Origin of the sequence: Thioalkalivibrio sp. ALE19, assembly GCF_000428605.1 — a bacterium.
Taxonomy (GTDB): domain Bacteria; phylum Pseudomonadota; class Gammaproteobacteria; order Ectothiorhodospirales; family Ectothiorhodospiraceae; genus Thioalkalivibrio.
The window spans coordinates 1-52,606 of record NZ_AUAG01000009.1 but is presented as its reverse complement, the minus strand read 5'-3'; the positions used below and the strand labels follow the sequence as shown (position 1 = coordinate 52,606).

Annotated in this window: 66 protein-coding genes, 3 tRNA genes and 2 pseudogenes (1 of these 71 cut by a window edge); 28 read left to right on the top strand and 43 right to left on the bottom strand. The window is 67.4% G+C overall.

The features are described from left to right. Both F787_RS0104855 and F787_RS0104850 read left to right on the top strand, forming a co-directional pair. Positions 1-289, top strand: partial view of a methyl-accepting chemotaxis protein gene (locus tag F787_RS0104855; RefSeq protein ID WP_028491463.1) — the end only. The gene continues 1,727 nt to the left of window position 1, outside the view; 289 of the gene's 2,016 nt are visible here — the last part of the coding sequence; its start codon lies beyond the left edge, outside the window; its stop codon occupies positions 287-289. Positions 290-402: 113 nt separating this feature from the next. Beyond that, complete coding sequence (locus tag F787_RS0104850; RefSeq protein WP_018869049.1) at positions 403-1,173, top strand: rhomboid family intramembrane serine protease; 771 nt, start codon at positions 403-405, stop codon at positions 1,171-1,173. Here the strand turns inward: F787_RS0104850 and F787_RS0104845 are convergent. Beyond that, complete coding sequence (locus F787_RS0104845) at positions 1,170-3,266, bottom strand: TonB-dependent receptor family protein (protein WP_369774273.1); 2,097 nt, start codon at positions 3,264-3,266, stop codon at positions 1,170-1,172. The two genes, F787_RS0104850 and F787_RS0104845, sit on opposite strands and share 4 nt — an antisense overlap. Before the next feature lie 25 nt (positions 3,267-3,291). Here F787_RS0104845 and F787_RS17005 point away from each other — a divergent pair, with 25 nt between their 5' ends. Further along, complete coding sequence (locus F787_RS17005; RefSeq protein ID WP_196799370.1) at positions 3,292-3,501, top strand: hypothetical protein; 210 nt, start codon at positions 3,292-3,294, stop codon at positions 3,499-3,501. 85 nt (positions 3,502-3,586) lie between these two features. On the opposite strand, the gene F787_RS0104835 is transcribed toward F787_RS17005, so the two are convergent. After that, complete coding sequence (locus F787_RS0104835; protein ID WP_028491461.1) at positions 3,587-4,738, bottom strand: OprO/OprP family phosphate-selective porin; 1,152 nt, start codon at positions 4,736-4,738, stop codon at positions 3,587-3,589. A 143-nt stretch (positions 4,739-4,881) separates the two neighbouring features. Between F787_RS0104835 and phnE the strand changes: the two genes are divergently transcribed. After that, a complete protein-coding gene (gene phnE / locus F787_RS15455; RefSeq protein WP_018869045.1) occupies positions 4,882-5,427 on the top strand; it encodes a phosphonate ABC transporter, permease protein PhnE in 546 nt (181 codons plus the stop codon). 28 nt (positions 5,428-5,455) lie between these two features. Here the strand turns inward: phnE and F787_RS0104825 are convergent, their stop codons facing one another. Next, positions 5,456-6,322, bottom strand: coding sequence for a dienelactone hydrolase family protein (locus tag F787_RS0104825; protein WP_028491460.1), 867 nt, complete (start codon positions 6,320-6,322; stop codon positions 5,456-5,458). 173 nt (positions 6,323-6,495) lie between these two features. On the opposite strand from F787_RS0104825, the gene rpmB reads away from it, so the two are divergent. Beyond that, positions 6,496-6,732 carry a 50S ribosomal protein L28 gene (rpmB, locus tag F787_RS0104820; RefSeq protein WP_024329587.1) on the top strand — a complete coding sequence of 79 codons (237 nt, stop codon included), beginning with the start codon at positions 6,496-6,498 and terminating at the stop codon, positions 6,730-6,732. 12 nt (positions 6,733-6,744) lie between these two features. Continuing rightward, a complete protein-coding gene (gene rpmG, locus F787_RS0104815; protein ID WP_018869042.1) occupies positions 6,745-6,918 on the top strand; it encodes a 50S ribosomal protein L33 in 174 nt (57 codons plus the stop codon). Positions 6,919-6,993: 75 nt separating this feature from the next. Here rpmG and F787_RS0104810 read toward each other — a convergent pair whose 3' ends face one another. Then, complete coding sequence (locus tag F787_RS0104810; protein ID WP_019021560.1) at positions 6,994-7,200, bottom strand: hypothetical protein; 207 nt, start codon at positions 7,198-7,200, stop codon at positions 6,994-6,996. A 71-nt stretch (positions 7,201-7,271) separates the two neighbouring features. On the opposite strand from F787_RS0104810, the gene F787_RS0104805 reads away from it, so the two are divergent. Genes F787_RS0104805 through mutM form a run of 3 tightly spaced genes read left to right on the top strand, consistent with a single transcriptional unit; the run spans position 7,272 to position 10,268 of the window. After that, entirely contained in the window at positions 7,272-8,495 is a 1,224-nt protein-coding gene (locus tag F787_RS0104805) for an EAL and HDOD domain-containing protein (protein ID WP_019590545.1), read from the top strand. Continuing rightward, positions 8,492-9,448 carry a hypothetical protein gene (locus F787_RS0104800; RefSeq protein ID WP_019590544.1) on the top strand — a complete coding sequence of 319 codons (957 nt, stop codon included), beginning with the start codon at positions 8,492-8,494 and terminating at the stop codon, positions 9,446-9,448. The genes F787_RS0104805 and F787_RS0104800 overlap by 4 nt, the downstream gene beginning before the upstream one ends. Next, positions 9,441-10,268 carry a bifunctional DNA-formamidopyrimidine glycosylase/DNA-(apurinic or apyrimidinic site) lyase gene (gene mutM, locus F787_RS0104795; protein WP_028491459.1) on the top strand — a complete coding sequence of 276 codons (828 nt, stop codon included), beginning with the start codon at positions 9,441-9,443 and terminating at the stop codon, positions 10,266-10,268. The genes F787_RS0104800 and mutM overlap by 8 nt, the downstream gene beginning before the upstream one ends. Positions 10,269-10,284: 16 nt before the next feature. Here the strand turns inward: mutM and ggt are convergent, their stop codons facing one another. The 3 genes from ggt to coaD are packed head-to-tail and all read right to left on the bottom strand — an operon-like array spanning position 10,285 to position 12,808. Further along, positions 10,285-12,015: a gamma-glutamyltransferase gene (ggt, locus tag F787_RS0104790; RefSeq protein ID WP_028491458.1), complete on the bottom strand. Its 1,731-nt coding sequence runs from the start codon at positions 12,013-12,015 to the stop codon at positions 10,285-10,287. A 15-nt stretch (positions 12,016-12,030) separates the two neighbouring features. After that, on the bottom strand, positions 12,031-12,282 hold the full coding sequence (locus F787_RS0104785; protein ID WP_018936946.1) for a YfhL family 4Fe-4S dicluster ferredoxin: 252 nt from the start codon (positions 12,280-12,282) through the stop codon (positions 12,031-12,033). A gap of 37 nt (positions 12,283-12,319) precedes the next feature. Next, a complete protein-coding gene (gene coaD / locus F787_RS0104780; protein ID WP_028491457.1) occupies positions 12,320-12,808 on the bottom strand; it encodes a pantetheine-phosphate adenylyltransferase in 489 nt (162 codons plus the stop codon). A gap of 164 nt (positions 12,809-12,972) precedes the next feature. On the opposite strand from coaD, the gene F787_RS0104775 reads away from it, so the two are divergent. Then, complete coding sequence (locus tag F787_RS0104775) at positions 12,973-13,200, top strand: hypothetical protein (protein WP_018947121.1); 228 nt, start codon at positions 12,973-12,975, stop codon at positions 13,198-13,200. 188 nt (positions 13,201-13,388) lie between these two features. Here the strand turns inward: F787_RS0104775 and F787_RS0104770 are convergent, their stop codons facing one another. The 7 genes from F787_RS0104770 to F787_RS0104740 all read right to left on the bottom strand — a co-directional run bounded on the left by F787_RS0104770 (position 13,389) and on the right by F787_RS0104740 (position 20,552). Next, positions 13,389-14,138, bottom strand: a complete 750-nt coding sequence (locus tag F787_RS0104770; RefSeq protein ID WP_018869033.1) for a ThiF family adenylyltransferase — start codon at positions 14,136-14,138, stop codon at positions 13,389-13,391. Next, on the bottom strand, positions 14,125-14,916 hold the full coding sequence (locus tag F787_RS0104765) for a TatD family hydrolase (RefSeq protein WP_028491456.1): 792 nt from the start codon (positions 14,914-14,916) through the stop codon (positions 14,125-14,127). Before F787_RS0104765 ends, F787_RS0104770 begins: the two co-directional genes overlap by 14 nt. A 16-nt stretch (positions 14,917-14,932) precedes the next feature. After that, complete coding sequence (locus F787_RS0104760; RefSeq protein WP_028491455.1) at positions 14,933-15,964, bottom strand: NADP(H)-dependent aldo-keto reductase; 1,032 nt, start codon at positions 15,962-15,964, stop codon at positions 14,933-14,935. 28 nt (positions 15,965-15,992) lie between these two features. Beyond that, positions 15,993-17,129: an FIST C-terminal domain-containing protein gene (locus F787_RS0104755; RefSeq protein ID WP_028491454.1), complete on the bottom strand. Its 1,137-nt coding sequence runs from the start codon at positions 17,127-17,129 to the stop codon at positions 15,993-15,995. Next, positions 17,126-17,587 carry a hypothetical protein gene (locus F787_RS0104750; RefSeq protein ID WP_019021552.1) on the bottom strand — a complete coding sequence of 154 codons (462 nt, stop codon included), beginning with the start codon at positions 17,585-17,587 and terminating at the stop codon, positions 17,126-17,128. The genes F787_RS0104755 and F787_RS0104750 overlap by 4 nt, the downstream gene beginning before the upstream one ends. A gap of 164 nt (positions 17,588-17,751) precedes the next feature. Continuing rightward, positions 17,752-18,642, bottom strand: coding sequence for a phosphoribulokinase (locus F787_RS0104745; RefSeq protein ID WP_019589872.1), 891 nt, complete (start codon positions 18,640-18,642; stop codon positions 17,752-17,754). Between the two features lie 50 nt (positions 18,643-18,692). Continuing rightward, complete coding sequence (locus tag F787_RS0104740) at positions 18,693-20,552, bottom strand: SLC13 family permease (RefSeq protein ID WP_028491453.1); 1,860 nt, start codon at positions 20,550-20,552, stop codon at positions 18,693-18,695. A 277-nt stretch (positions 20,553-20,829) separates the two neighbouring features. Between F787_RS0104740 and F787_RS0104735 the strand changes: the two genes are divergently transcribed. Next, complete coding sequence (locus F787_RS0104735) at positions 20,830-21,687, top strand: universal stress protein (protein ID WP_028491452.1); 858 nt, start codon at positions 20,830-20,832, stop codon at positions 21,685-21,687. 9 nt (positions 21,688-21,696) lie between these two features. Here F787_RS0104735 and trmB read toward each other — a convergent pair whose 3' ends face one another. The 3 genes from trmB to thiS are packed head-to-tail and all read right to left on the bottom strand — an operon-like array spanning position 21,697 to position 23,530. Continuing rightward, positions 21,697-22,458, bottom strand: a complete 762-nt coding sequence (trmB, locus tag F787_RS0104730; protein WP_028491451.1) for a tRNA (guanosine(46)-N7)-methyltransferase TrmB — start codon at positions 22,456-22,458, stop codon at positions 21,697-21,699. Beyond that, positions 22,455-23,267, bottom strand: coding sequence for a thiazole synthase (locus tag F787_RS0104725; protein ID WP_028491450.1), 813 nt, complete (start codon positions 23,265-23,267; stop codon positions 22,455-22,457). The genes trmB and F787_RS0104725 overlap by 4 nt, the downstream gene beginning before the upstream one ends. Before the next feature lie 53 nt (positions 23,268-23,320). Continuing rightward, entirely contained in the window at positions 23,321-23,530 is a 210-nt protein-coding gene (gene thiS / locus F787_RS0104720) for a sulfur carrier protein ThiS (protein WP_018869023.1), read from the bottom strand. 65 nt (positions 23,531-23,595) lie between these two features. Between thiS and F787_RS0104715 the strand changes: the two genes are divergently transcribed. The 3 genes from F787_RS0104715 to F787_RS0104705 all read left to right on the top strand — a co-directional run bounded on the left by F787_RS0104715 (position 23,596) and on the right by F787_RS0104705 (position 24,412). Beyond that, positions 23,596-23,669, top strand: a tRNA-Gly gene (locus F787_RS0104715). Between the two features lie 126 nt (positions 23,670-23,795). After that, a complete protein-coding gene (locus F787_RS0104710; protein ID WP_028491449.1) occupies positions 23,796-24,245 on the top strand; it encodes a Fur family transcriptional regulator in 450 nt (149 codons plus the stop codon). A gap of 91 nt (positions 24,246-24,336) precedes the next feature. After that, positions 24,337-24,412: transfer RNA gene (locus tag F787_RS0104705), tRNA-Thr, on the top strand. A gap of 81 nt (positions 24,413-24,493) precedes the next feature. Here F787_RS0104705 and F787_RS0104700 read toward each other — a convergent pair. The 6 genes from F787_RS0104700 to rhlB all read right to left on the bottom strand — a co-directional run bounded on the left by F787_RS0104700 (position 24,494) and on the right by rhlB (position 28,322). After that, positions 24,494-24,910: a bacteriohemerythrin gene (locus tag F787_RS0104700; protein WP_028491448.1), complete on the bottom strand. Its 417-nt coding sequence runs from the start codon at positions 24,908-24,910 to the stop codon at positions 24,494-24,496. An 18-nt stretch (positions 24,911-24,928) separates the two neighbouring features. Beyond that, on the bottom strand, positions 24,929-25,222 hold the full coding sequence (locus tag F787_RS0104695; RefSeq protein WP_028491447.1) for a CC/Se motif family (seleno)protein: 294 nt from the start codon (positions 25,220-25,222) through the stop codon (positions 24,929-24,931). Beyond that, positions 25,219-26,310 carry an ACR3 family arsenite efflux transporter gene (arsB, locus tag F787_RS0104690; protein WP_028491446.1) on the bottom strand — a complete coding sequence of 364 codons (1,092 nt, stop codon included), beginning with the start codon at positions 26,308-26,310 and terminating at the stop codon, positions 25,219-25,221. Before arsB ends, F787_RS0104695 begins: the two co-directional genes overlap by 4 nt. A gap of 1 nt (position 26,311) precedes the next feature. Beyond that, positions 26,312-26,638: a helix-turn-helix transcriptional regulator gene (locus F787_RS0104685; protein ID WP_019021542.1), complete on the bottom strand. Its 327-nt coding sequence runs from the start codon at positions 26,636-26,638 to the stop codon at positions 26,312-26,314. A gap of 114 nt (positions 26,639-26,752) precedes the next feature. Further along, the gene (locus tag F787_RS0104680; RefSeq protein WP_018869017.1) at positions 26,753-27,004 is read right to left on the bottom strand and encodes a hypothetical protein; all 252 of its coding nucleotides are present in this window, start codon (positions 27,002-27,004) and stop codon (positions 26,753-26,755) included. Between the two features lie 19 nt (positions 27,005-27,023). After that, a complete protein-coding gene (gene rhlB, locus F787_RS0104675) occupies positions 27,024-28,322 on the bottom strand; it encodes an ATP-dependent RNA helicase RhlB (RefSeq protein ID WP_028491445.1) in 1,299 nt (432 codons plus the stop codon). Positions 28,323-28,439: 117 nt separating this feature from the next. On the opposite strand from rhlB, the gene trxA reads away from it, so the two are divergent. Continuing rightward, on the top strand, positions 28,440-28,766 hold the full coding sequence (gene trxA, locus F787_RS0104670) for a thioredoxin TrxA (RefSeq protein ID WP_018869015.1): 327 nt from the start codon (positions 28,440-28,442) through the stop codon (positions 28,764-28,766). A 180-nt stretch (positions 28,767-28,946) separates the two neighbouring features. Further along, positions 28,947-30,206 carry a transcription termination factor Rho gene (rho, locus tag F787_RS0104665; protein ID WP_019589859.1) on the top strand — a complete coding sequence of 420 codons (1,260 nt, stop codon included), beginning with the start codon at positions 28,947-28,949 and terminating at the stop codon, positions 30,204-30,206. Positions 30,207-30,234: 28 nt separating this feature from the next. Here rho and F787_RS0104660 read toward each other — a convergent pair whose 3' ends face one another. Genes F787_RS0104660 through rph form a run of 5 tightly spaced genes read right to left on the bottom strand, consistent with a single transcriptional unit; the run spans position 30,235 to position 33,225 of the window. Further along, positions 30,235-30,483 carry a hypothetical protein gene (locus F787_RS0104660; RefSeq protein WP_018869013.1) on the bottom strand — a complete coding sequence of 83 codons (249 nt, stop codon included), beginning with the start codon at positions 30,481-30,483 and terminating at the stop codon, positions 30,235-30,237. Beyond that, positions 30,483-30,680 (bottom strand): CPXCG motif-containing cysteine-rich protein, encoded by a 198-nt coding sequence (locus tag F787_RS0104655; protein WP_018869012.1) that lies wholly within the window; start codon positions 30,678-30,680, stop codon positions 30,483-30,485. Before F787_RS0104655 ends, F787_RS0104660 begins: the two co-directional genes overlap by 1 nt. Next, a complete protein-coding gene (gene hemW, locus F787_RS0104650; protein ID WP_028491444.1) occupies positions 30,677-31,864 on the bottom strand; it encodes a radical SAM family heme chaperone HemW in 1,188 nt (395 codons plus the stop codon). Before hemW ends, F787_RS0104655 begins: the two co-directional genes overlap by 4 nt. A 21-nt stretch (positions 31,865-31,885) precedes the next feature. Then, positions 31,886-32,500, bottom strand: a complete 615-nt coding sequence (gene rdgB, locus F787_RS0104645) for an RdgB/HAM1 family non-canonical purine NTP pyrophosphatase (RefSeq protein ID WP_028491443.1) — start codon at positions 32,498-32,500, stop codon at positions 31,886-31,888. Between the two features lie 5 nt (positions 32,501-32,505). After that, complete coding sequence (gene rph, locus F787_RS0104640; protein ID WP_028491442.1) at positions 32,506-33,225, bottom strand: ribonuclease PH; 720 nt, start codon at positions 33,223-33,225, stop codon at positions 32,506-32,508. Positions 33,226-33,341: 116 nt separating this feature from the next. On the opposite strand from rph, the gene F787_RS0104635 reads away from it, so the two are divergent. The 3 genes from F787_RS0104635 to F787_RS0104625 all read left to right on the top strand — a co-directional run bounded on the left by F787_RS0104635 (position 33,342) and on the right by F787_RS0104625 (position 35,196). Then, a complete protein-coding gene (locus tag F787_RS0104635; RefSeq protein ID WP_018869008.1) occupies positions 33,342-33,563 on the top strand; it encodes a DUF2835 family protein in 222 nt (73 codons plus the stop codon). A gap of 68 nt (positions 33,564-33,631) precedes the next feature. After that, positions 33,632-34,063, top strand: a complete 432-nt coding sequence (locus F787_RS0104630) for an Hsp20/alpha crystallin family protein (protein WP_026331435.1) — start codon at positions 33,632-33,634, stop codon at positions 34,061-34,063. A gap of 206 nt (positions 34,064-34,269) precedes the next feature. Then, complete coding sequence (locus F787_RS0104625) at positions 34,270-35,196, top strand: DnaJ C-terminal domain-containing protein (RefSeq protein ID WP_018869006.1); 927 nt, start codon at positions 34,270-34,272, stop codon at positions 35,194-35,196. 26 nt (positions 35,197-35,222) lie between these two features. Here the strand turns inward: F787_RS0104625 and F787_RS0104620 are convergent, their stop codons facing one another. Beyond that, the gene (locus F787_RS0104620; RefSeq protein ID WP_028491441.1) at positions 35,223-35,657 is read right to left on the bottom strand and encodes a molybdenum cofactor biosynthesis protein MoaE; all 435 of its coding nucleotides are present in this window, start codon (positions 35,655-35,657) and stop codon (positions 35,223-35,225) included. 2 nt (positions 35,658-35,659) lie between these two features. Beyond that, the gene (gene moaD / locus F787_RS0104615) at positions 35,660-35,893 is read right to left on the bottom strand and encodes a molybdopterin converting factor subunit 1 (RefSeq protein WP_026279420.1); all 234 of its coding nucleotides are present in this window, start codon (positions 35,891-35,893) and stop codon (positions 35,660-35,662) included. 43 nt (positions 35,894-35,936) lie between these two features. On the opposite strand from moaD, the gene moaC reads away from it, so the two are divergent. From moaC to F787_RS0104590, 5 genes are all read left to right on the top strand, one after another. Continuing rightward, positions 35,937-36,431, top strand: a complete 495-nt coding sequence (gene moaC, locus F787_RS0104610) for a cyclic pyranopterin monophosphate synthase MoaC (RefSeq protein ID WP_018869003.1) — start codon at positions 35,937-35,939, stop codon at positions 36,429-36,431. Then, positions 36,428-38,707, top strand: coding sequence for an AsmA family protein (locus F787_RS0104605; RefSeq protein WP_028491440.1), 2,280 nt, complete (start codon positions 36,428-36,430; stop codon positions 38,705-38,707). Before moaC ends, F787_RS0104605 begins: the two co-directional genes overlap by 4 nt. A gap of 97 nt (positions 38,708-38,804) precedes the next feature. After that, on the top strand, positions 38,805-39,860 hold the full coding sequence (gene mutY, locus F787_RS0104600; protein WP_028491439.1) for an A/G-specific adenine glycosylase: 1,056 nt from the start codon (positions 38,805-38,807) through the stop codon (positions 39,858-39,860). Then, positions 39,844-40,119, top strand: coding sequence for an oxidative damage protection protein (locus tag F787_RS0104595; RefSeq protein ID WP_018947159.1), 276 nt, complete (start codon positions 39,844-39,846; stop codon positions 40,117-40,119). The genes mutY and F787_RS0104595 overlap by 17 nt, the downstream gene beginning before the upstream one ends. A 93-nt stretch (positions 40,120-40,212) precedes the next feature. After that, positions 40,213-40,288: transfer RNA gene (locus F787_RS0104590), tRNA-Phe, on the top strand. A 111-nt stretch (positions 40,289-40,399) separates the two neighbouring features. On the opposite strand, the gene F787_RS0104585 is transcribed toward F787_RS0104590, so the two are convergent. The 8 genes from F787_RS0104585 to F787_RS0104550 all read right to left on the bottom strand — a co-directional run bounded on the left by F787_RS0104585 (position 40,400) and on the right by F787_RS0104550 (position 47,422). Then, positions 40,400-40,732: a hypothetical protein gene (locus tag F787_RS0104585; protein WP_028491438.1), complete on the bottom strand. Its 333-nt coding sequence runs from the start codon at positions 40,730-40,732 to the stop codon at positions 40,400-40,402. A 10-nt stretch (positions 40,733-40,742) separates the two neighbouring features. After that, a complete protein-coding gene (locus F787_RS0104580) occupies positions 40,743-40,949 on the bottom strand; it encodes a hypothetical protein (protein WP_028491437.1) in 207 nt (68 codons plus the stop codon). A gap of 108 nt (positions 40,950-41,057) precedes the next feature. After that, complete coding sequence (locus tag F787_RS0104575; RefSeq protein WP_028491436.1) at positions 41,058-41,507, bottom strand: hypothetical protein; 450 nt, start codon at positions 41,505-41,507, stop codon at positions 41,058-41,060. 13 nt (positions 41,508-41,520) lie between these two features. Beyond that, positions 41,521-41,826 (bottom strand): hypothetical protein, encoded by a 306-nt coding sequence (locus F787_RS0104570; protein ID WP_028491435.1) that lies wholly within the window; start codon positions 41,824-41,826, stop codon positions 41,521-41,523. A gap of 263 nt (positions 41,827-42,089) precedes the next feature. Further along, positions 42,090-44,234 (bottom strand): AAA family ATPase, encoded by a 2,145-nt coding sequence (locus tag F787_RS16725; RefSeq protein ID WP_231373395.1) that lies wholly within the window; start codon positions 44,232-44,234, stop codon positions 42,090-42,092. Positions 44,235-44,473: 239 nt separating this feature from the next. Then, entirely contained in the window at positions 44,474-44,734 is a 261-nt protein-coding gene (locus tag F787_RS17330; protein WP_051246015.1) for an AlpA family phage regulatory protein, read from the bottom strand. A gap of 278 nt (positions 44,735-45,012) precedes the next feature. Then, positions 45,013-46,326, bottom strand: a complete 1,314-nt coding sequence (locus tag F787_RS0104555) for an integrase family protein (protein ID WP_028491433.1) — start codon at positions 46,324-46,326, stop codon at positions 45,013-45,015. A 463-nt stretch (positions 46,327-46,789) separates the two neighbouring features. After that, positions 46,790-47,422: a DUF429 domain-containing protein gene (locus F787_RS0104550; protein WP_028491432.1), complete on the bottom strand. Its 633-nt coding sequence runs from the start codon at positions 47,420-47,422 to the stop codon at positions 46,790-46,792. A gap of 72 nt (positions 47,423-47,494) precedes the next feature. Here F787_RS0104550 and def point away from each other — a divergent pair, with 72 nt between their 5' ends. Then, complete coding sequence (gene def, locus F787_RS0104545; RefSeq protein WP_155989583.1) at positions 47,495-48,031, top strand: peptide deformylase; 537 nt, start codon at positions 47,495-47,497, stop codon at positions 48,029-48,031. Between the two features lie 61 nt (positions 48,032-48,092). Here def and F787_RS0104540 read toward each other — a convergent pair whose 3' ends face one another. Further along, positions 48,093-48,290 carry a DUF2283 domain-containing protein gene (locus F787_RS0104540; protein ID WP_019570592.1) on the bottom strand — a complete coding sequence of 66 codons (198 nt, stop codon included), beginning with the start codon at positions 48,288-48,290 and terminating at the stop codon, positions 48,093-48,095. Next, positions 48,287-48,523, bottom strand: coding sequence for a hypothetical protein (locus tag F787_RS0104535; RefSeq protein ID WP_051246013.1), 237 nt, complete (start codon positions 48,521-48,523; stop codon positions 48,287-48,289). Before F787_RS0104535 ends, F787_RS0104540 begins: the two co-directional genes overlap by 4 nt. A gap of 83 nt (positions 48,524-48,606) precedes the next feature. Here F787_RS0104535 and F787_RS17325 point away from each other — a divergent pair. Then, a pseudogene (locus F787_RS17325) lies at positions 48,607-48,693 on the top strand (peptide deformylase); the annotation flags it as partial. 6 nt (positions 48,694-48,699) lie between these two features. Here the strand turns inward: F787_RS17325 and F787_RS0104530 are convergent. From F787_RS0104530 to F787_RS0104520, 3 genes are all read right to left on the bottom strand, one after another. Continuing rightward, positions 48,700-49,119 carry an SRPBCC family protein gene (locus F787_RS0104530; protein ID WP_019570590.1) on the bottom strand — a complete coding sequence of 140 codons (420 nt, stop codon included), beginning with the start codon at positions 49,117-49,119 and terminating at the stop codon, positions 48,700-48,702. Between the two features lie 52 nt (positions 49,120-49,171). After that, positions 49,172-49,492, bottom strand: a complete 321-nt coding sequence (locus tag F787_RS0104525) for a hypothetical protein (RefSeq protein ID WP_019570589.1) — start codon at positions 49,490-49,492, stop codon at positions 49,172-49,174. A gap of 173 nt (positions 49,493-49,665) precedes the next feature. After that, on the bottom strand, positions 49,666-51,471 hold the full coding sequence (locus F787_RS0104520; protein ID WP_028491429.1) for a DEAD/DEAH box helicase: 1,806 nt from the start codon (positions 51,469-51,471) through the stop codon (positions 49,666-49,668). A gap of 248 nt (positions 51,472-51,719) precedes the next feature. On the opposite strand from F787_RS0104520, the pseudogene F787_RS15445 reads away from it, so the two are divergent. Both F787_RS15445 and F787_RS0104510 read left to right on the top strand, forming a co-directional pair. Continuing rightward, positions 51,720-52,301 (top strand): annotated as a pseudogene (locus tag F787_RS15445) (hypothetical protein); the annotation flags it as partial. 51 nt (positions 52,302-52,352) lie between these two features. Then, positions 52,353-52,606: transposase (locus F787_RS0104510; protein ID WP_028491491.1), on the top strand; the 254-nt coding region annotated here is incomplete at its 3' end.

Here is a 52,606-nt window from a genome sequence, read left to right as displayed (position 1 = left end):
GAAGGGCCAGGAAGAGGCGGAGACCACCATGGAACACACCGCCGAAGTGAACGGCGCGCTGCAGCAGATCCGCCAGTCGGTGGACACCATCTCCGAGATGACGGATCAGATCGCCGTCGCGGCGCGCGAGCAGACCACCGTGGTCGAGGACATCAACCGCACCATCGTGCAGATCTCCGACGGCGCCGACCAGTCGGCCGAGACCGCCGACCGCGTCAGCGCGGCCTCCGACGAGCTCAAGCAGGTGGAAAGCGAGATCCAGCGCGCCCTGGCGCAGTTCCGCCTCTGAACGCCGGCCCCGGGGGTAGCCGGGTCCGCCGCCGGGGCTGCCCGCGCGGACCCGAAACCGCTGCCCCGGGCGGTGCATTGTTCCCCGTCACGCCCCCGTGGCAGTCTTGTTCGATGCTGAACCTGCGACGCCCGGCACCCCCGACGGACCCCGCGGCCGATCGCGAACGCTTCCGGCGCGCGCTGCTGTGGCCCTTTGTCGGGGTGATGGCCCTGGTCCTGATCCACGCCCTGCAGGAGGTGCTGGGCGCGGATTTCTCGCGTCTGGGCATCCTGCCGCGCGACGGCGTCGGCGCGCTGGGGATCTTCACCTCGCCCCTGATCCACGGATCCTGGGGGCACCTGATGGCCAACGCCCCCACCCTCTGGGTGCTGGGCATCCTCACGCTCTACGGCTTCCCGCAGGCCACGCGCACCGCGGTCCCGCTGATCTGGATCATGGGCGGGCTGGGGGTCTGGCTGTTCGCCCGCGAGGGCCTGCACATCGGCGCCAGCGGCCTGACCCACGGCCTGATGTTCTTTGCCGTGGTCATCGGTATCCGCCGCCGCGATGCGCTGTCCATCGCGCTGACGATCATCGTGCTGTTCCTCTACGGCAGCATGTTCTGGGGGGTGTTCCCGACCACCCCCGGCGTGTCGTTCGAGGCGCACCTGTTCGGTGCGACCGTGGGCGCGGTCTGCGGCTGGTTCCTGTACCGCCGCGACCCCTTCCCGGTGGCACAGCGCTACGCCTGGGAAGAAGACCCGGACGACCCCACCGACGCCGAGACCCTGCGCAAGATCGAGCAGGGCCGCCTGGACGAGATCGAACCGCCCCGCCACCGCGACCAGCACGGCCCCGGCGGCCCTGACGGCCCCGACGATCCGCCCGACCGCCGGGATTAATCCCCGAAGGTCACCCGCAGACCCGCGCGCAGGGTCAGCCCCGGGGCGGGCTCGTAATACCGTCCGAAGTTTGCGTTGATGCGAACGTTGTCGATGTTGTCGGCATCCAGAAGGTTGTTCGCGCCAACGAAGGTCTCGATATTCGCGCCGTTGCGCGTCCACTCGCGCCCGGCCCGCAGGTTGACCGTGGTCTGCGAGCCGACGCGCTCGTCGTTGGCGTCGTCGGCGTAGCGCGCCCCGGCGTGCAGGGCATCCACGGTGACGAACCAGGGACCGTCGCGCCAGTCGGCCTCCAGGAACAGCTGCTCGCGCGGCAGTCCGGGCAGCCGATTGCCGTCGTGGCGCACGCCGTCGACGTCTTCGTATTCACGAAAGCGGAAATCATTGAGGGTGAAGGCGCTGCTCAGGGTCCATTGCGGCGTCGCCTGCCAGTCCAGCGCCAGCTCCAGCCCGTCGCGCGCGGTGCGCCCGGCATTGGTGTAGAAGTCCCGGTCCCCCTCGCCCTCGATCTGGAAGGGCGTGATCTCGTCGCGCACCCGTGTGCTCCAGAGCACCGCCTCCCAGCCGAACGCACCCTGTTCGCCGCGCCAGCCCAGTTCCAGGCTGCGAGCCTTCTGCGGCTCGAGGTCCGGGTTGAAGCCGCCTCCGCCCCCGGGATTGGCGAATTCGGTGAAGGTCGGGGTCTCGAAATTGGTGGCCACGTTCACCCACGCCCGCTGCCCCGGGCGGAAATGCCACACCAGCCCCGCCATCAGGCTCTCCTCGCGGAAGGTGCGCCCATCCGAACGATCCGGCTCGCCGACCTCCTCGGAAAAGTCATCATCGATGCTGAAACGAATACGATCGTGGCGCGCCCCCAGCACCAGGTTCCAGTCCTCGCCCAGCAGGGTATCGGTATGCAGGAAGGCGCCACGGGTGCGGGCGCGTTCGGTCTGTTCCAGGGCAAGATTGGTGACGGGATCATTCGGGTCCGCGGAACAGCCGGGAGCCTGGTCATCTTCCTCGGGATCACGGTCGAACAGCTGTCCGGCGGAACAGCGTCGCGTCCGCTCGTCGCGCTGTTCCTCCAGATCCACGCCCGCCAGCCAGCGCGTCGGCCCGAGATCGCCTTCCAGCTGGGCATTCAGCCCGTAGAAGTCGCGCTCGTATGCCACCCGGCTCGACCCCGGGAACGGCAGCTGCTGGGCGTAGTCGCGCTGCGTCCAGAATCCGCCGACGCGCAGATCCAGCTCACCCACCGGCTGTTCCCAGCGCAGCCCGGCGGTCAGCTGTTCGGCCTCCTGGGTCGCATCCAGCGACTCGGCGTTCGGGGCGGCCTGGCGCCGGTCCTCGCGCATCTCGTCGCGGGTCAGCCCGCCCGGGTCCTCGGTGCGCGGGGCGTCCAGGTAGCGCAGGTGGGCACGCAGCGTGCCGTCGCCCAGTTCGCTTGCCGTATGCAGGCGCAGATAGCGCTTTTCCGCCCGCGACTGGTCGCGGTAGCCATCCATGCGGAAATCATGCGCGGTCAGCGAGTAGCGGTGCTCGCCGAGGTCCGCCTCGCTGGTCGCCTCCAGCCGACGAAACCCGTGCGAGCCTGCCAGCGCCCCGCCCCCATGCCCGCGCGGCTCGCTGCCGTCCCGGGTGCGGATCGAGATCACCCCGCCGGAGGCATTGCCGTACAGCGCCGCGCTGGGCCCGCGCAGCACCTCGATGTCGCGGATGTTCAGCAGGTCGATCGCATCCACCTGCGACTGCCCGTCCGGCGTGGTCTCGGGGATCCCGTCCTGCAGGATGCGCAGCCCGCGCACGCCGAACGGAGCGCGGGAACCGAACCCGCGGATGGAGATGCGCACATCCTGCGCGAAGTTGTGGCGGTTCTGCGCGAACACCCCCGGAACGCGATTCAGGGCCTCGTCCAGCTGCAGCCCCTGGCGCCCCTCGGTGGCCTGACGCCCGTCCACCCGGCTGACCGAGGCCGGCAGCTCCGCCAGCGGCGTCGTCAGCCGCGGCGCCGACACCTCCACCGGATCCAGCACCACGGGCTCGTCCGCCAGCCCTGCCAGGGGCAGGAGCACGGACAACGTCCCCGCGACACGCAAAAGACAGCTCGACATGACCCCCTCCCGTTCTTGAACGTCCGTGTTACCGAGTCGTCATCGCCCGGCAACACATGCGTCATTTCCGTTCTCCAGGGAAACACTGATCAATGTACACGCTCAGACCATCAATGCCGACGATCATCGGCTGGAGGCCAGCCGCGGCGAATGGCTGAAGGTCGCTGACGAAGCGCTGCTGCTGGCCCAGCCTCAGGCGCTCACCCTGGCCAGCGGCGACGGGGCTGCGCCCTGAGTGGCTCACCGTTCTGGCGCGCACAAAAAAGGCCACCGGACGGGATGTCCGGTGGCCGAAGGTCCCCGAAGACGTTACGAGGGGATCAGAAGCTGTACTGCATGCGGGCGAGGAAGATGTCCGGACTGTCGTCGCGGAAGGCGCCTTCCGAAAGGGCGTCCACGGCATCGCTGTCATCCACATCCACCATCACGTAGTTCGCCATGAAGCGCAGATTGGGATTGACGTAATAGTTCACCCCCAGAGTGAAATTCTTCTGCTCCCCTCCCAGGATCCCGGAATCTCCCAGATCCACCGAGCTGTAACGCGCGGCGATCTCCCACGCACCGGACGAGCGCTCGGGCTCGACGGTGCGGAAACCGGTCGGACGATAGCCACGCGTCTCGCCGGTCAGGACCCAGCCGGCCTGGACATGCCAGCCATCAAAGCTGACGTCCGAACCGGAGTCACGATCCACCTCGGCCCGCATGTATTCCGCGCTGGCGTGGAACGGTCCGGTGAGAAAACCGAGCTCCAGGCCCGCCTTGGTGGTGGAGCGGGCATCGATGCTGCCCGTATCGATCAGGCGATTCCCCTCGGTCGGGCGAGATTCCGGACGATCACGAAAGCGCACGCTGCCCTCGCGCGCATTGCTGGCAATGCGTTCGTGGGACAGGGAACCACCAAGGTGGACGACCTGATCGCCGCGAACCGGATTGAAAGTCACGCGGCCGGCGGCGCCCAGCGGTGCGTCGCCATCCGGATCCCCTTCGATGGAGTGCGAGTACCCCATCACGGAATAGTGATAGTTATCACCGGACTGATCGAATCCGACACCGATGCGACGGGAATCGGTGAAAACCTGAGATGAAGCCCGCTCGATGAAAGTCATGCGATTGGAACTGGTCAGTGTTTCCATGCCCTGCGGCACCTTGAACTGACCCATCTGGAGTGTACCGGCATCCGTGTCATACGAGATCTTGAGATCGTTGTAACTGATGCTGCCACCGGCGAAATCAAACTCGATCTGATAGCCCCAGCGGCCACCCAGATCACCACTGCCACCAAGACGCGCACGCCGCACCAGGAACCCGTCCTGAAAGGCTTCCTCTCCGAGGTTGTCAGTGTTGTGCATAGCGGCGTCCAGATGCAGACGACCGCGTGGATCGAACGTCAGATCAGCCGCGGCCGGGGCGCTAACTGCATCCCCCAGGCCGAGGATGAATGCGGTATTTACGGTGTACTTAATGCCTTTCACGTTCTGTCCCTCCCGTCATTGAAATTGGCAGGAACAGAAGCTACCGGGGCCGAATGGCAGCCCCGTTACGTCCGGAAGACGCTCCGTTTACATGACACGCAGAGCGCGAGAACGGTCATGCCGACGTCATCACGGCGCCAGGCGTGACGGTCGGTGTCATCCTGAGCGTGCCGATGGCCCTGCTGTGTGCCTCGAACACCGCCCCGAACCGTCTGGTTCGGACCCTCAGCCGGACTATCGTGGCCACCATGCGCACCATCCCGGAACTGGTCTGGGCGCTGATCTTCGTCGTCGCGGTCGGGCTCGGCCCGCTGGCCGGGATCCTGGCCATCATCATGGACACCATCGGCTTTTGCGCGCGCTTCTTCTCCGAGCGCGTGGAGGAGGTCTCGAAGGGGCCGTCCGAGGCGCTGACCTCCACCGGCGGGGGCCGGCTCTCGGTGATCTTCGGCGCCATCCTCCCCGAGTCGATGGCCTCGATGACCGCGACCAGTCTGTACGGCGTGGAAAAGGCGATCCGCTCGGCCGTGGTGCTGGGTCTGGTCGGCGCCGGCGGGATCGGGGTAGAGCTTTCCACCGCGATGCGCATGTTCCAGTTCGACCAGGCACTGACCATCATCCTGGTGATCCTGGTCGTTGTTATCGGTTTCGAGCAGATCTCCTCGGCCATCCGCCGCCGCGTGATCTGACCACCGGAACACGCCCTTTATGTGTACCTCAGTCGCGCAGGTGCTCGTTGACGAAGCGGGTCACGCGGACCATGGCATCGCGCGCGGCCAGGTCATCGGCAAAAGTGCGGTTGTCGCCGTTGCGGAAGTCGAAGCCGCGACCCACGCCCGGGTACTCGATCCACGTGACGTCGCCACCACGATCCTCGAGCCCGTCGGCGGCCATCTTTGCGGTCCGGTGGCGCTGGTACTGCTCCTCGTCCCCGATCAGGATCATCACCGGGATCTCCAGCTGATTGAATTCGCTGGCATAACGATACACCTGGTGGGGTTCGCCCAGGTTGGGGTCCTGCACATGCGGGTAATAGCCCGCCCAGCAGGCCACGTCGTCCACCTGGCGTTCATGGGTCACCGTGACCTTGAGGGTCTTGTACCCGCCCCGGGTGATCGACACCAGGCAGGCGCGGTCGCCGAGGATGTCTTCCCGCGCCAGCAGCTCGTCCAGACCGCGGTCCAGATCCCCTTCCAGTTCGTAGTCGTGGTCCAGCGGGTGGGTCTCGATGAAACGACCGGTATAGAGATCCGGCGCCAGCACCACGAATCCGCGCGCGGCCAGGCGTTTCACGTGCAGCTCGGCCAGATGGTCCAGCCCGCGCCGCCCGTGCGACCACAGGATGGCCGGATAGTCCTCGCCGTCGGCCGGGCGCGCGACCATCGCCGGAACGATCACGCCGTCACGCTCGTATTCCAGGCGTTCAACCTCGACCTCGTGGTTCTCGATGTCGGGATTCAGCTGGCCTTCCTGCCACCAGCCATCGTCCCACCACCACTGGCCGTCGCCGGTCTGCGCCTCGTTGGCTGCCAGCGGCCCTGCCATCATGCCGGCCAGAAACGCGCCCGCGATACCCCGTACCATTGCTCCCTTCATGCTCTTCCCCCGCTGGTTGCAGCTCATGGTTCACTTCGCATCGAAAGATAGACGCAACGGACCGCCTTCGCCGTCCATGACGCCCGACCCTTGCGCGCGGCCCCGGTATCCGCTAGTATCCGCGATCTTTCGTCCCGACCCGAACATCTGGAGTAGCCCCGATGTCCCGAGTATGTCAGGTGACGGGCAAGCGCCCGGCTACCGGTAACAATGTCTCGCATTCCCAGCGGAAGACGCGGCGTCGCTTCCTGCCGAACCTGCACACCCATCGTTTCTGGGTGGAAAGCGAAAAGCGGTTCGTGAAGCTGCGCCTGAGCAGCAAGGGCATGCGCATCATCGACAAGCGCGGCATCGAGGCAGTCCTGGCCGACTGCCGGGCCCGCGGCGAAAAGGTCTAAGGAGGCAGCACGATGGCAGCCAAGAATCAGGGGCGCGAAAAGATCCGGCTGGTCTCCAGCGCCGGCACGGGTCACTTCTACACCACGTCCAAGAACAAGCGGAACATGCCCGAAAAGATGGAGATCAAGAAGTTCGATCCCGTCATCCGCCAGCACGTGATGTACAAGGAAGCCAAGATCAAGTAAGCGCGGCCCGTCGCGCGCATGAAAAAGCCCGGCCATGCCGGGCTTTTTTGTGGCCGGACTTCGAGCGGGGCGGGGTCAGCTGTCGCCGCCCTGCGCCTCCACCACGTCCTCGGCCCAGCGGGTCATCAGCCTGCCCCAGCGATGGGCCGTGGCCGGATCCAGCTCGATCTTGGTGTAACGTTCACCATCGCGGATAATGACCCGCAGCAGGGGCATCCCGGAGTCGTGCAGGATCTGGCGCAGCTCCACGATCTCCCCGAACGGCGCGTTGATGGAATCCATGTCGCGTTTCCTCTTGTTGCGGCCCGTGTCCCGCAGGAAGGACCGATCCACATCGTTTGCAGACAATAAGCATGCAGCCAATTTTTGTCGGACGGCAACCCATTTTCGATGGCGAGGAACGCACCATCGGGTTCGAACTGTTGTTCCGGGCCGGGGCCAATGCCAGCGAGGCCAACGTGGTGGACGGCGATCTCGCGACCTCCGACCTGCTGCACAGCGCCTTCATCGACATCGGCATGGAGAACCTCGTCGGGGAACACCTCGCGTTCGTGAACCTGCCGCGCGGCTTCCTCGATCACGAGGTCCTGCAAAGCCTGCCGCCCGAACAGGTAGTGCTCGAGATCCTCGAGGACATCGTGGTGGACGACGAGGTCATCGCCGCCGTGCGCCGGCTGAAGGAACACGGCTTCCGCATCGCCCTCGACGATTACCAGTTCCGCGAACAGGACTCGCCCCTGATCGAGCTGGCGGACATCGTGAAACTGGACCTGCTGGCGTTCGATGGCGACAGCCTGCGCGCCGAGATCGAGCGCCTGCGACCCTTCAACGTGGAGCTGCTGGCGGAAAAGGTCGAGGACGCCGCTACCTACGCGACCTGCCGCGAGCTGGGCTTCCTGTACTACCAGGGCTTTTTCCTGTCCTACCCCAACGTGGTGGAGGGCCAGCGCCTGGAGCAGCTGGAAGTCGGCCTGCTGCAGCTGATCGAGAAACTGCAGGATCCGGAGATGTCGGCCGAGCAGCTGGCCGCACAGATCAATGCCCACCCCGATCTGGCCATCCATGTGCTGCGCCAGGCCAACAGCCCGTTGCTGCGACACCGCCGTCCGATCGAGACCCTGCGCGAGGCGATCGTGCTGCTGGGGACCGACCGCGTGCGCTCGCTGGCGATGGTTGCCGCCCTGCGCACCAGCACCCCGCAGCGCCAGGGCCTGGAACAGGTCATGATCCGGGCACGCATGGCCGCGCTGCTCGCCGCGCCTTCGGGCGTGCCGAACGAGTCCGAGCGCTACTTCACCCTCGGCCTGCTGTCGGGGCTGGACCGGGTGCTGGGCATTCCGCTGCACCGGGTACTGGGCGAGCTCAATCTGAGCCCGGCAATGGAGGATGCCCTGCTGGAGCACAGCGGGGAGCTGGGCGCCGTACCCCGGATTATCGAGACCTTCGAAGACCCGGATCGCCGGTTCCCGTTCGAGGTTTCGCCGGTGTCACCCCAGGTTGCCGGGCGACTGTACATGGAAGCGGTACGCTGGACGGAGAGCATGCTGGTGGAGATGCAGGGAGCGAGCAGCACATGACCATTGATCTGGATACACGCCTGATACCGGCGGATACCGCATCCGCAGAGCCCGCAGACCTGAGCCTGCGGCCCGCGAACGATCCGGGTATCCGCTGCGCGGGAGCGAACGGCACGACCCTGGCGATCGACCCGGGGCTGGCCTCGCTGGACCCCGCCCCGCCGGAGGAACGCTGGTTCGCCGGGCCGGCGAGCAGCGCCCCGTCCGGAGCAGGGGGCGTCTACCGGATGGTCTGCGGCGACGTCCTGTTCATTGCGCGGGAAGGCCCCGACGACGACCTGCGCGAACGCACCCGGGACGTATACCGGGACCTGGTCGCGGCCTGCCGCGAGGCGGGTTATCCGTACCTGCTGCGCATGTGGAACTTCTTTGGCCGCATCCACGAGCCGGAGCAGGGGCTGGAACGCTATCAGGCCTTCTGCACCGGGCGCGCCGAGGCCCTGGAGGCCCTGGAGATCCCGCTGGGCGGCATGCCCGCCGCCACCGCGATCGGGTCCGACCACGCCGGCCTGTTCGTGCACGCCATCGCCGCGCGCGAACCCGGAACTCCGGTGGAGAACCCGCGCCAGGTCAGCGCGTACCACTACCCCGAACGCTACAGCCCCAAAAGCCCCAGCTTCGCCCGCGCCACCCGCATCGAGACGCCGCGCGGCCCGATGCTGCTGATCTCCGGCACCGCCAGCATCACCGGGCACGAGAGCCGGCACCCGGGTGATATCGCCGCGCAGACTCGCGAGACCCTGGCCAACCTGGACACCCTGCATGCCGAGGGTGGCGCCGATCTGCCCGGGCTGCGCTGGCTGCGGGTCTATCTGCGCCACCCGGAGCATCGCGACACCGTGGAGGCGATCCTGCGCGAGCACTACGGTGAACGGACTCCGCCGGTGCAATGGGTACGCGGCGATGTCTGCCGCCAGGAGCTGCTGATCGAGATCGAGGGCGTGCATGCCTGAGCTGCCGGAGGTGGAGACCACCCGGCGCGGCCTCGAACCCCTGCTTCGCGAACGGCGCATCCTGCAACTCGAAGTTCGCGACGCGCGGCTGCGCTGGCCGGTCCCGGCGGATCTCCCGGCACGGATCGCCGGCGCCACCGTGCGCAGCCTGCGGCGGCGGGCGAAGTACCTGCTGCTGGATACCGATGCTACCGGACTGCTGCTGCATCTGGGGATGTCGGGCAGCCTGCGCCACTGCCCCCCGGATACGCCGCTGCGGCGCCACGATCACCTGCGCCTGATGCTGGACAACGGCAGCGAGATCCGCCTGCACGATCCGCGACGCTTCGGCTGCTGCCTGCCACTGGATCCCGCGCCGGACGGCGGCCCCGCCACCCATCCGCTGCTGGAGGGTCTGGGGCCGGAACCGCTGGAGGCGGACATGGACGGCGACTACCTGTTCCGGCGCAGCCGCGGCCGCCGTGGCCCGGTCAAGGCCTTTCTGATGGATCAGGCCACGGTGGTCGGCGTTGGCAACATCTACGCCACCGAGGCACTGTTTCTGGCGGGTGTGCGCCCCGGCCGCGCGGCCGGCCGCGTGACCCGCGCGGAATACCAGCGCCTGGCCGAACACGTAAAGGCCGTACTCGCCGCTGCCATCGAGCGCGGCGGCACGACCCTGCGCGATTTCCTGCGCGAGGACGGCAGCCATGGCTACTTCCGTCAGGAACTGCAGGTCTACGGGCGCGCCGGGGAGCCCTGCCGGGTCTGCGGCACGCCGATCCGCACCCGCAGCGTGGGTCAGCGGGCCAGCGCCTACTGCCCGAGCTGCCAGCGCTGACCCGGGGCTCAGCGGCTCAGCGTTCGAAGACGCGCGCCTCGCCCTCGCCGCGCGGATCCGACGCGGCCTCCAGCCGTCCGGCCGCGCGCTCCCACAGCACCGCCTGCATGTCGCCGAACGGGCGCACCTGCGGGGTCAGACGATGGCCACGCTGCACCAGCTTGCCGCGCAGCTCGGTGTCGAAGGCCCCGGTCTCGAATTCGACCCGGTCGGGCAGGTACTGGTGGTGCCAGCGCGGGGCCTCCACCACCTCGTCGATCGGCCGACCGTCGACCACGCCGAGGATGCCGTGCAGCACCATGGTGATGATGCGGCTGCCCCCCGGCGTGCCGAGAATGGCCACGCGATCGCCGGTGTCCACGAAGGTGGGACTCATGGACGACAGCGGCCGCCGCTGCGGGGCGATGGCATTGGCCTCGAAGCCGATCAGGCCGTAGGCGTTGGGCTCGCCCGGCTTGGCGGAGAAGTCGTCCATCTCGTTGTTCAGCAGGACGCCGGTGCCCGGGACCACATAGCCGGAGCCGAACGGGTAATTCAGTGTCAGGGTCGCGGCCACGCGGTTGCCATCGGCATCCATCACCGAGAAATGCGTGGTCTGCGGGCTCTCCGCCGCGCCATCGATCCCCGGACGATTCCCTGGCTCCACCACCGGCGGCAGGCCGTCGCTGGGCGTCGCCTGGTCGGGGTGGATGCCGGCGCGCAGGCCGGCCGCGTAATCGCGTGACAGCAGCCGCTGCAGCGGCATGTCGACATGATCCGGATCGCCCAGGTACTCGGCGCGGTCACGGTAGGCCCGGCGCATCGCCTCCAGGATCAGATGAATGCGGCCGTCCTCCTCCATCGCATCCAGATCGTGGAAGGACAGGATGTTGAGGATCTGGCCGATGGCCACGCCCCCGGAAGACGGCGGCGCGGCGGTCACGATCTCGGCGCCGTTCCACTCCAGGCGCACCGGATCGCGCTCCACCACCTCGTAACCCGCGAGGTCCTCGGTGCTCCAGATCCCTCCGGCCTCGCGCACGCCCTCCACCAGGGTCTGTGCCAGCTCGCCGGTGTAAAAGCCGTCACGGCCCTCGGCGGCGAGGCGCCGCAGGGTATCGGCCAGATCCGGCTGCACCAGCTCCGTGCCGGCCTCCGGCGGCCCGCCGTCGCGCAGGAAGATCCCTGCGGCATCGGCGCCGTCGCGCAGCGCCTGATGCCGGAACTCGGCCATCTGCTGATAACGCGGCCCGACGGTCACGCCTTCCTCCGCCAGGCGAATCGCCGGGGCCAGGCTGCGTTCCAGCGACAGCGCACCGTACTCCGTCGCCAGATGATCCATGCCCGCCGGCATCCCCGGGATACCCGCGGCCAGCACCCCGTCCAGCGACAGCCCGTCGACAACCTCGCCGTCCTCGTCCAGGTACATGTCGCGATCGGCCGCGGCGGGCGCGGTCTCGCGCGCATCGAGCATCAGCGTGCGGTCGCTGTCCGCCTCGTGCAGCAGAAAGAAGCCCCCGCCGCCCAGCCCGGAGCCATAGGGCTCCGCGACACCCAACGCCGCGGTGATCGCCACCGCCGCATCGAACGCATTGCCGCCGTCGGCGAGGATCGCCTCGCCGGCCGCGGTGGCCTCGGGATGGGCGGTGGCGACGGCATGTTCGCCGGGCGTATCGGCAGACGTGTCGGCGGGCCCGGCAACGACCGGGGAGGCCAGCGGGGACGCAAGCAGCCCGAACAGCGTGACGGTCAGGAGGTGGCGCCGCATGACAGGCCGCCCCGGCTATTTCGCCGCCATCAGGGCTTCGTATTTCGCCATCAGCTGCTCGCGGGTCTCCTTGTGGTCCGGATCCAGGGGGATGCAGTCCACCGGGCAGACCTGCTGGCACTGCGGCTCGTCGTAGTGCCCCACGCACTCGGTGCACAGGTTGGGATCGATCTCGTAGATCTCGTCGCCCGGGTAGATGGCCTCGTTCGGGCACTCGGGTTCGCAGACGTCACAATTGATGCATTCGTCGGTGATCATCAGGGCCATGGCTTTTCCTCCTCGGGCCAGGAAGGGGTGCGAGCGGTCAGTCGGCCACCCCGGGATCCCGGGCCAGCATGCGCGCCACCCCGGGGCTCACGAATTTTGAGACATCGCCGCCCAGGCGCGCGATTTCCCGTACCAGACTGGACGAGACAAAGCTGTATTCCTCTGCGGGTGTCAGGAACAGGGTTTCGACCTCGGGCGCGAGCTGACGGTTCATGGCCGCCAGCTGGAATTCGTGCTCGAAGTCGGAAACCGCACGCAGGCCGCGCAGGATCACCGTGGCCTGCTGTTCGCGCACGAAATGGGCCAGCAGGGAGTCGAACCCGATCACCTCCACCCGCGGAACATCCTTCAGGGCCTCGCGGGTCAGCTCCACGCGGGTCTCCAGCGGGAACGCCGGGCTCTTGCCGGGGTTCGCGGCCACCGCCACCACCACCCGGTCGAACAGGCAGGCGCCGCGACGCACGATGTCGGTGTGCCCGTGAGTAACGGGATCGAAGGTCCCGGGATAGATGGCGGTAATCGGCATGCGGCTCGCAGACAGTCCGGTTCGGGGGCGCCATTACACCGCAACCCGCCGCCCGAGGGAAACTCGCCGGTCGCCGGCGGACCGACAGGCGCGTACATAGATCAGTGTTTCCCTAGCCGCTACACTGCGGCGCACACACACGCCGGGCCGACCGGGAGACACGCATGACCGACGACTACCGCCCGCCGCTGGCCGACTACTGGGACGAACTGGAATCCCGTTACGGCGGCGGCTTCAACTTCCAGCAGATCAGCCGCGAGGAACTGGATCAGCTGATCGGGCACCTGCGCCAGGCCGTGAACCAGGACCCGCAGGTGACCGAGGTGGAAAAACAGAACCTCGCCCTGGTGCTCAAGCACGCCGAGGAAAGCCGCAAGCGGCGCAAGGGCTGAGTACCCCGGGGCCCTGCCGGTTCGCGTGCGAGCACGCTCCCACAGATGGATTGATGGGGCGACGGGGCGATGCAACCGGAAAGGTGGGAGCCTGCTTGCAGGCGAACCAGGCGTGCGAGCGCGCTCCCGCAGACGGGGCGATGCAACCAGATAATGTAGGAGCCTGCTTGCAGGCGAAAGAGCCAGCCTCAGCGGTCGATCAGACTGCGGATCACCTCGCCGGCGGCGGTCAGGCCGAACAGCGCCGGCAGATAGGAGATGGTGCCGTTGACCGAGCGCGGCCGCCCGCCCAGCGGCCCGTCCACCGGCCGGTGCTCGGTGCCCTTGCTCGGGTTCTCGATGGAGAACACCACCGGATAGTCCAGGCGCGCATCCAGCCGCCGCAGGCGCTTGCGCATCTGCCGCGCCAGCGGGCATACCCGGGTGCCGTCCAGCGGCCCCACGCGCACCGCGCGCGGGTCGATGCGGCCGCCGGCCCCCATGGCCGAGATGACCCGCACCCCGCGAGCCTGCGCGCCGGCCACCAGGGCGGCCTTGCAGGCGATGGAATCGATTGCGTCCAGCACGTAATCGGCATCCTCCGGGATCAGCTCCGCGACCGTGTCCGGGTTGAGGAACTCGCGCCGGACGGTCACCGCGATCGCCGGATCGATGTCGCGGATGCGTTCGGCCATCACGTCGGTCTTGGGATGCTGCACCGTGGAGCGCAGGGCCACCAGCTGGCGATTGAGATTGGACGGCGCGACCACATCGTGGTCGACCAGGGTCATGCGGCCGACCCCGGCACGGGCGACGGCCTCCGCGGCATAGCTGCCAACCCCGCCCAGCCCGGCAATGAAGACATGCCGGTCGCGCAGGCCGGCAGTGACATCCGCCCCCAGCAGGAGATCGGTGCGTTCGGTATAGGCGTCGTGTGGCAGTTCGTCAGTGCCGCTCATTGGTCCGGACCGTATCCAGCCGGAAAACCCGGCGTGCATTCCGGGTTGTGAGTATAGCGGTACTGACGGGGTCCGTGTTGCGCAAACGCGCCACGGCCGCGTTGACCCCGGCGATCATCGCCGGTTCGTTGCGCTCGCCGCGATGCCCGGCCAGCGGCTGGTCCGGCGCGTCGGTCTCCAGCACCAGGGCCTCCTCCGGCAGGTCGCGCACGATCCGCTGCAGGCGCCGCGCACGATCGAAGGTCACCGGCCCGCCGAACCCCAGCACGCAGCCCAGATCCACCGCCTGTCGCGCCTGCTGTTCGCTGCCGGAGAAGCTGTGCAGGATGGCGGTCACGCCCGGGTGCTGGCGCAGCCCCTTGAGGATCGCATCCACCGCGCGCCGGCAGTGCAGGATCACCGGCAGGTCGTGGTTATGCGCGATGGCCAGCTGCGCGGTGTAGAACCGCCACTGGGTATCGAAGTCGAGCCCCGCCACGAAGCCGTCGAGCCCGGTCTCGCCCACCGCCACCGCCTGCGGATCGGCATCCAGGGCGGCGTCCAGGGCGTCCAGGTCGGCATCGGCGTGCTGTTCGAGAAACACCGGATGCAGGCCGCGGGCCACGTACAGCCCCGGCTCGCGCCGGGTCAGGGCATCCATGTCCGCCCAGCGCTCGCGGGTCACGCCGGGCAGGACCATCTGCGTGACCCCGGCGGCGCGGGCACGATCCAGCACCGCCGGGCGGTCCGGATCGAACGGATCCAGATCGAGATGGACGTGGGTGTCGAACAGCTCCACGCCGCCGGCCCCCGGGCTACGGGCTGGGGTAGGTGTAACGGGCGTGGATGTCCTCGATGGCCTGCAGGATCTCGTCCGACAGCGCCACGTTCACCGAGTCGATGTTCTCGCGCAGCTGTTCCATCGTGGTCGCCCCGATCAGGTTGCTGGTCACGAACGGCTGGCGGTTGACGAAGGCCAGCGCCAGCTGGGTCGGCGTCAGCCCGTGGTCCTCGGCCAGCCGGGCGTATTCCTCGGTGGACGCCAGCGCCTGCGGATTGCTGTAGCGCTGGAAGCGCTCGTACAGCGTGAGGCGCGCCCCCTCGGGCTTGCGTCCGTCGCGATACTTGCCGGAGAGCATGCCGAAGGCCAGCGGGGAGTAGGCCAGCAGGCCCGCATCCTCGCGGATCGCCATCTCGGCGAGACCGGCCTCGAAGCTGCGGTTCAGCAGGCTGTAGGGGTTCTGGATGGAAACGATGCGCTCGGCCAGCCCGCGCTCGTGCTGGCGCAGCCATTCCATGAAACCCCAGGGCGTCTCGTTGGAGATGCCGATGTAGCGCACCCGCCCGCTGGCGACCACGTCCTTCAGCGCGGCGGCGGTCTCCTCGATCGGCGTGGCCCGGTCGTCCGGATCGTGGACGTAGCCCAGCTTGCCGAAGAAGTTGGTCGAGCGCGCCGGCCAGTGCACCTGATAGAGGTCGATGCAGTCGGTCTGCAGGCGTTCCAGGCTGGCATCGACGGCCTGTTCGACGTGCTCGCGGGTCAGCTGCGTGCCGCCGCGCAGATAGTCCATGCCCGGCCCGGCGACCTTGGAGGCCAGCACCACGCGGTCGCGGCAGCCGCGCGAGCGCAGCCAGTTGCCGATGTAGCGCTCGGTCAGCCCCTGGGTCTCGGCCCGCGGCGGCACCGGGTACATCTCCGCGGCATCGATCAGGTTGATGCCGCGCTCCAGCGCATAGTCCAGCTGCTCGAAGGCCTCGTCCTCGGTGTTCTGTTCGCCCCAGGTCATGGTGCCCAGGCCGATCAGGCTCACGTCGATGCCGGTGCGTCCCAGCTTGCGATACTCCATGCCTCTCCCCTGCCCCGGCGGGGCGTTGTCAGGTGAACAGCGTCAGCACGCCGGTGTAGGCGTACAGACGGTTGGAAAAGATTTCACCGTTGGCGAAGAAGCCCACCAGCGGCACGTCCCCCAGGGCCCGCTGCACGGTGCCCAGCTCCACGTCCGCGTGCACGAACTGATGCCGTCCGCGCCCCAGACAGGACACGTAGATCGCCCCGCGGATCCCTTCCGGGCACTGCTCACGGATCTGCTGCAGCATGCGCTCCAGGTCCTCGTGCGCCGACTGGCCGTCGCGGCGCACGAACAGCACCCGTGACCCCTGCTCCAGGGTCTCGCCCACGGCCAGTAGCTCCTGGTCCATATCGACGCCGGTGATATTGCGCACGCGATAGTCCCCGGTATCCGATGCGGGGATGGGGAACCCGATCTGGATGTACCCAAGGGCCCGCTTCAGATCGCGCGAAAGCACGTCGCCGATGATCCGCCGGAACGCCGGCAGCGCCGGCTCGCCGTTCAGGCGCACCACGATGTTGCGCCAGGTCTCGGTCAGCTCGTGCTGCCCGGGCAGCGGGGTGCAGCCCTGGGTGTGGCGGGCCACCAGCGGCACGTCGTCGCGCAGCACGATACCGGTGATCCCCGAGCTCATCACGCCATCGGCGATCTGGACCGCGTCGTCCGCGCCGGAGTTGATCCCGCCGGTCGCGAACCATGCGGTCTCTTCGCCGATACGGGTCAGGATCCCCTCCACGTCTTCCAGGCGCGGATCGGCGTTGAGAATCAGTCGCGCCGGCGTGGCCGGATCGACAAAGCCCTCAAGGGCCCGGGTCAGTTCATCGAAGGACCGCACCGGATGCCGGATCAGGCGCACGGAGTCCGCCGGGAACTCCCCGACCATCAGGGTGACGGCGGGCCCGTCGTAGAACTCGTGCTGGCGGCCCATCACCGCGATGCCCATGCCGCCGACGAAATGGTCGATCGGCCGCCGGCGGCCCAGCTCGCGCAGCAGCAGCCGGGCGTTACGCGCGATCTCGTCGGAGATGCAGATGAAACCCACGCGCACGCGGCCGTCCGGGGCCGGCGACAGCTCGCCAAGCTGACCGGCGAGTTCGGCGGCCAGTGTCCGGGGCTCGTCGCCTGTGGCACTGGCACAGAGGAAAGGTTCGGTCGCGCTCATAGTCCGAGATGCTCCAGCATGCTGAGGGCCTCGTTGTCCTCGACCGGAATACCGACCTCCGCCCGCATGTGTTCGTTCCCGACAAACTCCAGACGGGCGTGATGCCGCGTGTCCAGCTCTTCCTGGAACCAGGCGATCTCCGAGGGGTGCACCACGTGCTCGCCGCGCACCAGATGCCGCGCCAGCACCGCGTCCTCGCGGATGTCGAGGAACAGCGGCTGCGGCAGCTCCAGCGGCAGAACATGGGTTTGCACCAGCCATTCCACCGGGGTCGCGCCCCGACCGGCCGGCAGACGACGGCTGTCGATGCGGAAATGTCCGCCTCCTCCGGGCTGCTTGAGCAGCTCCTCCAGCCAGTCGCCGGAAAATCCCCGGTGCACGATCAGCGAGCGCCCGGTGTAGCGGGCGCGGAAACGCTCCATCTGGCGCGCCGGACGCGGGCCGAACAATCCGAACACGGCAACTCCGTAATCTCGGGAACAGGCAGGCAATCCTATCCGAAAGCGGCGGCGCGTTGAAAAAGAGCGCCCCGGCGCCGTGCGATCCGCAGCAACAAAAAGGGCCGCGACCCGAAGGTCGCGGCCCCTGCAACGGGCCCGCAGCCCGCGCCATGCACTCGCGATCAGCCGCGACGCGCCAGCATGTCGTGGATGATCGGGGCAAGGATGACTTCCATGGCCAGAGCCATCTTGCCGCCGGGCACCACGATGGTGTTGCGCCGGGACATGAACGAGTCCGGGATCATGTTCAGCAGGTAGGGGAAGTCCACGCCGAACTTCTTGGGATCGCTGAAGCGGATCACCACCATGCTCTCGTCCGGGGTGGGGATGTCGCGGGCGATGAACGGGTTGGAGGTATCCACCGTCGGCACGCGCTGGAAGTTGATGTCGGTACGCGAGAACTGCGGGGTAATGTAGTTCACGTAATCCGGCATGCGCCGCAGGATCGTGTCCACGGTCGCCTCGGCAGAGTAACCGCGCTCGAGGTTGTCACGGAAGATCTTCTGGATCCACTCGAGGTTCACGATCGGCACCACGCCGATACCCAGATCGACATGCTGCGAGGCATCGATGTTGCCGTCCGCCACCAGCCCGTGCAGGCCTTCGTAGAACATCAGGTCGGAACCCGGCTCGATCTCTTCCCACGGGGTGAACTCGCCCGGACCGAGGTTGGTGCCGAGACGCTGGTTGTGTTGCTCGGCTTCCTCGTCGGAATGCAGGTAGTAGCGCTTCTCGCCCTGGCCGGTCTCGCCGTAGGTCTTGAACAGATCCTCGATGCGGTCGAACAGGTTGGCCTCGGGGCCGAAGTGGGAGAAATGCGGGTTCCCCTCGTCGGCCGCCTTCTGCATGGCTTCCTTCATCGCCTTGCGGTCATAGCGATGGAAGCTGTCGCCCTCGATCACCACGGGGTTGATCTGCTCACGGCGGAAGATCGACTCGAACGAGCGCTTCACGGTGGAGGTGCCGGCACCCGAAGAACCGGTGACGGCGATCACGGGATGTTTCTGGGACATGAGAGTCTCTCCTTACGCAATCAAGCGTTACAAACGTCAGCAAATCGGGGTCAGAAGACCAGATTGATCATGAACATGGCCACCACGCCGAACAGGATCGTCATGATGCTGCCGGCCTTCATGTAGTCCTTCACCCGGTAGCCGCCGGGGCCCATGATCAGGGCGTTCACCTGGTGGGTCGGGATCAGGAACGAGTTGGAGGTGGCGATGGCCACGGTGATCGCGAACACGCGCGGGTCGGCGTCCATGCCCGCGGCCTGGGCCGCGGTCGCGAAACTGATGGCCAGAGGCACCAGCAACACGGTCGCGCCCACGTTGGACATGACCAGGGTAAAGAATGTGGCCAGCGCGAAGATCGTGGCCTGCAGCACCCAGGGTGGCACGGTGCCCAGCATGTCCAGGGTGTTCTGCGCGATCCAGGCCGCGGTGCCGGTATTCTCCACCGCCATGCCCAGAGGGATCAGCGAGGCCAGCAGGAACACGGTCTTCCAGCTGATGGAATTGTAGGCGTCGTCCAGGCTCAGCACGCCGGTCAGGATCATGCCCATGGCCCCAGTCAGCAACGCGATCGACAGCTGCAGGTCGGTGAACAGGATCAGCGACACTGCCACCGCGAGGAAGCCCAGCGCGTGCGGGACCTTGCTCGGGCGCAGCTCCTCGCGCGGGTAGTCCGAGGTGATCACGACGAAGTCGCGGTCCTTCTCCAGACGCGCCAGCGAGGTCCAGGTGGTGTGCACCACCAGGATGTCGCCCGGCTCCAGCGGGATGTCGCGCAGGCCCTCGCGGTAGACCTCGCCACCGCGCTGCATGCGCATCACCGAGAGCCCGTAGGTCTGACGCATGGCGACCTCGGTCACCGTCTTGCCGGCGAGGTTGGACCCCGGCGAGATCGCGACCTCGGCGATCCCGGACTGGGAGGAGTCCAGGGCGCTGGCGAACACGTCCAGGTCGCTGGACGGCGCGTGTTTCAGGTTCCGGCCCAGCTCCTCCATGCGCCGCGGGCTGGCCAGCACCGCCAGGCGCGAATTGGGCTGAATCTCGTAGCCGGTCCAGGGCGCCATGCGCAGCTCGTCACGCGCATGCGAACCGACGATCGCCACACCGGTCTCGCGTTCGACATCGGCCACGGTCCGGCCCACCAGCGGATCGCTCTCGGCGATGCGCACCTCGTGGATCTCGTAGGACAGGCCGTAGACCCGCTGGAAATAGTCCCGCGTGCCTTCGGTCGCGGTCGGCTGCGCGCCCACCGACGGCAGGACGTAGCGCCCCAGCAGCACGAAATAGACGATCACCGTGGCCAGCAGCGCCAGGCCGATGGGCGTGACATCGAACAGCTCGAAACGCTCCATGCCATCCGGCAGCAGATCGTTCAGCAGGATCAACGGGCTGGAACCGACCAGGGTGATGGTTCCACCCACGATCGCGGCGAAGCCCATTGGCATCAGCAGGCGCGACAGCGGGATACCCAGACGGCTGGAGATGCGGCTCATCACCGGCATGAACAGCGCCGCCGCACCAATGTTCTGCATGAAACTGGAGATCACGCCGACCGTGCCCGACACCGTGGGGATGATGCGTTTCTCCCCGGTGCCACCCACGCGCATGATGAAACTGGCGACCTTGTGCATCACGCCGGTCTTGTCGAGCCCGGCGCCGATGATCATCACCGCGATGATCGAGATCACCGCATTGGAGGCAAACCCGCTGAACAACTCGTCCTGCGCCACCAGCTCGCCGAGCTCGGGCAGCAGCGGCACCACGCCGAACACCAGCGGGATCAGCCCGATCAGGACCATCACCAGGATCGCGGCCAGATCGACCCGCACGATCTCGGAGACGAACAGGAAGATGGTGAAGGCGAGCAGGCCCAGCACCACGATCATTTCGGTGGTCAGCGTCAGATTTTCCATGAACCGCCAGTCCTGAAGGAGCAAGGCCGGCGGAATCAGTCCGCCGGCACGGGAAGAACGGGTGCATCGTCCGGTCACGACACCGCGCGGAGCACCGGGCCACGCTGGCCGGGCGGAACTCCGCAGACAACACCCATTCCGCAGACAACACCCATTGAAAGCGCGCGATTATTCCATCCCGGCGGGCCGGACGCAAAAACGGGCCCGTGCCGAAGGCGTGCGCAGGCCGTGTCCCCTCCGGTATGCTGGGGAAATCGATCGAGAAGGAGAAACCGCCATGGCCGAAGCGGCGTCCACCGACAACCAGCCCCAGTTTCGCACCATCGTCGTCGCCACCGACGGCTCGGAATACAGCACCGCCGCGGAGAACGTGGCCCTGGAGCTGGCCGGCCGCTGCGGGGCACGTCTGCGGATCGTGCGCATCATCCCGACCGACACCCAGCACGACGCCCTCTCGCCGCGGCGCAGCCACGACGCCAGCGTCGCGGCCCAGGGTGACCTGGATACGCTGGAGAAACGCGCCCGCGAGGCAGGCCTGGAAGTCTCCGCCATCCTGCGCCACGGGGTCGACCGGCATCAGGAGATCGTCAGCGTGGCGGAAGAGCACGAAGCCGACCTGATCGTGATTGGCCGGCGCACCCGCGGCGAGATGGCCCGCCTCATGGTGGGCGACGCCACCGCCAAGGTGATCGGACTCGCGCCGTGTAACGTGATGGTCGTCCCGCGCGACACCGAAGCCCCGCGCCAGGGCCTGCTGGTAGGGACCGACGGTTCCGAACTGGGCGACAAGGCCGCGCGTGCGGCCGTGGAGCTCGCGCAGCACTGCAGCCTGCCGCTGACCGTGGCCTCGGTCGCCGTGCCCGGACAGAGCGAGGCCCGGCGCCAGGAGGGCGTGGACGCGATCCAGCGGCTGCAGGGCGAGGCCCGCGAAGCGGGCGTGGAAACCGATGCGCTGTTCGAGGAAGGCCGCCCGGAGGTCACCCTGATCGAGATCGCGGAGCGCCAGCATCGCGACCTGATCGTGCTGGGCAGCCATGGCCGCACCGGGCTCAAGCGGCTGCTGATGGGCTCGGTCTCCGAACGCGTCGTCGGTCAGGCGCGCTGCCCGGTCCTGGTGGTCAAGAAGAAGGGCTGAGCCGCCGCTTCACTCCGCCGGGGCGGGGGCCTCGGTGCGCCGGTACACCAGATCCGCCACTGCATGCCCGCGCTGCAGCCCGCGGCGCTCGAATTTGGTCTCGGGGCGCCAGGCCGGGCGTTCCGGGCGCGGCACCGGGCCGTCCGGCGCGAACCACTCGGTCGCCCCGGCCATCACCTCCTGCATGTGTTCGGCGTAGTCCGCCCAGTCGGTGGCCAGATGCAGCCAGCCGCCGGGCCGGATCCAGCCCGCCAGCGCGCGCACGAACCTCGGCTGAACCAGGCGGCGCTTGTGATGGCGCTTCTTGTGCCAGGGGTCGGGGAAATACACCTGCACGGTGTCCAGGCTGGCCGGCGCGAAATGCGCCTCCAGCAGCTCCACCGCGTCGCGGTCGGAGACCCGCAGGTTGGTCAGCCCCCGACGCTCGATTTCGCCCAGCAGGTGCCCCACTCCGGGGCGATGCACCTCGGTGCCGATGAAATCCCGCTCCGGCGCCGCCGCGGCCTGTTCGGCCAGGCTGTCGCCGTCGCCAAAGCCGATCTCCAGGGTCACCGGCGCCTCGCGGCCGAAGACCGCTGCCAGATCCAGCGCCCCGGCGTCGGGCGCCGGATCCAGGCCGAAGCGCGGCCAGAGCTCATCCAGTGCGCGCTGCTGGCCCGTGGTCAGACGCCCCTCGCGGCGCACGAACGAGCGAACCCGGCGATGGTGCGCCGGGCGCCCCCCGTCCCCGTCAGCGGGCCGGTTGTCGTGCGATTCGTGCGGGGCCGTCATGAGCCGGCGAAGAACAGTCCGGTCTCCGGCGAGGAGGCCGAGGCATAGCGCCGTGCCGGCATGCGTCCGGCGCGCCAGGCCTCGCGGCCCGCCACGATCGCGTGACGCATAGCACGGGCCATGCGCACCGGATCGTCGGCCGCGGCGATGGCGGTGTTCATCAGCACGCCGTCGCAGCCCAGCTCCATCGCGATGGCCGCATCCGACGCCGTGCCCACACCCGCGTCCACCAGCACCGGTACCGACACGTTTTCCACGATCTCGCGGATGTTGTAGCGGTTCTGGATCCCCAGACCCGAGCCGATCGGCGCGGCCAGCGGCATGATCGCGCGGCAGCCGATATCCTCCAGACGTTTCGCCAGCAGCGGATCGTCGGTGGTGTACACCATCACCTCGAAGCCCTCGTTCACCAGGATCTCGGCGGCCTTCACCGTCTCGAACACGTCCGGGTACAGGGTCTTCTCGTCGCCCAGCACCTCCAGCTTGACCAGGTTGTGCCCGTCGAGCAGCTCGCGCGCCAGCCGGCAGGTACGCACCGCGTCCTCGGCGGAATAGCAGCCGGCGGTGTTCGGCAGCAGGGTGTAGCGATCCGGCGGGACCACGTCGAGCAGGTTCGGCTCGTCGGGATTCTGGCCGATGTTGGTGCGGCGAATGGCCACGGTCACGATCTCGGCACCGCTGGCCTCGATCGCCTCGCGAGTCTGCTCCAGATCGCGGTACTTGCCCGTACCCACCAGCAGGCGGGACTCGAAACGGCGCTCGCCGACGTGAAACGGATCGTCGGCGGATCCGGCGGCCATCTGGCTCATGCATGCTCCTCGGTTAACGGTTGCGGGTGCGGATACAACTGCGGGCAAGAATATCAGCCACCGCCGATGGCCTGAACGACCTCGACACGATCACCCTCCTGCAACCGCCGCTCGGCGTGCTCGCTGCGGGGCACCAGGGTCTCGTTCACCTCCACGGCCAGTCGCCGACCGCCAAAGCCGCGCTGCCGGATCAGGTCCGCCACCGTCGGCGGCTCCTGATCCGAAGAGATTTCGCAGGTTTCTCCGTTCAACTTGATCTGCATGGGTCATACCGTCGGTGATTCGGGCATTGAGCCGGGGCGCGTACGCGCATACAATTCGTGGCCAGGCGGGTGTAGTTCAATGGTAGAACATCAGCTTCCCAAGCTGAGAACGTGGGTTCGATTCCCATCACCCGCTCCATCCCTTGCTCGTTCCCGGCTTCGTTCTGTCGGCGGCATTCTACCAGCTTGCCGCGCCGCGTCGGCGTATGCCTTCTTCCCAAAACAGAACTGGACTCTGTCCAATTCGCTGTTATATGTTGGAGATATGAGCACCCGAACCCCCCAACCCGATCTGCTGGGAATCGACGACGCGCGCGCCCTGCTGCGCGATTACCGCATCTCGCCGACCGAACAGCGAATCGAGATCGTCCGAGTGCTGTTCGCCCGCAACCAGCACCTCAGCGCCGACCACATCCTCGCGCAGCTCACGCGCCAGGAGTCGCGCGTGTCCAAGGCCACGGTGTACAACACCCTCAAGCTGTTCGCCGAGAAGGGCCTAGTGCGCGAAGTGATCGTCGACCCGTCGCGGGTCTTCTACGACTCCAACCGCGCCCCGCACCACCACCTGTTCCACGTGGACAGCGGCCAGCTCGAGGACGTGGAACCGGCCCAGGTACAGGTGAACGACCTGCCGCCGCTGCCCGAAGGTACCGACGTGCTCAGCGTGGACGTCATCGTCCGCGTCGGCCCGAGGCAGAGCTCCGACGAAAACTGATCTCCGAAAGCGCCCGCTATGCCGGGAGACGCCCCGTCGCCGGCCCGGGGCATTGTTGGTAACGCCCCGCTTCGCTATGATGTCGCGCTCAGCCGACGTAGCTCAGCAGGTAGAGCAATCGATTCGTAATCGATAGGTCGGGGGTTCAATTCCCTCCGTCGGCACCAGACCAGAGAAAAGGGCCGGCACTGCGTGTGCCGGCCCTTTTTCCGTTCCAGCTTCGTTCAGCGGATTCCCGCCGGCAGGGACTACTCCCCCGCGGCACGCTCGGCGAACCGCGCCAGCAGGGCATCCATGGTGGTGAAATGGCGCTGGTACCAGGGAATGATCTCGTCATCCAGCGCCGAGAGCAGATCCGCGCCCCGCATCGACCCGTCCTCCAGCCCCGCCAGCAGGGCTTCCCAGCGCGCCAGATGGGCCGCATGTTCCTGCCGGTGGTAGTCCTTCTGCGGAAAACCGACCCGCTCCATCAGCTCGTCCTCGCGCGCGAAATGCTCGCGATTGAACTCGACGAAGGCCGCGAACGCCTCCCGTACCGCGTGGTCGTCGCCCTCCTCGCGGGCCCGGCCCACGGCTTCCAGCAACCGGGCGGCTTCGTGGTGATCATCGTTCATGAAGGCCTCCTCCAGCTCCGGGACCTTCAGGCTGCGCTGCACTTCACTCATGGCTCACTCCAGCATCGTCTACTCCTGCACCTGGCCCATCTCGCCTTCCACCACCAGACGCCGCCAGCGGAAGAAGCCCTCGAGGTCGACCCGGTACGGACCCGGGCCCATGTCGTCGGCCACATACACGTGGATGCCCTCGATCTGCGTCCTTGCGTACCCGTCCGTCGAGCGCGGTGCGCCCGGCTCGGCCACCGGCACACCCGCCTGGCCACCGCAGCAGCCGTGGCGGGCGGACAGCCGCAGCGTCATCGCGCCGCCCCGGCCGGCGAGCCAGTCGCGCGCCGCGTCACTGAGGGACACGGTGGTCACGTGCCCGGCGCCTCGTTGTGGGTCGGGAACCAGTGGCGCGCGCGATTCGCGATGCGCACCAGCGCCAGCATCAGCGGCACCTCCACCAGCACGCCAACGACCGTCACCAGCGCCGCACCGGACTGCAGGCCGAACATCGCGATCGCGGCCGCCACGGCCAGCTCGAAGAAGTTACTGGCGCCGATCATCGCACCGGGGGCCGCCACCGCGTGGCGCACACGCCACGCCTTCGCCCAGTAATACGCAATGTAGAACACCAGGAAGGTCTGGATGATCAGCGGAACGGCGATCAGGGCGATATGCCCCGGATTCGCCAGGATGCGCTCGCCCTGAAACGCGAACAGCAGGACCAGCGTCACCAGCAACCCGATGGGCGTGACCGGGCCGATGCGTTTCATGAAGACGTTGTCGAACCGCTCGATGCCCTTTCTGCGGAGCAGCCAGATACGTGACAGGTAGCCGGCCGCGAACGGGATCACGATGTACAGCAGCACCGACAGCGCGACCGTGTCCCACGGCACGTAGATATCGGAGATCCCCAGCAGCAGGACCACGATGGGCGCGAAGGCAAACAGCAGGATGATGTCGTTCACCGCCACCTGCACCAGGGTGTAGGCCGCATCGCCACGCGTGAGATAGCTCCAGACGAACACCATCGCGGTACACGGCGCGGCCCCCAGCAGGATCGCCCCGGCCAGGTACTCGCGGCCCAGATCCTCCGGGATCCAGGCGGCGTAGACCACCATGAAGAAGAACCAGGCGATCGCGAACATGGTGAACGGCTTGATCAGCCAGTTCACCGAGGTGGTGACGGTCAGGCCCTTCGGCTCGCGGCGCACGCCGAGGATGGCGGAGAAATCGATCTGCACCATCATCGGGTAGATCATCGCCCAGATGAGGATGGCCACCGGGATCGAGACCTGCGCGTACTCCCATTGCGACAGCGTCTCCGGCACCGCGGGGAAGAACTGCCCCAGCGCGACGCCCGCCACGATGCACAGCGCCACCCATACGCTCAGATAGCGCTCGAAGAGACCCATGCCTTCTTTCGCCGAGATCTCCTCGGCGGACTGGTTGCGATCGTTCATGTCAGCAGGAGGTCTCCACCCCGGAAAGCTCGCACTCGCCCTCCTCGGCCGCGCAGCAGTGCGCGGTCAGGTAGGCCACCAGATCCTGCATCGCGGCCAGATCCGCCCGGTAGCGCTGGTAACGCCCCTCCTGGGTCACGGTGACGAGGCCGGCCCGGGTCAGAGTCTTGAGGTGGAACGAAAGGTTGCTACGTGGCAGCTCCAGTTTCCGGGCGATCTCGCCGGCGACCAGCCCCTCGCGTCCGTGACCAACCAGCAGACGCACGATGTCCAGACGGACACCGGAGGCCAGCGACTCGAACATGGAGGTGGCGGTCAGCTTGTCCATTTTTCAATGGTTCAACGATTATTGAATCATTGTCAACAAGCGGGCGGACATCGGACCGGAATCCCTGATGGAACCGCCGCGCCGAAGAGGAAACGACAGGCGGGGGCAGGGGCCTCAGCGGGTGTCGCCGCGGACCACGGTGACGGGCGTGGCGGACTCGACCAGGACCCGGCCGGAGTGGCTCTCGTCGAAGCGCACGCGGATGTGGCGGTCGATCAGCAGTTCGTTGTCGACCCACTGCACCCGGTGACCCGGGGCGTTCGCGACCAGACGTATCTGCCCGTCGCACCCGGCCTGCACCACGACGACCTCGATATCCGCACCCAGGCGAAAGGAATCGCCAACCTGCAGGTCCAGGGTCTCCATCGCGGGCGGCGCGCCGGACTCAGCGGCCGCGGCCGTTCCCGCGGGAACGCCCCGAGGAGCCACCGCGCCGCGACCCGCCACGGCCGCCGCCGGGGCCGCCGCGCGGCTTGCGCTCGCGCGGTTGCGGCCGGGTCAGGTCCTGCGGCAGGGCGGCGCGGTCGATGTTCTCGGTGGGGATGCGCTCGCCCAGGTAGGACTCGATATCGGGCAGGTAGAACGCCGAGTCCTCGCAGCCGAAGCTGATCGCGTCGCCCTCGGCACCGGCGCGCGCAGTACGCCCGATGCGGTGCACGTAGTCCTCCCCGGACTGCGGCAGGTCGAAGTTGAACACATGCGTCACCTCGGGGATGTGCAGGCCGCGGGCCGCCACGTCGGTCGCCACCAGGAAGGTGTATTCACCCGCGGCGAAGCCCTCCAGCAGCTTCGAGCGCTTCTTCTGCGGCACGTCGCCCGAGAGCAACGCGGCGGCGTGGCCGTTGGCATTGAGCCAGTCGGCCACCTTCTCCGCTCCGTGTTTGGTATTGGAGAACACGATCGCCCGTTCCGGCGCCAGATCCCGCGCCAGCGCCAGCAGCAGCGGGATCTTCTCGTCGTTGGCCGGATAGTAGATGGTCTGGCGCACCCGGTCGGCGGTCAGGGTCTCCGCCTCGATCTGCACCTTCTCCGGGTTGTTCATGTGCTCGTAGGCCAGCTCCATCACCCGCCACGACAGGGTGGCGGAGAACAGCATGGACAGCCGTTCCTGCGGCGGGGCGCAGCGGCGCATCAGAAAACGCACGTCCTTGATGAATCCCAGGTCGAACATGCGGTCGGCCTCGTCCAGCACCACCACCTCGGTGTGCTTGAGCCCGAAGACCTTCTGCTTGAAGTAGTCGATGATGCGTCCCGGGGTACCGATCAGCACGTCGGCGCCGGCGGCCAGCGCCTCCCGCTGGCGATCGTAGTCGGTGCCGCCGTAGGCCAGTGCCAGCTTCAGGCCGGTATCGACGCCCAGCAGTTCGGCGTCGCGGTGGATCTGCACCGCCAGCTCGCGCGTCGGCGCGAGGATCAGGGCGCGCACGTCGGTGGCGCGACGGTGTTCCGCCGGGGCCTGGCGCAGCAGCCGATTGAAGGTCGCGATGAGGAACGCGGCGGTCTTGCCGGTTCCGGTCTGCGCCTGCCCGGCCACGTCGCGCCCCGCCAGGGCCACCGGCAGCGCCTGCGCCTGGATGGGAGTACAGGTATCGAATCCGGCACGCCGCAACCCCGCGCGCACCGCCTCGGGCAGATCGAAACGGTCGAATGCGGGCTGGGCGGGTTCGTGCGCGGCGTCTGTCATGGGGCTCCCGGGCGGGCTTCGCTGTTTTACTTGAACTTTCCCGTCATCTTCGTCGATAGTACGGCGTACGCGGCCCTGAAGAAGGCCGGTGCCAACCCAACGTCATGAGGACGCGGAGTGAGCGACAAGATCATTTATACATCGGACGCGAGTTTCGACGAGGACGTCCTGAAGTCCGACCAGCCGGTCCTGGTGGACTACTGGGCGGAATGGTGCGGTCCCTGCAAGATGATCGCGCCGATTCTGGACGAAATCGCCGAAGAATACGCCGGCAAGGTCAAGGTTGCCAAACTGAACATCGACGAGAACCCGTCGACGCCGCCCAAGTTCGGTATCCGCGGCATCCCGACGCTCATGCTGTTCAAGAACGGGGACGTGGAGGCCACCAAGGTGGGCGCCCTGTCCAAGTCGCAGCTGACCGCCTTCCTCGATCAGCACACCTGAGCGGAATCGCGGTTACCTTCCGTTGCGGGGCGGGCTTGCAACAGCCGCCCGCCCCGCTTAATATTCGAGCGTTTCGTCGGCGCCGGGCCTCTCCCGGGGTCGTCCCCTGCCCCGTCATCATTGCAATCCTGCGGCCATCCCCGGCCGCCGTTCATCCACGTTGAGCACAGCGCCCCACGCATGAATCTGACCGAACTGAAGCGGATGACCGCCGCCGACCTCGTTGGCCTCGCCGAAAACCAGGGCATCGAGAACATGTCCCGTGCCCGCAAGCAGGACATCATCTTTGCCCTGCTGAAGGCCCACGCGAAAAGCGGCGAGGCGATTTACGGCGACGGCGTACTGGAGATCCTCTCCGACGGCTTCGGCTTTTTGCGCAGCCCGGACGCCTCCTATCAGGCCGGCCCCGACGACGTCTACGTCTCCCCCAGCCAGATCCGCCGCTTCGGCCTGCGCACCGGCGACACGGTGGCCGGCAAGATCCGCCCGCCGAAGGACAACGAACGCTACTTCGCGCTGCTGAAGGTCTCGGAGATCAACTTCGAGCCGCCGGAAAATGCCAGACACAAGGTCCTGTTCGAGAACCTCACGCCGCTGCATGCCAACCATCGCATGCGCATGGAGCGGGGCAACGGCTCCACCGAGGACATCACCGCCCGCGTCATCGACATCGTCGCGCCGTTCGGCAAGGGCCAGCGCGGCCTGATCGTCTCGCCGCCCAAGGCCGGCAAGACCCTGATCCTGCAGAACATCGCCCAGAGCATCGCGACCAATTACCCGGAGTGCTATCTCATCGTCCTGCTGGTCGACGAACGGCCCGAGGAAGTGACCGAGATGGACCGCATGGTGCAGGGCGAGGTCGTCTCCTCCACCTTTGACGAACCGGCCCAGCGCCACGTGCAGGTGGCCGAGATGGTCATCGAGAAGGCCAAGCGCCTGGTGGAGCACCGCCGCGACGTGGTCATCCTCCTGGACTCGATCACCCGACTCGCCCGTGCCTACAACACCGTTGCCCCCAGCTCCGGCAAGGTGCTCACCGGCGGCGTCGATGCCAACGCCCTGCACCGGCCCAAGCGTTTCTTCGGCGCCGCGCGCAATGTCGAGGAAGGCGGCAGCCTCACCATCCTCGCCACGGCCCTGGTGGACACCGGCTCCAAGATGGACGAGGTGATCTACGAGGAATTCAAGGGTACCGGCAACATGGAGGTGCACCTGGAGCGGCGCATCGCCGAGAAGCGCATCTACCCGGCGATCAACGTCAACCGTTCCGGCACCCGCCGCGAGGAACTGCTGACCGACCCGGAAGAGCTGCAGAAACTGTGGATCCTGCGGAAGTTCCTGCACGGCATGGACGACATCGAGGCGATGGAATTCCTGCTCGGCCGCATGCAGTCGTCGAAGACCAACAGCGAGTTCTTCGACCAGATGAAGCGCTCCTGAGGCGACGCCCTGACGCCCCGGCCCGGGCTCAGGCGCCGGCCGCCAGCGGCGCGAACTCCAGCAGACGGTCCAGCCGGCGCCACTGGCGCCGGCCCTCGGCATCGCGCAGGATCAGATACTCCGCGCCCCGGCGGGTGCGCAGATCCAGCGGCCACACCCGCGCCACCTCGTCGAGGCCCCGGTGGCGCCAGCGGATCCGCAGCGCCTCCCCGTGCATGATGCAAAGCTCCAGCTCGGAGTAGCGCGCGCAGGGGATGGGGACGTAATCCGCGGCCATCAGCCACCTTCCCTCTGAGCGTCGACCACGGGGATATCATCCTCGGTGGTCGTCAGGTGACGGAACACGATGGGCGAGCAGCACACGCCACAGTCCTCCACCCATTCATCCTCGTCACTCATCACATCCACCGTCGTCTCGCCCGGTTCTCCGCACCAGGGACAAGCAAACGCCACGAATTCGATCGGTCGGGTCATCGCGACACCTCCTCGACATCGTTGGCAGCCTCCGGCAGAAACCCCTCCAGGACATCATTGAGAAACTGCAGACCCTCCGTGGTGGTTCGCAGGACGCCGCTTCCGGCGGGATCCATCAGGCCGCGCTGGCGCGCACGCTCCAGCCCGGGCTCCAGTGCCTCCAGGGGCAGCCCGGTCCGCTCGCGGAACCGCGCCTCGGGCACGCCATCGACCAGCCGCAGGGCGTTCAGCATGAACTCGAACGGCCGCTCGCCGGGTGCCACCGGCGTATCCCGCCCGCCGGTCGGATCGGCGAGGTAGGCCTGCGGCTGGCGCGGTCGCACGCGGCGGATGATGGAGCCGTCGTGGACCTGCGTCAGCTTGCCGTGGGCACCGGCACCAATGCCGAGGTAGTCCCCGAAGGTCCAGTAGTTCAGGTTGTGCCGGCACGCTTCACCCGCCCTCGCGTAAGCGGACACTTCGTAGCGAGTATAGTCCGCCTCCGCGAGACGCAAGCTTCCGGCGGCAAAAAGTTCGGCCACGGTGTCATCCTCCGGCAGCTCCGGCGGGCGCGCGGCGAACAGCGTATTGGGCTCCAGGGTGAGCTGATACCAGGAAATGTGCTCCGGCTGCTGCGCGATCGCCGCCTCCAGATCCGCCATGCCCTGCGCCACCGTCTGCCCCGGCAGACCGAACATCAGATCCAGGTTGATCCGCTCGAAACCCGCCGCCCGGGCATGTTCCACCGCCGCGGCCGCCTCCTCCGGCCCGTGGATGCGACCGAGACGCTGCAGCATCGCGCCGTCGAAGCTCTGCACCCCCAGCGACAGCCGGTTGATCCCGGCCTCACGGTAGCCCTGGAAGAAATCACGATCGGCGGTGCCGGGATTCGCCTCCAGGGTGATCTCCACGTCCGGGCGCAGCGGCAGCAGCGACCGCAACCCGGACATCAGCTCCGCCATCGCCTCGGGCGGGAACAGGCTGGGCGTGCCGCCCCCGATGAACACGCTCTCGATGCGCCGCCCCCAGACCTCGGGCAGCTGCGCCTCCAGATCGCGCAGCAGCGCGGCCACGTAGTCGGCGAACGGGGGCTCGCCGCCGCGGGGTTCGTGAGAGTTGAAATCGCAGTACGGGCACTTGCGCACGCACCACGGCAGGTGGACGTACAGCGCCAGCGGGATCGGGGTATCGAAGCTCGGGGTCATGCCGGGAGCATAGCCCCCGGCTCAGCTCCCGGCACGTTCCCGCAGGGCCCGGGCCAGTTTCTCCAGCGCCCGGCCGCGATGGCTCAGGCGGTTCTTCTCGCTCGGCTCCAGCTCGGCCGAGGTGCAGCCATGCTCCGGCAGCTCGAACAGCGGGTCGTAGCCGAACCCGCCACCGCCGGACGGTGCCGATGCGATGCGCCCGCGCCACACGCCCTCGGCGATCAGCGGGGCGGGATCGTCGGCATGGCGCAGGAACACCACCACCGCGCGGAAGCCGGCGCCGCGACGCTCCGGCGGCACGTCCGCCAGCGCGTCCAGCAGCTTCGCGTTGTTGGCGGCATCGGCGCCGTCACCGCTCTCCCCGGCATAGCGCGAGGAATAGATACCCGGCTCGCCGCCCAGGGCATCCACCTCCAGCCCCGAGTCGTCGGCCACCGCCGCCAGCCCGGTGTGCCGGGCCGCGTTGCGTGCCTTCAGCAGCGCGTTCTCGACGAAGGTCAGGCCGGTCTCCTCGGCCTCCGGCACGCCCAGCCCGGTCTGCGTCACGACCTCCATGCCCAGCGGCTCCAGCAGCGCCGCCAGCTCGCTCCGCTTGCCCGGGTTGCCGGTGGCCAGGACCACGCGCTGCGCCGCCATTCCGCTCAGCCCTCGCCCAGGACCGCGCGTTGCGCGTCGATGATGGTACTCACACCCTTCTCGCCCAGATCCAGCATGCTGTCCAGTTCGTCGCGGCGGAAGGCATGGCCCTCGGCCGTGCCCTGGATCTCGATCACCCCGCCGGCCTCGTTCATCACCAGGTTCAGATCGGTCTCGGCCGCGGAGTCCTCGTCGTAGTCGAGGTCCAGCACCGGCGTTCCCTGGAAGATCCCCACGGACACCGCCGCGAGATGTCCGTGCAGCGGATCCTTCTTCAGCAGGCCGATCTCGCGCCCGTGCGCCACCGCGTCGCGCAGGGCCACGAAGGCACCACTGATCGAGGCCGTGCGCGTGCCGCCGTCGGCCTGGATCACGTCGCAGTCGACAATGATCTGGCGCTCGCCCAGCGCTTCCATGTCGACCACCGCGCGCAGGGCGCGACCGATCAGGCGCTGGATCTCCATGGTCCGTCCGCCCAGCTTGCCGCGGGCCGCCTCGCGCGCCATGCGGTCATGGGTGGAACGCGGCAGCATGCTGTACTCGGCGGTGACCCAGCCCTTGCCCTTGCCCTTGAGCCAGGGCGGCACGCGGGGCTCGATGGTGGCATTGCACAGCACCCGGGTGTCACCGAACTCCACCAGCACCGAACCTTCGGCGTGGCGGGTGAAGTGCCGGGTGAAACGGACCGGGCGCATCTCGTCGGGCTGTCGACCGCTGGGGCGCATGGCGATTCCTTGCTAAATTTGTCGGGCGCGCAGTATACGGGAGACCGGGGGTCGCGGGGCCAGCCCCACCCGGCCGATCCCGCCCCGCGCGCTCCGCCCCATCGGACTGACCCGCCATGCAGCGTTTCCGCATCCGCCTGGACATCTCCCCGGACATGATGGAGCAGTACTATTCCGGGCGCTCCACCACCGTATTCGCGATCTCCGAGGCCGGGGTCAGCGTGCAGTTCCCGGCGCGGCTGCTGCGCCCGTACATGACCCACGACGGAATCCACGGCCTTTTCGAACTGGTTACCGAAAATGACTACCGCCTGCGCGATTTTCGCCGCCTGGCTTGAAATCTCCCCGGAACGCCCCTACTTCGATTACTGAGTCAACAAGACACCCGATGAAGGAGGGGATAGCCATGAACATGATGCGTTACGAACCCTGGAGCCTGCTCAACCAGCTCTCGCGTGAACTCGGCCGCCTGCCCGACGTACCCGGCGACGAGGACTCGGTGAGCGCGGCCGACTGGAGCCCTGCGGTGGACATCCGCGAGGAGACCGATGCCTACGTGCTGCATGCCGACGTCCCGGGCGTGGATCCCAAGGACATCGAGCTGCACATGGAGAACGGCGTGCTGACCCTGCGTGGCGAACGCAAGTACGAAAACGCAGAAGAGAAGGAAGGCTACAAGCGCGTGGAGCGCATGCGTGGCACCTTCTTCCGCCGCTTCTCGCTGCCGGACACCGCCGATGCGGAGAACATCTCCGCGCGCAGCCAGAACGGCGTGCTGGAGGTTCGCATTCCCAAGCAGGCCAGGGTGCAGCCGCGCCGGATCGAGATCGAGAGCTGATCCGCAGCCCGGCAGCGTCCCCGGCCACGGCCGGGGCGCGAGCCTTCCAGCGGGCGCTGCCGGCGCGAGCGGGCAGCGCCTTTTGATTGGTGCCGGTAGCACCCGAATCCCGGGTATGATGGCCCGGGATTCGGGTGGTACCCGAACGCGAACGCATACACACCGGCTTCGCCGGTCGCCGAAAGGGTTCCGACTCGAGGCAGGAGATGGAATACAAGGATTACTACAAGATCCTGGGCGTGGACCGCAACGCCAGCCAGGACGACATCAAGAAGGCCTATCGCAAGCTGGCGCGCAAGTACCACCCCGACGTCAGTGACGACCCGCAGGCCGAGACGCGCATCAAGGAGGTCAACGAGGCCTACGAGGCCCTCGGGGACCCGGAAAAGCGCAAGGCCTACGACCAGCTGGGCGCCAACTGGCGCCAGGGGCAGGACTTCCGTCCGCCGCCGGGCTGGGACGGCTGGACCGGTGCGGGTGCCGGCGGCCGCGCACGGGGCGCCGGACCGGGTGCCGGCGGGGCCGATTTCGGCGGCTTCTCCGACTTCTTCGAGTCGATCTTTGGCGGCGGCGGCATGGGTGGCGGCGGTCGCCGGCGCGGCTTCGACGTGCGTGGTGCCGACCGCGAAGGCGCGGTGGAAGTGACCCTCGAACAGGCCATGCACGGCGCCGAGCTGTCGGTGACCGACCCGCGGGGGCGCCCGCAGCGCGTGCGCATCCCCGCCGGCGCCAAGGACGGCTCGCGGGTCCGGGTACGCGGCCAGGGCGACCCCGGCGTGGGCAACGGCGCCCCGGGCGACCTGCTGCTGGAGATCCGCATCAAGCCGGATCCCAACTACCGGGTGGAAGGGCGCGACCTGTACCGCGACATCCCGATCACCCCGTGGGAGGCCGCGCTGGGCGCCACGATCGAGGCGCCCACCCCGCACGGACCGGTCAACCTGAAGGTGCCGAAGGGCTCGCAGTCGGGCAAGCAGGTGCGCCTGAAGGGCAAGGGTCTGCCCGGCAAGACCCCGGGCGATCTGTATCTGCGGCTGATGATCCACGTGCCGCCGGAAGACGAAGCCGGCGACTGGTATGAAAAGATGGCGGAGTCATCCAGCTTCAACCCGCGCGAGCTGCTGGACGGCTGATCCCCCTCGCGCGCGACGCGCGGGATTCAGCCGGGCGTGTTGCGCTCCACCCAGCGGCTGCTGCCGTCGGCCAGGCGCTCGCGCTTCCAGAACGGGGCCTCGTGCTTGAGCCGCTCCAGGATGTCGCTGCAGGCATCGCGGGCGGCCGCGCGGTGCGCCGACCAGGTCGCCACCAGCACCAGCGCATCGCCCGGCCGCACCTCGCCCACGCGGTGCGCAACATGCACGCCCAGCAGGGGCCAGCGCTGCTGGGCGGCCTCCACGATGCGCTCCAGCTCCTGCTCGGTCATGCCCGGATAATGCTCCAGGAACAGCCCGGTCACGGCATCGTCCTCGTTGAAATCGCGCATGCGGCCGACGAACACGCTGGCCGCCCCGCGGGCCTCGGCGGGGATGTCCTGCTCCGCCACGCGCAGCACGTCCCAGGGGTCGAAATCCTCGGAGTGGATGGTCACGGTCATGCTCAGCCCCCGGTCACCGGCGGGAAAAAGGCGACCTCGTCGCCATCACGCACCGGGGTTTCGAGATCGGCGCGGGTCTGGTTGACCGCGCTCATCAGCCGCTGCGGCGGGGGTTCGCCATGCAGGTGCTCCCACAGGCCGGCCACGGTAGAACCCTCGGCCGGGAGTTCGGCCCGGTCGCCCTCACGGCCCAGTTCTTCGCGCAAACGCGCGAAATACAGCACTTTTACCGCCATGCAGCCCCTACACGTGTGGCTTTCAAACAAGCATTATAGCCGGATGACCGATTTCACTCATTTCGACGCCCACGGCCATGCCCACATGGTCGATGTCGGCGACAAGGCCGTCTCCCACCGCGTGGCCATCGCCGAAGGCCGCATCCGCATGCAGCCGGAGACCCTGCAGAAGGTCCGCGAAGGCAATCATTCCAAAGGGGATGTTCTGGGCATTGCCCGCATCGCCGGTATCATGGGGGCCAAGCGTACCGGGGACCTGATCCCGCTGTGCCATCCCATCGGACTCAGCCGCGTGGCGGTCGAATTCGATCTGGAAGATGACGCGGTCGTGGCCCGGGCAACCTGCGAAGTACATGCAGTCACCGGCGTGGAGATGGAGGCCCTGACTGCGGTCTCCGCCACCCTTCTGACCATCTACGATATGTGCAAGGCCGTGGACCGGGGCATGGTGCTGGAAACGGTCCGGCTTCTGGAAAAACACGGCGGTCGCAGCGGCAGCTGGAAGGCCCCCGACCCGCAAGGAGATTCCCGAACATGAAATGGATCAAGCGCCTGTTTGGCCTGATCGGCATCCTGATCCTCGTGGTGATCGTCGTCGCCGCGTATCTGCTGGTGACGTTCGACGCCAACGATTACAAGGAGCGCATCGAGGCCCAGGTGCACGAACAGACCGGGCGCGATCTGGAACTGGCCGGCGATGTCAGCCTGACGCTGTTCCCCACCCTCGGCCTGCGCCTGGAAGACGTGCGCTTCGGCAACGCCGAGGGCTTCGGCGACGAACCCTTCGCCGAGCTCGACGTGGTGGACGTGGCTGTCGCGGTCATGCCGCTGCTGCGCCGCGAGCTGGAAGTGCAACGGGTTGAAGGCGACGGCGTGCGCCTGAACCTGGCGCGCGACGAGGACGGCCGCAACAACTGGGACGACCTCGCTGCCCGCGCCGACGAGGCCCGTGACGAGGCCGTGACCGGCAACGAAGAAGAAGAACGCACCGCCACCGAATCGCGCCTGGCCATGGAACGGATCGATATCGCCGGCATCAGCCTGACCAACGCCCGCGTGGTGTGGGACGACCGCGAGACCGGGATGCGCGCGGTGCTGGACCCGTTCAGCCTGCAGGTGGGCCGCTTCCAGCCCGGCGTGGAGACCCGGCTGGAAATGTCCGCCGCGCTGGAGGCCGAGGGCGGCGCGCTGGAGCAGCCGCTCAGCACCACCATGGACCTGACCGGACTGGTCAACCTCGACCTGCTGAACAATCGCTATGCAGTGCGTCGCCTGGACCTCAACCTCGACGTGGAAGGCGGCCCGGTGCCGCAGCCGATGACCGTCATCTTCCGCAGCGACGTGGCGCTGGAGGTGGACGAAGACGACACCCGCCTGCGCATGGAGCGCCTGACGGTGGAGGCCTCCAGGGTGACCCTCACCGGGTTCGCCGAACTGGGTAACCTGCAGGGCGACCAGCCCCAGATGCGTGGCGAACTGCGCTCCAACACCTTCAACCTGCGCTCGGTCATGGACGATCTGGGGCTGGAAGCCCCGGCCACCGCGGATCCGGATGCCCTGCAACGGGTCGCGTTCGACCTTTCCGCGGCCGGTACGCCGGGCAACCTGGAACTGTCGCCGTTCCTGTTCACCCTCGACGACACGACCCTCAGCGGTGACGCCACGCTGGACACCACCGGCGAGCGCCCGCATTTCGGTTTCGACCTGCGCGGCAACGAGCTCAATGTCGACCGCTACCTCCCGCCGGAGGTCGAAGAGGCGCGCACCGGCGAAGCCAACGGCGCCCCCGACGAGGAAGAAGCCGAGGAGCTGCGTATCGAACTGCCGATGGAAGCCCTGCGTTCCGTCGACGTGGACGGCAGCCTGGCCCTCGATGGTCGCCTGATCCTGATGGGCCTGGAACTGCGCGACATCGCGCTGGACATCCGGGCGCGCGGCGGCGACTGGGTGATCGACCCGCTGTCCGCCACCGGCTACGACGGCGAACTGACCAGCCGCATCCAGCTGGACGCCTCGGGCAGCCAGCCGCGCTACGGCCTCACTACCGACCTGGCCGGCCTGGATATCGGCGCCCTGCTGGACGACCTGCAGGGTGACGACGCCATGCTGCTGGGCACCGGCAACCTCGCACTCGATATCACCACGCACGGCGAGGCGCTGTCCGACCTGCGAGCCAACCTCAACGGCGATGGCGACATGCGCTTCGAGGACGGCGCGGTGCGCGGCATCAACGTCGCCGACATCATCCGCCGCGCGGAGGCCCGCATCCGCGGCCGTGAATACGAGTCGGACGAGCCGCGGCAGACGGACTTCAGCGAGATCTCCGGCAGTTTCGAGATCGACAACGGCGTGGTCTCCAACAACGACCTGGAAGGCAACTCCCCGCTGCTGCGCGTACGCGGGGATGGCTCGGCCGACCTCAACGACGAATCGCTGGACTACCGCGTGGACACGACGCTCGTCGGCACCCTGGAAGGCCAGGGCGGACGTTCGCTGGAAGACCTGCGCGGCGTCCGCCTGCCGATCCGGATCAGCGGCACGTTCGACGACCCCAGCTTCCGCCTCGACCTCGAATCCATCCTGCGTGAACGCGCCGCCCAGGAGCTGGGCGTGGACGAGGACGAACTGCGCGACGAGGCCACCCGCCGCCTGATGGAGCGCCTCGGCGTCTCGCGCGACGAAGCGGACGAGGAAGAAGCAAACGACGAACAAGTCGAAGAAGCTGACGAAGACGAGGCAGACGAGGAAGACGAAGAGGCCGAACGCAGCCTCGAGCAGGAAGCGGAAGACCGCCTGCGGGAACTCCTCGAGTAAACCGGAGAACCCGGGGCACCCGCACTCGTTCAACCCGACCACGGACACCGACGCCCGGGCACATCGCCCCGGGCGTCGGTGCCTCCTCCCCGCCATCATGCAACCCTTTGCCCAACGCCTGCTGGACTGGTTCGACCGCAACGGTCGTCACGATCTCCCGTGGCAGCAACCGCGCACGCCCTACCGCGTATGGGTCTCCGAGATCATGCTGCAGCAGACCCGGGTCGAGACCGTCATCCCGTATTTCGAGCGCTTCACCGCGCGCTTCCCGGACGTGCAGAGCCTGGCGGCCGCCCCCGTGGACGACGTCCTCGCCCTGTGGGCGGGCCTGGGCTATTACGCCCGTGCCCGCAACCTGCACCGCTGCGCCCGGACCATCGTGGAAGACCACGACGGGCACTTCCCGCGCGAACGCGTGGCGCTGGAGGCCCTGCCCGGCATCGGCCGCTCCACCGCCGCCGCCATCCTCGCCCAGGCACACGACGCCCCCGAGGCCATCCTCGACGGCAACGCCAAGCGCGTACTCGCCCGCCACGCCGCGGTGGACGGCTGGCCCGGCAGCACCGCCAGCCAGAAAACCCTGTGGCGCGAGGCCGAGGCCCGCACCCCCGCCAGCCGCTGCGCCGACTACACCCAGGCGATCATGGATCTGGGCGCGCTGGTATGCACCCGCAGCCGCCCCGACTGCCTCGCCTGCCCGGTGGCCGAAGACTGCGGCGCCCGGCTGCAGGAACGCACCGCCGAGCTGCCGCACCCGCGGCCGAAGCGCGAACGCCCGACACGCACCCGCTGGGCCGCCCTGCTGCACGCGCCCGAAGGCATCTACCTGGAACAGCGCCCGCCCAGCGGCATCTGGGGCGGTCTGTACACCCTGCCCGAGGCCGAGGACCCGGAGCACCTGGAAGCCTGGGTGCGCACCCACTGGCCACACGCCGAGGCGCTGGAAGGCGACGCACTGAGCCACGGCTTCAGCCACTACCAGCTCGACCTGCGCGTGCAGCGCTACCGGCTCCCGGCGGGCGAGTGCGGGATCATGGATGCCCCCGGGGTGATCTGGTATAAACCGGACCAGTCGCGGCCGGCAGGCATCCCGGCCCCCATACAAGGCTTACTCCAAAGCGAAAAGGATTCCGGCCATGGCACGAACCGTTAACTGCGTAAAACTCGGCAAAGAGGCCGAAGGCCTGGACGTCCCGCCCTACCCGGGCGAGATGGGCAAGAAGATCTACCTCAACGTCTCCAAGGAAGCCTGGAACGCCTGGCTGAGCCACCAGACCATGCTCATCAACGAGTATCGCCTGACCCCGGTGGACCCCAAGGCGCGCAAGTTCCTGGAAGAGGAAATGGAGAAGTTCCTGTTCGGCGACGGCTCCGAAAAGCCCGAAGGCTTCGTCGACCCCAACCAGTCCTGAAGCCGGCGCCGGGGCGCACCCTTGACGTGAGCGCCCCGGACCGCTTTAATACTGCCCTTCGCCTCACGGCGAACCCCGCAACAAGTCAGTACTGGCCGGGTAGCTCAGTCGGTAGAGCAGGGGATTGAAAATCCCCGTGTCGGCGGTTCGATTCCGTCCCCGGCCACCATCATTTTCAAAGGCTTACGCGGCATTTGCCGCATCCCCGCTTCCAAGCCTTCGCCTCCGTGTAAGCACCATGTAAGCAATGCCGCTCCATCGGCCCCGGTGCTCGCTGGGCTTATCGCCGCACCATCCAGTTCACGAGCACCGCCACCGCGAATACCGCCAGCCCTACCATCACGGACATGGGCAGATTGATCGCCCACTCCAGCAGGCGAGAAAGGCCAACCCAACCCTCGATCTCCACAGGGGCTGGCACGTCCAGGCCAATGAATTCGAGCGCCAACCGGAAGGAGAGCGGCAACCACTCCCCTTCCTGAAGCCAGTACCAAACCTGATAACCCAGCACTCCCACCAACCACAGCCATCCGAACACAAAGGTGACCGAGACCAGCACCGCCGTCGCCTTGTCCCAGAAGTCTTGGATGGGTGGTTGTTCTTCGTATCGCATCCCGTCTCGACTACGGCTGGATCTCCGGGGCGGCCTCCTCCAGCACCCCCGCCAGTCGGTCGGCGCTATGCGCCACCATCTTCAGCAGTGCGGCGGTGTCGGGGTCGGTATGGCTGGCAATCGCCTTGCACCCGGCGCGGATCTCAAGCGCCAGGTCTCGCGCCTCCCCCAAGTCGAGAAGGTGCGCGGCGGGGGTGATAGCATCGGTGGTGCTCATGGCGTCTACTCCTGTGCAGTGACGTTGTGGGAAGCGCCCGGGGTAGCTGCAACTGCCTCGGGTGCGTTTTCAACGTAGCACCGGGGGCGCGCCGGTGTCACTGCGCCCCTAATCCTCCCGTCCCCCCTCGGGTTCCGACTTCACGTCCACTACGCGGCCGACTTGGCGCAGGGCGTCCAGGTGAAGCTGGCCGATGTTCACCTGTACACCGGGTCCCGTGTCGCCCCACTGCTGCGGTGACAACCGGCCCGCCAGCCATTTACGCAGGTCAGCCTGCTGCTTCACCTTCTGGAGCGCAGTCGCGTCCTCCTCGGCGTTGTCGGTGATCGCCAGGGCCTCATCCATCAAAGCACCGGCGGCCTCCTGTCTCGCACGGGTGAGCGCGTCCCTGCGCTGCGGGCGGTTGCACCAGGTGCTGAGGATCTGGCGGGAGATCCCCAGATCCTCAGCAATCGCCTTCAGCGTCCGGCCCTCGGCCACCTGCCCGAACACATAGGCTTCCCCTCCGGCCTTCCGGATGGTCGCGTGCGCGGCTCGGGTTATGGGTTTCGCTGCCATAGTCTCGGCCTCCTCACCATATCAAGGTCTCGTACTCATCCACCCGGCCATTCGGGTAAACGATGATCTCCCCGCCGGATTCTGTCACCACCGCCAGGGGGCAGCCCGCTCGGCGGGCCTGCTTCGCGTACACCGCATTTCTTGCCTTGACGTAGCGGTCCGCAATCCGTCGAAAAAGCTCGGGGGTCGGCTCCTCCGGATGCCATGTAGTGCGAAGCTTTCCATCAGGGAAGAAGTCGAAGTGGCACCAAAGGCGGCGGTCGAGTTTTTTCCGGTAGCGTGCTGGGGCTTCGTTACCGTTCGTGCTGTGCATCGCCATCGCGTTTTCCTCTCGTTGTTAGGTTGTTGTTAGCGTCCGAAATACCCTGTCCGGAGGTTAAATCCGGAGGTTGTGTCCGGAGGTCTGTACGGAATGGCCTCCCCGCCCCACCAACACCGGGGGGAACCGCGCCGTGAAGCCATTTCCGAGGTTGTACGGAATGCGTCCGGAGGTTCTTGTCCGGAATAAAGGCCCGTGTCCGGAGGTCCGGTTTCCTAGGGGAACCGGACCGGACGGACAGCTCCGGACAACGCTGGTGGAAATCACTGTTGAAAGGTGCGCACACGGTCCCCACCCCCGGTGTTGAAACGTTCGACAGGGCCGCCCGGTTCGGTCAGCTTCTTCACCACGTCCCCTACGGTGCTGCGGGACATCCCGACCGCATCGCACGCCTTCCGCCACTTGGCCAGGGGCACCCCTTCTCCGCCGTCCTCATCGGGGAAGGCTTCCAGGTCGCGGAGAAGGCGCAGCGCTTCCTGCTGGCGCTCACCCTTGCCCTTGGTGCCCTTCCGTGGTGGCTCGGTGTAGTCGGTGGGGATGAGCACCGCCGAGGAGACCGGCTCGCCGGTTTCGGGGTCCTCATAGTCCAGGTCTTGCGATTTCAGAGAGAACGCGAGCGGTTCAGGCTCCGGGGCGTCCTTCATCTTGGTGCAGGTCAGCCGGACAGTGCCGCTCGGGTCCTTGGCCATCCGGTACTCGGCATCCAGGGCGGCCAGCAGCGCCATCGCGCCTCGGGCGCGCTCTTGGTTGTTGTGGCCGGTGTGATGCACGACCAGCACCAGCGCCCCCCAGTCCGCCCGCAAGCGGTCGCAGTTCGCCACGAAGGCGTTCATGTCCTTGGTGCTGTTCTCGTCGCCACCACCGAAGGCCCGGGCGAGGGTGTCGATCACGATCAGGCTCGGAGGACCCACTTCGTCGGCAACCGCCTTCAGCGCAGCCCGCACGTAGGCAACGGTCTCCGAGTCGGTCAGGTTCGCCGGAACCGTCGACACGAACAGGTTGGAGAGGGCCTCCTCCTCGACGCCGTGAAACGCGGCCCAGGCGCGGATGCGCTGTTGAATGCCGTGGTGGCCTTCCCCCGCGATATACACCACGGGGCCGGACTCCACCTCGCGACCGCAAAACTCCCGCCCCGTTGCGACCGCGAGGGAGACACTGATGGCAAGGAAGCTCTTGAGGCTGGCGGGTGGGGCGAACACCTGCGCGACGCCTTGCCTCGGGAACAGGCCATGCACCAGCCACTCCAGCGGCGTGTGTTGCATGTCCGTGAAGCGGGTCAGCCGGAAAGCGCCTCGCTCCCATGGATGCCGTTCGTCCCGCTCCACGGCATCCAGGTCAGAAAAGTCCTCGCCCACCGCCACGGCACCGGGGTTACGGGCCGCCGCTTTCCGGATGCCGTCCCACAGGTATTGCACCGCTTTGGCCTCGTTTTGTCCCCGGTGATCCAGCGCCACCCGGAAAGCGTCCGAGTGCTTCAGCACCCCCAGCACCTCGGCGGGCTCCAGATCCTTTGCCAGCAGGGCGGTGGTGAGGCTCTGGAGCGCACGGGAACGGTCGCCCTCGAAATGCTCCGGCGGTTGGTCGCAGTCCTCCAGGAAGCGCAGCCATCCATCCGCCAGATCCAGCGCCGTGCGCTCGGGCACGTCCCCGGGGATCTGCGGTGGGGCCTTGGGCAGGCCGGAGTCCTCCCCGGTCCCCGCCTCGGGTCTTTCAGCGGGGCGGTACGTCGCCAGCAGTTCGGCCAGGTTGTGCACGGGCCGGGGCTCGAGGGGGAAGCCTTCGACGTGCGCCCCGGTGCCGGTCACGAAACGGGCCGCACCGCCCGCCGGGTATACCTCCACACCTCCGTGATTGAAAGCGCCGCCAACGCCCCCGTAGCAGAACACGCGGAAGCCTTCGCCGGACGGACTGACCTCGGTGTAGCTGCCGACCGCCTTGATGGTCTCCCATTCGGCCAGTTTGTCCGGGGCGATCTCCCCCGTGTGCGGGTCGCGCAGGCCGTCAAAGTCCAGCGCCACCAGGTCGGGGGCGTCCAGCCAGGCGTGCGTCAGCACCAGCCCAAGTCCATCGGTCTGCGGGCATTGGCGCAGGGCTTCCCGGGCCTCCTCGAAGCTGCCGCAATGATCCGGATTGGCAGTGCTGGCAGGCGCGAAGGGGTGGCGCGGCTGTAGCGGGACCTTGTCCTGCTTCGGTTGGCCGAAGGGCGTGACCTTGCCGCCCTTCTCACGGCGCCGGTACGGCACCCAGTGCGGCAGTGCCTTCAACGCCTCGGGGATGTTGTCCGGGTTCGGCTTGGCCGCCTTCACCACCACCGGGGCGGGGGTGGTATTCTGATTGCGCAGTCCCGTCACGTCTGCACCGGCCTCGCCCCATCCCCCGGGTGCGGGGCCACTCTTTTCCTCCAGCATCACTCACCCCCTGCGGCCTTGCGGCTCGGTACGGGGCGCGGTGGCATGGCCTCCGCTTTCGCCTTCAGCCGCTCCAGAGAGTCGGCAGGCCAGAGTAGCCGACCATTAGGAAGGCGGTCTGGCACCAGGCCGAAGTAGCTGCCACGGCGGCAGAGGTGAACTCGCAGGCTCTCGGGGGTAATGCCCACCCGATTGGCGAGCTCCGGGGTCGTCAGTGCACGGGTCTGGGTTTCCATGGTTCACCCCCGCACCGAACGCTGCGCTTGCTCCCACGCTTCGATCTCATCGAGCGGGACGCGAGCACAAGACGCACTAAATCGCACCGGGCGGGGGAAGCTGCGCTCCTGCATCCATCGGTACGCGGTGGCGCGGTGGATGCCGTAGCGTTGGCACACCTGCGGGATGGACAGGAAGGGCTGCCCGGCGGGTGGGGTGCTGTGATGTTTCAGGGGGGCGTTGCGGTCGGCAAGGGCTGCCGTCTGCGGAGTCGCGTTAGACATGATCGTTCCTCGTGTCTATGCCGACTCCGCAACCACGAAGGCAACCGGAGTCGGCGAGTTAGCCGAATCTCATGGTTTGCCCCTCGGTGGTTGCCCTCTTTCGTCAGCCAGGATCCGCCTCGGCGGTTGTCCCTCTGTGACGCGAGGATCACTTCGGTGCTTCACTCCATCTACCAACTTTGGCAGATGGATAGCTTTACGCTATAAGTTGCGACCTCTTGCTGTCAAGGCACGATTTGTTGCGCCTTGATTGCAACAGGGTGCGGACTACGCTTGGACTACTTCGCCACCCGTAGCCGTTCCCCGGTGCCGTACTCGGGCTGCTCAATTCCGGCCTGCTCCAGCATCCAGCCCTCGATGCGCACATGCCACTGCCGCAGCAGGTCGAGCGGACGGCGGCGGTAATGCTTCTCCGCGATGGCGCTCGGCTTGTGCCCCTGAATCTGCGCCACGATCCCCACCGGGCACTCCACCCACTCGGACAGGGTGCCGAAGCTGCGGCGCAGCCCGTGCAGTGTCACCGGGGGCAGCCCGGCAGCCTCTACGGCGCGGGTGTGCACTCGGGTTTGCGCTCCGATGCGCCCCGACTCACTTTGCGGACTGGAGAACACCCAGCCATTGCGCCGGGGCAGGGCCGCCAGCAGGGCCGCCACGTAGGGGGTGAGGGGGATGGTGCGCTCCCTCTCGGCCTTGTCGCGGATGGTGAGGGCGCGCCACTGGAAATCCACGTCATCCCACCGCAAGGCGGCCAGTTCCCCCGACCGCGCCCCGGTGAGCAGCAGCGTTTGCAGGTAGGCCGACGCCACCGGGTTGGCGATCCGCCGCACCCACTCGAACCAGGGGGGCAACTGCTCGCGCTGGAGCACGTCATCCCTCGGCTTCTGCCTTGGCACCTTGCGCCGCACCGCACCGGTCAGCAGCGCGCCGGGGTCCACCAGTCCTCGATAGTCGGGATGCTCGGCGGCCCAGTTCAGGAACGTGCGCAGCAGCCGGAAGGCACGGGCCGCGACGGCGGGGCGCTTCGCGCTCTCGGTTTCCATCCACCGGGCCAGCCGCTCGGCGGTGAGATCCCGCAGCCGCTCCCCCCGCAGGCTGTACAACGCACCGGCGGTGGTGGGCTGGCGGCTCCGGCGGCGGGGCTGCCCCGGCGCCGTCATGGCGCGTTCGTGGTCGTGCCGGTGCGCCTCGCTCCATTCGGCTTTGCGTTCGGCCACGTAGTCGGCCCAGGCGCCCCCCAGCGTCACCGTGGCCCGGGTGCGTTCCGCCCTTGCGGCCTCCGCCTCGGCGGCCTTGGCCTTCGCGTCATCCTCGGGGTGCACCCCCTGCCGCACCAGCTCCGCCAGCCGCCGGGCCTCGGCTCGGGCATCCTCCACGGTCTCGAAGTGCCCCACCGGGCCGATGGTGACGCGCAGGGAGCGCCCGTGCAGGCGGGACTGGAAAATATACGCCTTCGCACCGGCGGCGGTGACGCGCAGCCCCAGGCCGGGCGCCTCCGAATCCCACAGGAAGGCTTGACGGCGTTCAGGGGGGCAGGTGAACGCCTTCAACCGTTCACGGGTAAGCCGGACGCGAGTAGCATTGCTGGTAGCCATTGGAACCTCCGCACAGGTTCGGTGGTGAGCAGCCCTACCGGTGTTGGCGCACCGGTGGGGCTTTTTCGTTTTGCCCCCCTGCCCGATTTTCACGGGAAATTTTCGGGAAGGGGTCTGCTGGAGCGAAGGGGGTGGGTGTGTAGGGCTGCTGTGCTCCACCCACCCCCCGCCAGGGCCACCCCCGGGGGGTCATGTAAGCGCCGTGTAAGCACTGTGTAAGCAGATTCGGGCAATTTAGGTTGATTATCCCGCGTTAGCTTTGCGGCTGCAACGCAGGTAAATCACTGAAAGTGTTCGTTTTGACTAACCCCGGTTAATGCAGGAAACGGTGTAAGCGAGGGATTGAAAATCCCCGTGTCGGCGGTTCGATTCCGTCCCCGGCCACCATTTCCCTTTCCGCATTCCGCACACGACCCCCGGAGATATCCTCCGTTCGATGGGTTGCGATGCGCCCGTGCGCCGTTCAGCAGGCAAAATCGTACGGGTGTTCCGGTGGCTCGGCCGGGTGGATCCATGCGGAGCGGCCCCGGCTCCACTGCCAGGCGGCCCATGCCGCGGCGCAGGCGGCCACCGAATGGTCGCTGGCATCGGCGAAATCGAGCACCCCGTCCAGACCCTGCCGATCCAGCCAGGCCAGCAGGTCCCGTCGCGCGTCCGCCGCGTGCTTCATCGCCTTCAGGCTCTCGACCGAAACGCCGCCCAGCGCCATGGCCACCGTGGGATGTACCTCCGCCACGCGGGCATCCGGGCGCTCGGAGGCGAGCATGCGGCTGACCGCGACACCGCGCAGCGTCAGGTAGCTCATGCGCGGCGCGGAAGGCGCCATCACGGTGCCGGCCGGCAGACCGCATTGCACCGCCAGGCGGCGCAGGGACTGATCGGACGTGCGACTGCCCCCGGTGGGCGAGTACGACAGGGGTGCGTCCAGCCCCACCACCGCCGCAGCCGGCACACGATCCAGGATCGCCTGATCGTCCGCCCCCGCAAGCAGCTCCTGCAGCCGGAGCGCCCCGCCGCGCTCGGCGAAAACGGCGACGGACGTCTGCCCGGCACTCCCGGGCCCGGACAGGTCCACCCCGATGATCCACTGCCCCATGCGGTCTCCTTTGGCCGGCTTCGAACGCGCCAGGCTGCGAACGTTCTTCTTCGCTGTGGCACCATCGATGCCATGAGCGTTCGTCGTATCCTGCGTATGGGGCACCCCGACCTGCGTCGCGTGTGCGACCCGGTGGCCGATGGCGACTTCGACAGCCCGGGGCTGCAGGCCCTGGTGGACGACCTGGTGGACACCATGCACGCCAGCGAAGGGCTCGGCCTCGCCGCCGCCCAGATCGGCGACACCCGACGCGTGGCGGTGATCGAGATCCGGCCCGGCAACACGCGCTACCCCGATGCCGTACCCACCGGCCGCCTGGTGCTGGTGAACCCGGTGGTCACCGTGCTGGATCCAACGCCGCAACGCTACTGGGAAGGCTGCCTGTCCGTGCCCGGCCTGCGCGGCGAAGTCGCCCGGCCGCGCCACATCGCCGTTGATTACCACGAGCCCGACGGCACGCCCCGCCACCTGGAACCCGAAGGCTTCCTTGCCACCGTGTTCCAGCACGAGCTCGACCACCTCGACGGCACCCTGTTCATCGACCGGGTGACCGACACCACCCGCCTCGCCTTCCTCGAGGAATACCGCGAGTTCCACGCAGAAGCATAAGCCTCACGCCCGGTGCAACTTACGGCGCCGGGCACTTTATGGCGTCGACAAAAAGGAGAGCTTATGCCGCAATACCCTCGACAATGAGATGGCTAACGTCAGTACGCTGGCTTGCATGTTCAAAAGTGATTGCGCAGACATTGCCGCTGGCATCCACATCCAGGATGGTGTTTTCGTCCAGATCTTTCGATTCCGCAATGTCGCTGCTGCGGAACTCGATGTACAAAGTATCGCTGTCATCGAAATAGCTGACTTTCATGGCCGGAACCCCCGATCAAAAAATGCATTGTGAATCGTCTCGCCATCGTCCAGCAGAATCACCCGCAGGTACCGGCCTTCCATTGCCTCGATCCTGGCCCAGCGCCTTGTTCGGCCATCTGCCTGCACGTGCTCTCTCTCAGGATGCTGCACCACGTACTGGATCCATTCGTCCTTGATTCTCGCACGGTCCGGCCTGCCGCGAGTCGCCCGGAAGTATTTCGTTGTTTTCACCGATGTTTGTCCTTTCCTGCATCAATCGCTGGCATCGTCCCCGTCAGGTAACCGAGGCGCCAGGCTGACTATCACCCCTCTCACTCGACGGCACCCTGTTCATCGACCGGGTGACCGACACCACCCGCCTCGCCTTCCTCGAGGAATATTGCGAGTTCCACGCAGACGCATTGGGCTCACGCCCGGTGCAGGACCGGCCGGGCATTGCGGACAATCTCGGCCCCCAGTTCGTCCAGCAACGGATGGGCGGCCAGGCCAAGCAGGCCGTCGGTCAGGGGGTTCTCTCCGCCGCAGCGCACGCTCAGCTGCAGATGCGTGCCGCGCCCGCTCGCAGACAGCCGGTAGCAGCCCTCGCACGACAAGCCGGCCAGCGCGCGCCAGCCGAGCAGGCGCGGCGGGACGGCCACCAGCACCTCCACGTCGAACTCCAGCGGCACCCCGGCCACCCGCACACGCCAGCGGTAACGATCGGGCCCGACACGGGTGATGGACTCGATAGCCTCGCTGTACGCGGCGAACGCCTCGATCCGGGCCATCAGGTCGAACACCGCCTCCGGAGCGGCATCGATCTCCATCTCGTGGCGGATCACCGACATCGCGCACCGCCGCCGGATGCAGCCCGGGCGCGGGCCGGCGGCGCAGGCCCGGTCAGTCGTGCACGATGATGCGGGAGCCGGCGGCGTCGATGTCCACGCGGGAACTGGAGTAGTCGCAGGCCTTCGCGATGTCCTCCAGCGCCGGCATGTCATTGAGCTCCGCCAGACGATGCAGCAGGCTGCCGCCCTCGCAGTCACGCGGCATGCCGCCGTCGTCCAGCGTGCAGCCGAACTCGCCCCCGTTCACCGACCAGTCCATGTCGGGCGGCATATTCAGCACCACCGGTTCCTCGTGCATCACCTGGAACTTCGCCCGCATGGCGTTCCTGCCGTTTTCCCAGTCCAGGGCCGGCATGTTGTCTACGCTGCGCATGGTGTGCCTCCTTCGCGATTCCGCGAGGTCGCAACGGATTTACCGGAGCCTTTCCCTGCCCCTCTCCTTTGACGCTAGACCCGCCCCTCGCAACCGTCAAAGACGGGCCACCCATTCGGTGACGGCCGCCGCACCCTGCGCCCCCCGACCGGCACCCGCCCGGGCTCGCGGGTTCAGGCCTGCGCGGCCTCGCCAATGCGGCGGAGGAAGGGGGCCTGCGGCGGGCCGGTGACGATCAGCTCGTCCATGGCCCGGGTCATGGCCACGTAGAGCAGGCGGGCCTCTTCGGCCTCGCGCTCCTCGGCGGTGTCCATCTCGCCCAGGCCGGTCAGGGCCACCACGGGAAACTCCAGGCCCTTGCTGGAGTGCATGGTCACCATCTTCACCGTATCGGCCGGGGTGGCCGACTTCTGGCGATTGCGGTCCCCGAGGTTTTCCAGCGGGATGCCCTCACGCTCGAACACCGCGCGGATCTTGCCGGCGGCGGGCACGCGGCGGTGCAGCACGGCCATCTCGCTCCAGGGGCGGCCCTGTTCGTGCAGCCGCTTGAAATGCCCGGCGATGTATTCGATCTCCTGCGGCTGGGCGGGCAGAGGGATGATCGCGGGCTCCGGGCCTTCGCGACCCGCGCTTTCCGGCGGCACCAGCGGGATGCCGTCTTCCTCGGCCTCCTGCGGGTCCAGCAGTTCGCGGGCGAAACGGGTGGCCAGGTCCAGCACCTGGCGGGTGTTGCGGTAATTCACCCGCAGGATGGTGGTGCGCCCGCGGGCCTCCACGCCCACGCTGGAGAAGCTGAACCGGCTCTGGCTGCGGCCGTAGATCGACTGGGCGTCGTCGTACAGCACCAGCACCGAGTTGGTGTCCGGGTCGACCATCTGCGTGGCCAGCCGGAACCAGTGCGGCTCGAAGTCGTGGCCCTCGTCGATCATCACCGCGCCGTACTGCCCGCCGGGAATCTGCCCCTGGTCGACGCCGCCGATCACCTGCTGCACCAGCTGGTCGAAGAAGGCCCGCTTGTCCGTGTTATTCGGCGGTGGCGGCACGTTGTAGGTGCGCAACTGCGCGTGACACCAGCGATGGAAGTTGTACACCACCACCTGATCGCCCGCGCCCTTCTCCGCCAGGATGGCCTGCAGGCGGTCGGCCAGGGTGCGGTTGTAGCACAGCACCAGGATCGGCTTGCGCAGGGCCCGCGCCAGATGCAGGCAGCGGTAGACCAGGATCAGCGTCTTGCCCGCCCCGGCCGCGCCATGGATCACCCGGTGCCCGGTGCCCAGGCTGCGCGCCAGCTGCTCCTGCTGCAGGTCCATCACCCGCATCAGGTCCGGGAGCACTTCGGCCGGGGATTCGGTCTCGTCCGCGTCGGGCCCATCGTCGAACAGACTGCCCTGGCGGATGCGGATCTCCGGGAACAGGTGGCCGCGGATGCGGTCGATCTGCGGCAGCGACAACCGGTGCGGGAACTGCACAGTGAACATGTCCCACAGCCGCTTCTGGAAATTCTCCGGATCCTGGGACTCCGTCATCTCGTCGCGACAGATGACCCGATTGGCCGGAATCACCTCGCCCAGCTCCTGCTGCTCGAACTGCGCGCGGGTGATATTGGCCAGCACCACCCCGTGCCCGAACGGCAGCATCAACCGACCCTGCAGCGAAGACCCCGGCGGATGCACCAGCTGCGGATCGCGCTCCAGTGGCTTGATGACCTGATAGGCATACTGGCGCGCCTGCTCCAGCGGGTTGGGCACCACCTTCAGGCCCCGGTCCGTCAGGATGGTCGCCTCCTGGCGATCGATCTGCCGGATGGTCTCCAGCCGCCAGTCCTTCACCTCCAGGATCAGCAACCCACGCTGCGGGTGCAGCACGATGAAATCCGGATGCTCCGACCGCCCGCCCACCGGCACGTCGTACCAGCACAGGTAGTCATCCTCCAGGAAGTGCTCCAGGCGCCGCGCAAAGCGCTTCTCGCCCGACGTCATCCGTGGGAGGCAGCTGTTCAGCGAAGGTATGAGTGTTGTCACTTCCGGGGCTCTCCCAAAGTTGCGCGGAATGGCCCCCGCTCGTCGCGAAAGCCCCGCCACTGCAATCGATCTCTATCCCCCACTCCGGCCCGCGACCAAAGCAACTAGCGAGATCGACGCTGAACCACACATAGGCTATGGTTTCCACAAGCTGGCACGCAAGGATGCCGCGTCACCGATTCGCCCGGAGCCAGGAGGAGCCAACCATGGCCGAGCTACCCGAGTTCATTGAGTCAGGCGAACCCGCCCGGCTGATCCCCGTCACCGCCGACTCCAACAAAGAGCAACGAGCGGCCTCCATCGTCCTGGCGGCCATGCGAAGCATCTACGAACTCCGCCAAGCCATGCTGGGCTCCCTCAACGTCCGCGTCGGCAACCGTGCAAGGCTCGGAGCCTGGACCGAAGTCACGTTCAAGGAAGAGAAGAGCGCGAAATCCAGCTCCAAAAAGAACGACCGCCCCGACGGCCTGCTCGTCCTCGACACAGGGAAGAAGCGCTGGACCGCCCTGATCGAAGCCAAGATCGGCAATGCCGAAGTGGACGAGGAACAACTTCAGTCTTACCTCCAGCAGGCCCGCGCTCACAAGATCGACGCGGTCATCACCATCACCAATCAGTTCGTTGCCCAGCCAACCCACCACCCGATCAAGCTGCCGAAGAACCAGACGCGCAACGTCGAGCTCTATCACTGGTCCTGGATGTACATCCTCACGCAGGCCACCCTCCTGCTGGAGGCGGACGGGATCAGCTCACCCGACCAGCGCTTCATCCTCGAGGAAGTGATGAAGTGACCCCCTCGACGGCTGCACAGGTTATTGTGGGGCCAACAGGAGGGCATGATGAGCGAAGAAGCACCGGTGAAGCGGTGGACGGCGAAGCGCAAGACGGCCGTGGTGATGGACATCTTCAAGGGCAAGACCACAGTGGCGGAGGTGGCGCGCCAGCATGATCTGGCGGTGTCCGACGTCGAGAGCTGGATGGACGAGGCGCAGAAGAACATGGAGAACGGCTTCAAGTCCCGTCCGAAGGATCTGCGCGAGCAGTACGAGTCGGAGCTGCGCGAGACGCGGGAGGCGCTGGGTGAGGCCCACCT

Bases quoted from the DNA above. Each gene is read 5' to 3' on its own strand.
- F787_RS0104850 (WP_018869049.1), top strand. From the start codon at position 403: ATGCTGAACCTGCGACGCCCGGCACCCCCGACGGACCCCGCGGCCGAT.
- F787_RS0104845 (WP_369774273.1), bottom strand. From the start codon at position 3,266: ATGTCGAGCTGTCTTTTGCGTGTCGCGGGGACGTTGTCCGTGCTCCTG.
- F787_RS0104825 (WP_028491460.1), bottom strand. From the start codon at position 6,322: ATGGTACGGGGTATCGCGGGCGCGTTTCTGGCCGGCATGATGGCAGGG.
- rpmB (WP_024329587.1), top strand. From the start codon at position 6,496: ATGTCCCGAGTATGTCAGGTGACGGGCAAGCGCCCGGCTACCGGTAAC.
- rpmG (WP_018869042.1), top strand. From the start codon at position 6,745: ATGGCAGCCAAGAATCAGGGGCGCGAAAAGATCCGGCTGGTCTCCAGC.
- F787_RS0104810 (WP_019021560.1), bottom strand. From the start codon at position 7,200: ATGGATTCCATCAACGCGCCGTTCGGGGAGATCGTGGAGCTGCGCCAG.
- F787_RS0104805 (WP_019590545.1), top strand. From the start codon at position 7,272: ATGCAGCCAATTTTTGTCGGACGGCAACCCATTTTCGATGGCGAGGAA.
- F787_RS0104800 (WP_019590544.1), top strand. From the start codon at position 8,492: ATGACCATTGATCTGGATACACGCCTGATACCGGCGGATACCGCATCC.
- mutM (WP_028491459.1), top strand. From the start codon at position 9,441: ATGCCTGAGCTGCCGGAGGTGGAGACCACCCGGCGCGGCCTCGAACCC.
- ggt (WP_028491458.1), bottom strand. From the start codon at position 12,015: ATGCGGCGCCACCTCCTGACCGTCACGCTGTTCGGGCTGCTTGCGTCC.
- F787_RS0104785 (WP_018936946.1), bottom strand. From the start codon at position 12,282: ATGGCCCTGATGATCACCGACGAATGCATCAATTGTGACGTCTGCGAA.
- coaD (WP_028491457.1), bottom strand. From the start codon at position 12,808: ATGCCGATTACCGCCATCTATCCCGGGACCTTCGATCCCGTTACTCAC.
- F787_RS0104775 (WP_018947121.1), top strand. From the start codon at position 12,973: ATGACCGACGACTACCGCCCGCCGCTGGCCGACTACTGGGACGAACTG.
- F787_RS0104770 (WP_018869033.1), bottom strand. From the start codon at position 14,138: ATGAGCGGCACTGACGAACTGCCACACGACGCCTATACCGAACGCACC.
- F787_RS0104760 (WP_028491455.1), bottom strand. From the start codon at position 15,964: ATGGAGTATCGCAAGCTGGGACGCACCGGCATCGACGTGAGCCTGATC.
- F787_RS0104755 (WP_028491454.1), bottom strand. From the start codon at position 17,129: ATGAGCGCGACCGAACCTTTCCTCTGTGCCAGTGCCACAGGCGACGAG.
- F787_RS0104745 (WP_019589872.1), bottom strand. From the start codon at position 18,642: ATGTCCCAGAAACATCCCGTGATCGCCGTCACCGGTTCTTCGGGTGCC.
- F787_RS0104740 (WP_028491453.1), bottom strand. From the start codon at position 20,552: ATGGAAAATCTGACGCTGACCACCGAAATGATCGTGGTGCTGGGCCTG.
- F787_RS0104735 (WP_028491452.1), top strand. From the start codon at position 20,830: ATGGCCGAAGCGGCGTCCACCGACAACCAGCCCCAGTTTCGCACCATC.
- trmB (WP_028491451.1), bottom strand. From the start codon at position 22,458: ATGACGGCCCCGCACGAATCGCACGACAACCGGCCCGCTGACGGGGAC.
- F787_RS0104725 (WP_028491450.1), bottom strand. From the start codon at position 23,267: ATGAGCCAGATGGCCGCCGGATCCGCCGACGATCCGTTTCACGTCGGC.
- thiS (WP_018869023.1), bottom strand. From the start codon at position 23,530: ATGCAGATCAAGTTGAACGGAGAAACCTGCGAAATCTCTTCGGATCAG.
- F787_RS0104710 (WP_028491449.1), top strand. From the start codon at position 23,796: ATGAGCACCCGAACCCCCCAACCCGATCTGCTGGGAATCGACGACGCG.
- F787_RS0104700 (WP_028491448.1), bottom strand. From the start codon at position 24,910: ATGAGTGAAGTGCAGCGCAGCCTGAAGGTCCCGGAGCTGGAGGAGGCC.
- arsB (WP_028491446.1), bottom strand. From the start codon at position 26,310: ATGAACGATCGCAACCAGTCCGCCGAGGAGATCTCGGCGAAAGAAGGC.
- F787_RS0104685 (WP_019021542.1), bottom strand. From the start codon at position 26,638: ATGGACAAGCTGACCGCCACCTCCATGTTCGAGTCGCTGGCCTCCGGT.
- F787_RS0104680 (WP_018869017.1), bottom strand. From the start codon at position 27,004: ATGGAGACCCTGGACCTGCAGGTTGGCGATTCCTTTCGCCTGGGTGCG.
- rhlB (WP_028491445.1), bottom strand. From the start codon at position 28,322: ATGACAGACGCCGCGCACGAACCCGCCCAGCCCGCATTCGACCGTTTC.
- rho (WP_019589859.1), top strand. From the start codon at position 28,947: ATGAATCTGACCGAACTGAAGCGGATGACCGCCGCCGACCTCGTTGGC.
- F787_RS0104660 (WP_018869013.1), bottom strand. From the start codon at position 30,483: ATGGCCGCGGATTACGTCCCCATCCCCTGCGCGCGCTACTCCGAGCTG.
- F787_RS0104655 (WP_018869012.1), bottom strand. From the start codon at position 30,680: ATGACCCGACCGATCGAATTCGTGGCGTTTGCTTGTCCCTGGTGCGGA.
- hemW (WP_028491444.1), bottom strand. From the start codon at position 31,864: ATGACCCCGAGCTTCGATACCCCGATCCCGCTGGCGCTGTACGTCCAC.
- rdgB (WP_028491443.1), bottom strand. From the start codon at position 32,500: ATGGCGGCGCAGCGCGTGGTCCTGGCCACCGGCAACCCGGGCAAGCGG.
- rph (WP_028491442.1), bottom strand. From the start codon at position 33,225: ATGCGCCCCAGCGGTCGACAGCCCGACGAGATGCGCCCGGTCCGTTTC.
- F787_RS0104635 (WP_018869008.1), top strand. From the start codon at position 33,342: ATGCAGCGTTTCCGCATCCGCCTGGACATCTCCCCGGACATGATGGAG.
- F787_RS0104630 (WP_026331435.1), top strand. From the start codon at position 33,632: ATGAACATGATGCGTTACGAACCCTGGAGCCTGCTCAACCAGCTCTCG.
- F787_RS0104625 (WP_018869006.1), top strand. From the start codon at position 34,270: ATGGAATACAAGGATTACTACAAGATCCTGGGCGTGGACCGCAACGCC.
- F787_RS0104620 (WP_028491441.1), bottom strand. From the start codon at position 35,657: ATGACCGTGACCATCCACTCCGAGGATTTCGACCCCTGGGACGTGCTG.
- moaD (WP_026279420.1), bottom strand. From the start codon at position 35,893: ATGGCGGTAAAAGTGCTGTATTTCGCGCGTTTGCGCGAAGAACTGGGC.
- moaC (WP_018869003.1), top strand. From the start codon at position 35,937: ATGACCGATTTCACTCATTTCGACGCCCACGGCCATGCCCACATGGTC.
- F787_RS0104605 (WP_028491440.1), top strand. From the start codon at position 36,428: ATGAAATGGATCAAGCGCCTGTTTGGCCTGATCGGCATCCTGATCCTC.
- mutY (WP_028491439.1), top strand. From the start codon at position 38,805: ATGCAACCCTTTGCCCAACGCCTGCTGGACTGGTTCGACCGCAACGGT.
- F787_RS0104595 (WP_018947159.1), top strand. From the start codon at position 39,844: ATGGCACGAACCGTTAACTGCGTAAAACTCGGCAAAGAGGCCGAAGGC.
- F787_RS0104585 (WP_028491438.1), bottom strand. From the start codon at position 40,732: ATGCGATACGAAGAACAACCACCCATCCAAGACTTCTGGGACAAGGCG.
- F787_RS0104580 (WP_028491437.1), bottom strand. From the start codon at position 40,949: ATGAGCACCACCGATGCTATCACCCCCGCCGCGCACCTTCTCGACTTG.
- F787_RS0104575 (WP_028491436.1), bottom strand. From the start codon at position 41,507: ATGGCAGCGAAACCCATAACCCGAGCCGCGCACGCGACCATCCGGAAG.
- F787_RS0104570 (WP_028491435.1), bottom strand. From the start codon at position 41,826: ATGGCGATGCACAGCACGAACGGTAACGAAGCCCCAGCACGCTACCGG.
- F787_RS16725 (WP_231373395.1), bottom strand. From the start codon at position 44,234: ATGCTGGAGGAAAAGAGTGGCCCCGCACCCGGGGGATGGGGCGAGGCC.
- F787_RS17330 (WP_051246015.1), bottom strand. From the start codon at position 44,734: ATGTCTAACGCGACTCCGCAGACGGCAGCCCTTGCCGACCGCAACGCC.
- F787_RS0104555 (WP_028491433.1), bottom strand. From the start codon at position 46,326: ATGGCTACCAGCAATGCTACTCGCGTCCGGCTTACCCGTGAACGGTTG.
- F787_RS0104550 (WP_028491432.1), bottom strand. From the start codon at position 47,422: ATGGGGCAGTGGATCATCGGGGTGGACCTGTCCGGGCCCGGGAGTGCC.
- def (WP_155989583.1), top strand. From the start codon at position 47,495: ATGAGCGTTCGTCGTATCCTGCGTATGGGGCACCCCGACCTGCGTCGC.
- F787_RS0104540 (WP_019570592.1), bottom strand. From the start codon at position 48,290: ATGAAAGTCAGCTATTTCGATGACAGCGATACTTTGTACATCGAGTTC.
- F787_RS0104530 (WP_019570590.1), bottom strand. From the start codon at position 49,119: ATGTCGGTGATCCGCCACGAGATGGAGATCGATGCCGCTCCGGAGGCG.
- F787_RS0104525 (WP_019570589.1), bottom strand. From the start codon at position 49,492: ATGCGCAGCGTAGACAACATGCCGGCCCTGGACTGGGAAAACGGCAGG.
- F787_RS0104520 (WP_028491429.1), bottom strand. From the start codon at position 51,471: ATGACGTCGGGCGAGAAGCGCTTTGCGCGGCGCCTGGAGCACTTCCTG.